Annotated in this window: 45 protein-coding genes, 3 tRNA genes and 1 other RNA gene; 28 read left to right on the forward strand and 21 right to left on the reverse strand. The window is 41.0% G+C overall.

Annotation, left to right across the window (positions count from 1 at the left end; translation table 11 throughout):
- Positions 1–190 precede the first annotated feature (190 nt).
- The gene (locus AAEY98_RS03770) at positions 191–1,174 is read right to left on the reverse strand and encodes an FAD:protein FMN transferase (RefSeq protein WP_351015080.1); all 984 of its coding nucleotides are present in this window, start codon (positions 1,172–1,174) and stop codon (positions 191–193) included.
- Between the two features lie 215 nt (positions 1,175–1,389).
- On the opposite strand from AAEY98_RS03770, the gene AAEY98_RS03775 reads away from it, so the two are divergent.
- Positions 1,390–2,370: a 4'-phosphopantetheinyl transferase family protein gene (locus AAEY98_RS03775; protein ID WP_351015082.1), complete on the forward strand. Its 981-nt coding sequence runs from the start codon at positions 1,390–1,392 to the stop codon at positions 2,368–2,370.
- 80 nt (positions 2,371–2,450) lie between these two features.
- Here AAEY98_RS03775 and AAEY98_RS03780 read toward each other — a convergent pair whose 3' ends face one another.
- On the reverse strand, positions 2,451–4,442 hold the full coding sequence (locus tag AAEY98_RS03780; protein ID WP_351015084.1) for an alkyl/aryl-sulfatase: 1,992 nt from the start codon (positions 4,440–4,442) through the stop codon (positions 2,451–2,453).
- Positions 4,443–4,581: 139 nt separating this feature from the next.
- Between AAEY98_RS03780 and AAEY98_RS03785 the strand changes: the two genes are divergently transcribed.
- A complete protein-coding gene (locus AAEY98_RS03785) occupies positions 4,582–5,517 on the forward strand; it encodes a LysR family transcriptional regulator (protein WP_351015086.1) in 936 nt (311 codons plus the stop codon).
- A gap of 74 nt (positions 5,518–5,591) precedes the next feature.
- Here the strand turns inward: AAEY98_RS03785 and queF are convergent, their stop codons facing one another.
- Positions 5,592–6,449, reverse strand: coding sequence for an NADPH-dependent 7-cyano-7-deazaguanine reductase QueF (gene queF, locus AAEY98_RS03790; RefSeq protein WP_162022696.1), 858 nt, complete (start codon positions 6,447–6,449; stop codon positions 5,592–5,594).
- A 54-nt stretch (positions 6,450–6,503) separates the two neighbouring features.
- Here queF and syd point away from each other — a divergent pair, with 54 nt between their 5' ends.
- Entirely contained in the window at positions 6,504–7,154 is a 651-nt protein-coding gene (syd, locus tag AAEY98_RS03795; RefSeq protein WP_350976488.1) for a SecY-interacting protein, read from the forward strand.
- Positions 7,155–7,337: 183 nt separating this feature from the next.
- Here syd and AAEY98_RS03800 read toward each other — a convergent pair whose 3' ends face one another.
- The 3 genes from AAEY98_RS03800 to AAEY98_RS03810 form a co-directional block, all read right to left on the reverse strand.
- Positions 7,338–9,977 carry a DEAD/DEAH box helicase gene (locus tag AAEY98_RS03800; RefSeq protein ID WP_351015088.1) on the reverse strand — a complete coding sequence of 880 codons (2,640 nt, stop codon included), beginning with the start codon at positions 9,975–9,977 and terminating at the stop codon, positions 7,338–7,340.
- Between the two features lie 89 nt (positions 9,978–10,066).
- Entirely contained in the window at positions 10,067–10,840 is a 774-nt protein-coding gene (locus AAEY98_RS03805) for a Zn-ribbon-containing protein (RefSeq protein WP_101087769.1), read from the reverse strand.
- The gene (locus tag AAEY98_RS03810) at positions 10,841–11,206 is read right to left on the reverse strand and encodes a hypothetical protein (RefSeq protein ID WP_192115301.1); all 366 of its coding nucleotides are present in this window, start codon (positions 11,204–11,206) and stop codon (positions 10,841–10,843) included.
- A 161-nt stretch (positions 11,207–11,367) separates the two neighbouring features.
- Between AAEY98_RS03810 and AAEY98_RS03815 the strand changes: the two genes are divergently transcribed.
- Positions 11,368–11,751 carry a DUF3192 domain-containing protein gene (locus tag AAEY98_RS03815; RefSeq protein WP_162022700.1) on the forward strand — a complete coding sequence of 128 codons (384 nt, stop codon included), beginning with the start codon at positions 11,368–11,370 and terminating at the stop codon, positions 11,749–11,751.
- Between the two features lie 34 nt (positions 11,752–11,785).
- On the opposite strand, the gene AAEY98_RS03820 is transcribed toward AAEY98_RS03815, so the two are convergent.
- Positions 11,786–12,022: a DUF2789 domain-containing protein gene (locus tag AAEY98_RS03820; protein ID WP_101087772.1), complete on the reverse strand. Its 237-nt coding sequence runs from the start codon at positions 12,020–12,022 to the stop codon at positions 11,786–11,788.
- A 173-nt stretch (positions 12,023–12,195) separates the two neighbouring features.
- On the opposite strand from AAEY98_RS03820, the gene AAEY98_RS03825 reads away from it, so the two are divergent.
- From AAEY98_RS03825 to AAEY98_RS03865, 9 genes are all read left to right on the forward strand, one after another.
- Positions 12,196–12,825, forward strand: a complete 630-nt coding sequence (locus AAEY98_RS03825; protein ID WP_351015091.1) for a GNAT family N-acetyltransferase — start codon at positions 12,196–12,198, stop codon at positions 12,823–12,825.
- A gap of 68 nt (positions 12,826–12,893) precedes the next feature.
- Positions 12,894–13,202, forward strand: a complete 309-nt coding sequence (locus AAEY98_RS03830; RefSeq protein WP_350996287.1) for an Mpo1-like protein — start codon at positions 12,894–12,896, stop codon at positions 13,200–13,202.
- A gap of 1,154 nt (positions 13,203–14,356) precedes the next feature.
- Complete coding sequence (locus AAEY98_RS03835; protein ID WP_350996284.1) at positions 14,357–14,776, forward strand: secondary thiamine-phosphate synthase enzyme YjbQ; 420 nt, start codon at positions 14,357–14,359, stop codon at positions 14,774–14,776.
- 250 nt (positions 14,777–15,026) lie between these two features.
- Positions 15,027–15,671 (forward strand): UvrY/SirA/GacA family response regulator transcription factor, encoded by a 645-nt coding sequence (gene uvrY / locus AAEY98_RS03840; RefSeq protein WP_011638098.1) that lies wholly within the window; start codon positions 15,027–15,029, stop codon positions 15,669–15,671.
- Between the two features lie 44 nt (positions 15,672–15,715).
- Positions 15,716–17,548, forward strand: coding sequence for an excinuclease ABC subunit UvrC (gene uvrC, locus AAEY98_RS03845; protein WP_101087778.1), 1,833 nt, complete (start codon positions 15,716–15,718; stop codon positions 17,546–17,548).
- Between the two features lie 44 nt (positions 17,549–17,592).
- Complete coding sequence (gene pgsA, locus AAEY98_RS03850) at positions 17,593–18,141, forward strand: CDP-diacylglycerol--glycerol-3-phosphate 3-phosphatidyltransferase (protein WP_011638096.1); 549 nt, start codon at positions 17,593–17,595, stop codon at positions 18,139–18,141.
- A gap of 316 nt (positions 18,142–18,457) precedes the next feature.
- A tRNA-Gly gene (locus AAEY98_RS03855) sits at positions 18,458–18,533 on the forward strand.
- 41 nt (positions 18,534–18,574) lie between these two features.
- Positions 18,575–18,648 (forward strand) — tRNA-Cys (locus AAEY98_RS03860).
- Between the two features lie 49 nt (positions 18,649–18,697).
- A tRNA-Leu gene (locus AAEY98_RS03865) sits at positions 18,698–18,783 on the forward strand.
- Between the two features lie 265 nt (positions 18,784–19,048).
- Here the strand turns inward: AAEY98_RS03865 and panP are convergent.
- The 8 genes from panP to AAEY98_RS03905 form a co-directional block, all read right to left on the reverse strand.
- On the reverse strand, positions 19,049–20,689 hold the full coding sequence (gene panP / locus AAEY98_RS03870; RefSeq protein ID WP_351015093.1) for a pyridoxal-dependent aspartate 1-decarboxylase PanP: 1,641 nt from the start codon (positions 20,687–20,689) through the stop codon (positions 19,049–19,051).
- A gap of 230 nt (positions 20,690–20,919) precedes the next feature.
- Entirely contained in the window at positions 20,920–22,089 is a 1,170-nt protein-coding gene (locus tag AAEY98_RS03875) for a glycerate kinase (RefSeq protein WP_192116014.1), read from the reverse strand.
- Positions 22,090–22,109: 20 nt separating this feature from the next.
- Entirely contained in the window at positions 22,110–23,468 is a 1,359-nt protein-coding gene (locus AAEY98_RS03880) for a GntP family permease (RefSeq protein WP_162022704.1), read from the reverse strand.
- 130 nt (positions 23,469–23,598) lie between these two features.
- The gene (locus tag AAEY98_RS03885; RefSeq protein WP_101087786.1) at positions 23,599–24,756 is read right to left on the reverse strand and encodes a sugar diacid recognition domain-containing protein; all 1,158 of its coding nucleotides are present in this window, start codon (positions 24,754–24,756) and stop codon (positions 23,599–23,601) included.
- 371 nt (positions 24,757–25,127) lie between these two features.
- Positions 25,128–27,215, reverse strand: a complete 2,088-nt coding sequence (locus tag AAEY98_RS03890; RefSeq protein WP_162022705.1) for an MtrB/PioB family decaheme-associated outer membrane protein — start codon at positions 27,213–27,215, stop codon at positions 25,128–25,130.
- Positions 27,216–27,227: 12 nt separating this feature from the next.
- On the reverse strand, positions 27,228–28,217 hold the full coding sequence (locus tag AAEY98_RS03895) for a DmsE family decaheme c-type cytochrome (protein WP_101087790.1): 990 nt from the start codon (positions 28,215–28,217) through the stop codon (positions 27,228–27,230).
- A gap of 97 nt (positions 28,218–28,314) precedes the next feature.
- Positions 28,315–30,276 (reverse strand): OmcA/MtrC family decaheme c-type cytochrome, encoded by a 1,962-nt coding sequence (locus AAEY98_RS03900; protein WP_351015095.1) that lies wholly within the window; start codon positions 30,274–30,276, stop codon positions 28,315–28,317.
- Positions 30,277–30,563: 287 nt separating this feature from the next.
- Complete coding sequence (locus AAEY98_RS03905) at positions 30,564–32,738, reverse strand: OmcA/MtrC family decaheme c-type cytochrome (protein ID WP_351015097.1); 2,175 nt, start codon at positions 32,736–32,738, stop codon at positions 30,564–30,566.
- Positions 32,739–33,345: 607 nt separating this feature from the next.
- Between AAEY98_RS03905 and ffs the strand changes: the two genes are divergently transcribed.
- Positions 33,346–33,442: signal recognition particle sRNA small type (ffs, locus tag AAEY98_RS03910), an RNA gene on the forward strand.
- Between the two features lie 214 nt (positions 33,443–33,656).
- On the opposite strand, the gene AAEY98_RS03915 is transcribed toward ffs, so the two are convergent.
- The 6 genes from AAEY98_RS03915 to dinG all read right to left on the reverse strand — a co-directional run bounded on the left by AAEY98_RS03915 (position 33,657) and on the right by dinG (position 39,217).
- The gene (locus AAEY98_RS03915) at positions 33,657–33,959 is read right to left on the reverse strand and encodes a late competence development ComFB family protein (RefSeq protein WP_101087795.1); all 303 of its coding nucleotides are present in this window, start codon (positions 33,957–33,959) and stop codon (positions 33,657–33,659) included.
- Between the two features lie 80 nt (positions 33,960–34,039).
- Positions 34,040–34,981, reverse strand: a complete 942-nt coding sequence (locus AAEY98_RS03920) for a histone deacetylase family protein (protein WP_351015099.1) — start codon at positions 34,979–34,981, stop codon at positions 34,040–34,042.
- The gene (locus AAEY98_RS03925; protein WP_101087798.1) at positions 34,981–35,691 is read right to left on the reverse strand and encodes a DUF2057 domain-containing protein; all 711 of its coding nucleotides are present in this window, start codon (positions 35,689–35,691) and stop codon (positions 34,981–34,983) included. Before AAEY98_RS03925 ends, AAEY98_RS03920 begins: the two co-directional genes overlap by 1 nt.
- A gap of 9 nt (positions 35,692–35,700) precedes the next feature.
- Positions 35,701–36,363 carry a primosomal replication protein gene (locus tag AAEY98_RS03930; RefSeq protein WP_101087800.1) on the reverse strand — a complete coding sequence of 221 codons (663 nt, stop codon included), beginning with the start codon at positions 36,361–36,363 and terminating at the stop codon, positions 35,701–35,703.
- Positions 36,360–37,133 carry a TSUP family transporter gene (locus AAEY98_RS03935; protein ID WP_162022710.1) on the reverse strand — a complete coding sequence of 258 codons (774 nt, stop codon included), beginning with the start codon at positions 37,131–37,133 and terminating at the stop codon, positions 36,360–36,362. Before AAEY98_RS03935 ends, AAEY98_RS03930 begins: the two co-directional genes overlap by 4 nt.
- An 8-nt stretch (positions 37,134–37,141) precedes the next feature.
- Positions 37,142–39,217 (reverse strand): ATP-dependent DNA helicase DinG, encoded by a 2,076-nt coding sequence (gene dinG, locus AAEY98_RS03940; protein ID WP_101087805.1) that lies wholly within the window; start codon positions 39,215–39,217, stop codon positions 37,142–37,144.
- A 93-nt stretch (positions 39,218–39,310) separates the two neighbouring features.
- Here dinG and AAEY98_RS03945 point away from each other — a divergent pair, with 93 nt between their 5' ends.
- The 14 genes from AAEY98_RS03945 (at position 39,311) to feoB (ending at position 57,662) form a co-directional block, all read left to right on the forward strand.
- The gene (locus AAEY98_RS03945; protein WP_335690408.1) at positions 39,311–41,731 is read left to right on the forward strand and encodes a DNA polymerase II; all 2,421 of its coding nucleotides are present in this window, start codon (positions 39,311–39,313) and stop codon (positions 41,729–41,731) included.
- Between the two features lie 574 nt (positions 41,732–42,305).
- Positions 42,306–44,921, forward strand: a complete 2,616-nt coding sequence (locus AAEY98_RS03950; protein WP_351015101.1) for a TonB-dependent receptor domain-containing protein — start codon at positions 42,306–42,308, stop codon at positions 44,919–44,921.
- Between the two features lie 101 nt (positions 44,922–45,022).
- Positions 45,023–45,982, forward strand: coding sequence for a class I SAM-dependent methyltransferase (locus AAEY98_RS03955; RefSeq protein WP_351015103.1), 960 nt, complete (start codon positions 45,023–45,025; stop codon positions 45,980–45,982).
- A gap of 384 nt (positions 45,983–46,366) precedes the next feature.
- A complete protein-coding gene (locus AAEY98_RS03960; protein WP_162022714.1) occupies positions 46,367–47,149 on the forward strand; it encodes a DUF3450 domain-containing protein in 783 nt (260 codons plus the stop codon).
- The gene (locus tag AAEY98_RS03965) at positions 47,149–48,504 is read left to right on the forward strand and encodes a MotA/TolQ/ExbB proton channel family protein (protein WP_101087812.1); all 1,356 of its coding nucleotides are present in this window, start codon (positions 47,149–47,151) and stop codon (positions 48,502–48,504) included. Before AAEY98_RS03960 ends, AAEY98_RS03965 begins: the two co-directional genes overlap by 1 nt.
- Positions 48,504–49,031, forward strand: coding sequence for a MotA/TolQ/ExbB proton channel family protein (locus AAEY98_RS03970; protein ID WP_011638074.1), 528 nt, complete (start codon positions 48,504–48,506; stop codon positions 49,029–49,031). Before AAEY98_RS03965 ends, AAEY98_RS03970 begins: the two co-directional genes overlap by 1 nt.
- A 13-nt stretch (positions 49,032–49,044) precedes the next feature.
- Positions 49,045–49,449 carry an ExbD/TolR family protein gene (locus tag AAEY98_RS03975; protein WP_011638073.1) on the forward strand — a complete coding sequence of 135 codons (405 nt, stop codon included), beginning with the start codon at positions 49,045–49,047 and terminating at the stop codon, positions 49,447–49,449.
- Between the two features lies 1 nt (position 49,450).
- Positions 49,451–50,071, forward strand: a complete 621-nt coding sequence (locus tag AAEY98_RS03980) for an energy transducer TonB (RefSeq protein WP_101087814.1) — start codon at positions 49,451–49,453, stop codon at positions 50,069–50,071.
- Positions 50,071–51,318 (forward strand): tetratricopeptide repeat protein, encoded by a 1,248-nt coding sequence (locus AAEY98_RS03985; RefSeq protein WP_162022715.1) that lies wholly within the window; start codon positions 50,071–50,073, stop codon positions 51,316–51,318. The genes AAEY98_RS03980 and AAEY98_RS03985 overlap by 1 nt, the downstream gene beginning before the upstream one ends.
- 789 nt (positions 51,319–52,107) lie before the next feature.
- The gene (locus tag AAEY98_RS03990) at positions 52,108–53,937 is read left to right on the forward strand and encodes a DUF885 domain-containing protein (protein WP_162022716.1); all 1,830 of its coding nucleotides are present in this window, start codon (positions 52,108–52,110) and stop codon (positions 53,935–53,937) included.
- Between the two features lie 95 nt (positions 53,938–54,032).
- Positions 54,033–54,311: a peptidylprolyl isomerase gene (locus AAEY98_RS03995; protein ID WP_101087820.1), complete on the forward strand. Its 279-nt coding sequence runs from the start codon at positions 54,033–54,035 to the stop codon at positions 54,309–54,311.
- A gap of 70 nt (positions 54,312–54,381) precedes the next feature.
- Positions 54,382–54,918, forward strand: coding sequence for a GNAT family N-acetyltransferase (locus tag AAEY98_RS04000; protein ID WP_162022717.1), 537 nt, complete (start codon positions 54,382–54,384; stop codon positions 54,916–54,918).
- A gap of 199 nt (positions 54,919–55,117) precedes the next feature.
- Positions 55,118–55,357 carry a FeoA family protein gene (locus AAEY98_RS04005; protein WP_011638067.1) on the forward strand — a complete coding sequence of 80 codons (240 nt, stop codon included), beginning with the start codon at positions 55,118–55,120 and terminating at the stop codon, positions 55,355–55,357.
- Positions 55,350–57,662 carry a Fe(2+) transporter permease subunit FeoB gene (feoB, locus tag AAEY98_RS04010; RefSeq protein WP_351015105.1) on the forward strand — a complete coding sequence of 771 codons (2,313 nt, stop codon included), beginning with the start codon at positions 55,350–55,352 and terminating at the stop codon, positions 57,660–57,662. The genes AAEY98_RS04005 and feoB overlap by 8 nt, the downstream gene beginning before the upstream one ends.
- Positions 57,663–57,671: the final 9 nt, after the last annotated feature.

Below are 57,671 nucleotides of genomic sequence, written 5' to 3' on the forward strand. Positions count from 1 at the left end.
TGATTGGCGGCTGGGCCAATTCTTTTATGAATAGAAAGAGGGAACAACCGTTGGTTTCCTCTTGGTCTGGTGTGGGCGAAGCGCCATGACGTTAGTGGCCGCAGGCCATAAGTACATAAGTACAAATCAAAATAACCACCTGGATCCCGGTTCAAAAGCATTACCGGGACGACGAGAAGATTGTTAATGATTAATCTTGTTGTAATCCCGTCGATACATGTAATGTTTGTTGATTGTCGATAATGATTGCTTCGTATTCTGGTAATTGATTAATCAGCGCCATGCCTTGTTGTAATCCCATGACAAAGATGGCGGTGGACAGGGCATCCACAAAAGTTGGATTTTTACCGATAATCGACACGCTGACAACATTGCGTGCTGAGTCGCCAGTTTTGGGATTAATAATGTGATGATAGCGCACGCCGTCTTCGATAAAGTAGCGTTCGTAATCGCCCGAGGTTGAAATTGACTCATTACTAAGTGGTAATTGCACCGCGGTTTTGTCGTCTGCCCTAGGGTGTTTTATACCAACAAACCAAGGGCGTCCGATGCGATCGCCGAGTAATGTGGTGTCGCCGCCAGCGCTGATAAGAGCATTTTCTATGCCTGCGTCTTTTAATATCGAAATACAATTTTTAACCGCATGCCCTTTGGCTATGCCGCCTAAATCAATTTTGACATCAGCATTAGCAAAACGAACTGAAGAGGTGGACTTATCGAGTATTACTGCTTGGTAGTTTATTGCTTTTAATGCGGTGTTAATGGCTGCTTGGTCGGGCTTTTGGTGCTTACGATAATCGTATTGGTAACCTACGGAGGCGTAGGTGATATCAAACATGCCATTGGTTAACTTGGCAATGTCTTGCGCGTCGGTGAGTAAATCAAATAGCTCTGGGCTGATGGTCACGGGTTTTTTGGCTGCATCGCGGTTAATGAGACTGAGTTCGCTGGTGGCGATATAAGGACTCATGGTTTGATCAATGCGCTGCATTTCTTGCTCTACCGCGGCAATTAAGCCATCTGCCGTTGATGCTTCGGCATTGTCAGGTAGCCAAAACTCAACATGTGCCAGCGTTCCCATGACATCAAAACTCTTTTGGTGCCATTGAGCAAACGCAGCATTTGAACTGAGTACCGATAACAATAATATAATGACTAGGCTGACTGTGCGCATGAATGTATAAGCTTTCTATGTTGTGGTGATAGCGGTGATTGTTGATGAATTAGTGCCAATCATCAACAGTAAAAGCGAAAATAACTTTTTTGATGCAGAAAATGCTTATTTGCATCACTCGTTATATGGGGGATATTTGACAAAATTCTCGCGGCATCGGGTTTATTGAGGTAGTTTAGCCGTATTATCGTTTAACAGAGTGTTATGTGTTTTTTATGTCGGTCATGTCTTCAATAACTCAACTCACTAATCATTCAGCTACTCGACCAGACACTCGATCAACTGGGCTTTCTCAGCCTTATGTTTATTTTGTGCCACTTAATGGGGCGTTATCACCTGCTGATTATGAAGTGGGTTTAGCCTTAGGTTGGTTAAGTGATGATGAACTGGCCAAGGTTGATCGTTATAAAAGCGTGTCGGCGCGTCATAATGCGTTGCAAGTACGCTTAGCGCTTCGGGCGGTTTTATCGCTGCACAGTGCATTAACGCCTCAACAATGGCGTTTTAGTTACGGCGCTAAAGGTAAGCCTGCACTGACACAAGATTTGTTGGCGCAAACTGGGCTGCATTTCAATTTAAGCCACAGTGGTCAATGGCTAATGATTGGAGTATTGATTGCACCCAATGCTGAAGAAAAAACTGAGCCAACGATTGATGGAGCGAGTAACGAGTGGGTATACAATCCTGAACAAGATATTTGCTTTGGTGTCGATATTGAACGACAGCGAAGCAGTACCGACATAGTGCCCATTTTGAATCACTATTTTACTCAAACAGAAACCAACACCTTATTGCAATTGCCCGAGGCATTACAACGACAACGATTTTTTGATTTATGGGCCGTAAAAGAATCCTACATAAAAGCACGCGGACTGGGATTAGCGTTATCACTTAAGTCATTTAGTGTTGATTTTAGCCTGGCAGAGCAGTGCAATACCCCGTTGCAACGGGCTGATAATCACAGTCAGTCAATTGAGTTACTTAAGCCGGTAAAACTGAATTTTACCGATAGCAAACAGCCTGCCGCAACCGATTTTAGTTGGCAAACGGTGATGGGACGACTCGATAATGAATACCGTTTTGCGGTGACTTTGGGGTTGGCTAACTCAGCTGTTTCTAACGTGGTAATTGAACCTTACTCTATTTACAACACCTTATCGTGTGCCCAATTAAGCTTTGATGATTTGTTGGGTTGATGGAACCGTTGATGACTTAGCCGAAGCAATGCTTCGGCTAAGACTAAAGCCAAGATCAAGAAGATGGTACGATCTGGTAATTATTTTAACGGTACAATTTCAAATTTGTCATTGAATTGTACTAAGGTCGAGGCAATTTTCCCAAAGGCTTGTTTGTCGCCAGTCATACTGGCATCACCTTGTTCAATTAATTGCGTTAACGTGGTTTGACCTAATAAAATACTGACAACATCCGCTTTGGCAATGGTTAACGTTGCATCACCTTTTTGAAGTTTATTAACAACAATATTGTTCAAATTACCATGACTAAGCTCTACAAATATTGTGCTTTCAACTTCCGTCTTATCGGCTTTAGTCACCACATTTAAACTAATATCGCCCAGTTTATCTGCGGCAATGCTATCTATTTTTACGGCTAAAAAGTCAAATAAAGTCGGCATATCCATTTCGCTCAATACATCTGCAGAGGCTGATTTAGGTGTACCTGGCTGAATTCCTATTCTTAACTCTTGAGTACCGGTTAAATAGATGTTTCTCCAACCAGCCCCTTCAGCTTGATAACCTAGTTGCTCGTAGGTGTCGGCTAGTAGATCTCGAGCACTTTGGTTACTTGGATCTGCCATAACCACTTTGTTAAGCGCTGTAGCTACAAAACGGTATTCACCTTGGCTAAAATCTGCTTTGGCCTTTGCGACAACGTTGTTGGCGCCGCCCATGTACTCGACAAATTTTGTCGCTTCTTGTTGCGATGGCAATGGGTTTAAGTTAGCTGGGTTCATGTCAAAGTAGCCTAAATACATGTTGTAAACAGCTTTAGCATTATGACTGTAAGTGCCATGATAGCCATTGGTGTACCATTGATCTTTTACCTGCTGTGGAATGGTGTCCATGATGGCGTCACCAATATCTTGTAATACTACGCCTTGATTAGCTAATCGCAGTGATTGGTTATGAACTAAACCATAATTGTCGCGTTGCATTTTAAGGTATTGATTTACTTCATTGTTACCCCATACTGGTGCTGAATGCGATGCGAATAGCACTTCAACATCTTGACCAAATGAATTGATCATCTGGTTAATGTCTTTTGACCATTTTAATGCATCGCGTACTTTTGCGCCGCGTAAAGTATAGATATTGTGCATACCATCGTAGGTTAATTCCCCGCTCCATAAGGCTTTCATTGAAGGAATATAAGTGACCATTTCGCTGGCTGCTTCTGTTCCTGAGGCATCCATAAACACCATTTCAAGTCCATCGACAGTTAAGGTTTCCCATTTATCTTTTTGATTAAGTTCGTAGTCGGGTTTTACGTAGGTAATTTCACCTTTGGATAAACCTTTAGCAAGCGCAGCGTCAACAATACCATGATCATGTTTGCCCAAAGTTGCGCCATATTGGTAGCTGGCTCGACGGCTCATAGCGTTGCCTGCGAGTACGTTTTCGGCAACCACTTCGGTTGTAATATTGTTTGACCCGTACACTTTTACATCAGGATATAGCTCTTGAATCCCCCGGGCTCCGCCAAAGTGGTCAGCATGGCTATGTGAATAAATCATTGCAACAATCGGTAATGTATTCCCTTCAGGAAGGTGTTCAAAAGCAAATTTGATAGATTGCTGCGCCGCTTCTTTGGTTAATAACACATCATAAACAATCCAACCTGTTTTACCGCGAATTAAGGTCATATTTGACAAGTCAGTACCACGAATTTGATATATGCCATCGGTGACTTTATATAATCCGTTCGAGACCATATTAAGCTGTGATTGGCGGTATAGCGACGGGTTAACTGAGTCAGGATATTTATCACTGATAAAGCTAAATTCTGCACGCAGAATATCTGCGGTGGCTTGATCAAACTCGGCAATTCTATTTTGGTTGAAACGGGTGAACGCATTTTTGTCATTAAAGTTAAGCGTTTTGGCTACCTCGGCATTGTGGGCTGCCGTTGCTGGAGTCGCTTCTTTTCCCTGGTAATCGACACTTAAGTGGTCGTGTTCATGCTGAGCGGCTAAAGCATTGAGTGACAGGGTCGAAATCATTGATAGTGCGATGATAGATTTTTTCATGGTAAGTCCTCATATAGTTAAAGATAAATGTTTTAACGTTGATGAAACTATCTTAGTGGTTAAATACCAAAAAATAACTATAGTGAAATGGTGATGAAACATTTTTTATATGAATGTATTTGACCTAAAAGGAATGAGTATGAGCGATGCGTTTGCCAATAAATTGCCAGCATTGGATTTAAATTTACTGCGAGTTTTTTGTACTGTAAGCCAGCAATCATCAATCACCCGCGCAGCAGAACAGTTAGGGTTGACGCAGTCGTCTGTGAGCAATGCGATTAGCCGTCTTAAAAACACACTGGGTTGTGAATTATTTATTCGTGTTGGTCGTGGTATTGAACCTACAGCAACAGGGTTACATATATTTAATACTGTTCAGCCAATGCTAGATACCATTGAACAAACTTTGATGGGAGTTAAAGCGTTCGATCCCAGTACCTCTAGAAGAGTTTTTACCATTTATGCCAATGAAGCTGTTATCGATTTATTACAACCGCAATTAGATACAGCATTAGCTAATTTGTCTGTCAGGGTGGTGCTACGTAATTCACCAGTATTAGAGGCGGAACAGTTTCAAGACTTACAAATGCAAAAAGTAGATTTGGTAGTGGATATTATGCCGCCAAAACTAAAAATGTTTAGTTTTAAAAAGGTCGCCCAAGAGCGGATTATTTGTGTGGTACGTCAACATCATCCAGTGATAAAAAACCATGTCAGCAGCGATGATTTTTTTGCCGCCGAGCACGTTATGTATCGTCTACATCGCGATAATATGCGTGTTGCAGATATCATTTCTAATGATCCATTACCGCAGCGCACTTTATACAGTGAGCAGTCGTCTATTTTGAGTATGTTGTCGTTAATCAGTAAGTCGAATGCCATAGGCATAGCGCCATATACTTTTACCCAAAGCTATGCGCAACTGTTTAAACTAACCTTGCTTGAATTACCTTTTAAGACTCGGCCAATAAATTTATACAGCATTTGGCCGACAAAACATGCATTAGATAAGTCATGTATTTGGTTAAGGGAAATAATTGAAAAACTGATGCATAATGCATATGGTTGTTCATAATGCATGGAACATTAATCAAAAAGCCAATCTTAGAGAGATTGGCTTTTTGTTAATATCGCTATATGTGATGGCGATTATTGTCTCGCGAGGCGATTTGATTCCGGTGGGTTTTCAAAGTCGCTGCGGTACGGGTTGATGTCTAAGCCACCACGACGCGTATAACGTGCGTAAACGGTTAACTTAGTGCACTGGCAGTATTTTTTTAAGTCGACAAAAATACGCTCAACGCACTGTTCGTGAAACTCGTTATGCTGGCGGAAAGAGATTAAATAGCGCAGCAGTTTTTCACGATCAATTTTAGGGCCTTGATAACGGATCATCACGCTGCCCCAGTCTGGCTGAGAGGTGATTAAACAATTAGACTTCAATAAATTTGAATTCAGTGTTTCAGCCACGTTTTTGTCAGGATCTGTACCACCGATTAAATGATCGGGATTAAATGCGTATTCGTCGACTTCAATATCCAAGTCATCAATACAAGTACCCGGTAAATCAATAATACGTTCAAGATTAAAATGCTTTGGTTCGATGACTTTGACGGTCAGATCACCTTGGGCACAAGCGATTAAATCGCGGCTTAACGTTTCTTGTACGGCTTCGACACTGTCAAACTTAGTTTGGTTAAAACTATTTAAGTACAGCTTAAAAGATTTAGATTCAATCAAATTGACACTGTTGATATCTAACTGAACTTCCAAAATGGCAACAACAGGCTTGCCTTTAGCATTAAGCCAAGACAATTCATATCCGGTCCAAATATCGGTACCGTGAAAAGGGAGTTGACCACTTAATTCAATAGCATCTCGGTTAAGTTTACGTGGAACCCCTTGCAGCAGTGACGCGTCATACTCAGCTTGATAAGCAGTTGCTTGGCCTAATGTTAGGCCTTTTAATGCTGCTGCATCACTATAAGGGTCGTGATTGTGTGTCATCTAATCGGTTTCCGTGTCAAAATATGGTTTTATTATAAACTACGAGTGGCTTAAGTGTCTTGTTCATCTGCATTAGATTGCTTTATAAAAAACTATCTTAAATCTTATCAAGATACGCTATCTGAATTTCCGCGCTATTATCCTTTGGGCGAAGACTCAATATGTATTCAAGGCACCTTTAATGCGGACACTGATGATACTGTGTTCTGGCAGCCCATTAAACGTGACAATGTCGCTGACTTTAGTAACGTGGAGCATGCATTAAATATTCAATTACACCAAGATATTCATGCATTTTATGGCCAGTATTTTTCCGCGCCATTACCGTTTACTGCATCATTTGGCGACGGTGAATTACTCCAAGCATGGAATCAAGATGACTTCGAAAATTTGCAACAAAATGTAATTGGTCATTTGATCATGAAGAAAAAGCTCAAACAACCAGCAACTTGGTTTATCGGTGTGCTAGATGATGACGACGAAATGCTAACGGTAAACAATGATGATGGCAGCGTGTGGATTGAAATTCCAGGTGAAAAACAGCGCACTAAATTAGCCGAATCATTAACGGCGTTTTTAGAGCAAATATCGCCGATGATCAAACCGCCATCAAAACCCGTCGAGGAATTACCTCATACGGTAGATCATCCAGGTATTTGGCAACGCATTAAAACCATGTGGGATTATTTGTTACGCAAAAAGTAACCGCATCAAGCATTGAAGTGCCATTTTATGGTGCTTTAATGCGTTCATTGCATGCAAACACGAGCATTCAAACACGAGCATTCAAACACGAGCATTCAAACACGAGCATTCAAACACGAGCATTCAAACTCGAGCATTCAAACTCGAGCATTCAAACACTCATCTTCCTCGTAATATCCTCCTTTATGCTTCGCTTAGGTTATTTTCTCCACACTTTAGTGTCTGAGTTATTTTGTCTATGCACGCTTGTTTATCAACAATCCACAATCCGTAGCTTATGGGCAATACTTCAACGCCAGCCCGTTTAAATAATTTGTAGGTTGTTAGCTCAAAAAAGTTAGCCCAAGGCCCAGGAAAACCAATAAGATCAACAGCAAGGTATTTGTCTGCATAACGACACAATAGGTCTATTTCGGTACCGGCAATGGTATACCCTGCCCAAGTATCAATGTTGTGCTGGGTTAATGCCTCAATAAGATCTTGCTGAAATGTGTCTATCTCTGAGGTCACGCTGTGTTTGGCATTAAAGGTTGTTATAGAAGTAACATATTGGCGTAACAGGTTGTGTTCTGGTAGTAACGAGTCGTCAATAGACAAATAGATCAACTGCTTTTGACGAGCCCTGGTAATGGTGACGTTAAACACATCCGCTTTATTTAAATATGCAGCCGCGCGTTTACTGTCGTTATCAATTGCAAACGAAATCAGCATGATATCCCGCTCTTCGCCTTGAAACCCAAACGGCGTAGCTGCACGTATGCTGTGTTTAATGACATCGGTTTGAGGGATCTTCTGCTCAATCAATGTGGCGATATATTCAGCCTGTGCGCTAAAAGGCGAGATAATCCCAATACTATGAGTGATGCCTGTTTGGGCATCTTGTGTTATTTGATGTTGGATCTCTGCTAATAAACTCTGTGCTTCTTGTGGGTTAACGCCCGATGCGTCACGAGTGCCTGCTACACGCTGAAGGTGTAAATGACCTGAACTGGTGCAGGGGCGATGTTGCATGATTTTTAATTTAGATTGATAAAAAGACTGGTTACTAAAATGAATCAGCTCAGGCTTACTTCTAAAGTGTTCATCTAAAAAGGCCAACTCTTGCGCGCTAGCTAATGTTTTTAACGCTAAATCTAAGATGGAGTTATCTCGATAACTGATGGCTCCTGGGCTGCTTTCGGGCACATTATTTTTGGCAAGCAATTGAGTTTGTTTGCTTCTGGCTAAAAAGGAATAGTGCTTTAATTGCTTAGTGTCGCCAACAATCAGTACACGTTTTGCACGGTATAGCGCAGGTAAGCAACTGCTAATGTTGCACTGTGTTGCCTCGTCAATAATCACTAAATCAAACATTTCACGATTAAGTGGCAATACTCTGTGCAGGCTGTTTAAGCTGGCGAGCCAGATGGGAAACGCGGCAAATAATGTGGCGTATTCTATTTTTTCAAATAACGCGAGTTGTTTACTAGACGTTCTACTGCGAATCGCTTGGTTAAAGGCCTGTAGCGATTTACGGTGCTGATTAACTAATGTGTTTAAGTTATTCTTTTTGAGTGCGTTAAGATATTCAGCTGCGAGTGTTTCCCGCGTAACCGTATGGTTATTGATAGTGTTTAATGCATCCCATTGATGATGCCATTGGTTTATTGACCCCTGGGTAAAAAACAAATAAACCCGTTTTAGCCATGTTGATTGTTGTGCTTGAAGTTTATGTAGGTGCAAACCACGGCGAATAGACTTGCGACTGAACGCCAGGAAACGTTTTTCCAGTTTTATCAGTAATCGTTGCAGCTTATTCAGTTCGTCTTCACATGCTTGCGGGTTTTGGCTTAAGTCATCGCTAAAGTATCCAGCGAGTAAGTCCGCGGTATAGTCTTTTAATTGTTTTAAAAATGCTTTTTGTCCTGCGCGAATAGACACTTCGCCCAAGTTAAAATTACTCGCCAATTTATCTGCAATCACATCAAGGGCTACGTCATTATTTGCCACAATAAGCACCGACTCACCGCGCGCCATATGTTCGGCAGCAACAGCAGCAATGGTGTAGCTCTTGCCCGTTCCTGGCGGACCAGATACGCAGCCTAAATCGGCATTGGCAGCGATATGAATAACTTTCTTTTGTGGCGTAGATAATAACCCCGGTAAAAAGTCATATTTAAGTGTTGGGGCTCTGAGTCTTACAGCACGTTTTTCAAACGTTTGGTTAAACAGTTTACAAATAGGAGCTGATTGCTCGTTAGCGCTAATGATACTTTCTAATTCGTGAAGTACACCGCGACTGCTCGATGACCTCTCGACAAAAAGTAGCATCGAAATAGGTAATAAGCGGGGAGTGTCTTGGGTTAATGCTTTTTTAATGTCTTGGTGCCCAGCAAGCCTGGGATATTGCAATAACTCTAGTGAGTTTATGTCAATTTGATTACTGCTAAAATATGAGGTCCAAAAAGATGGTGAATGTATATCTTCATTGATGAGATCTTCTGAAAGCTCATTATCTTCTGGTAGCAATTGTTGCAGCAGGGCTTCATTGATTTCAGTGTCTTCTGTTTGGGCTGAAAAATAGAAATTATTGTTTTGTTGTTCAATGGTGGCTTCATTAAACAGCAGCGGTGAGACAACCGTTTTGAGCTCACCTTTTATAGTGACTTTACCGACAAATAGAAATCGTGCGTACAGCAGTATTCTTTCCCTTTGGTACATTGCCACTCGCTTAAGCATTGGCTCAGCAAATTCTTGCGGGATAGGCAAACGAGGTAAAAAACCTGTCCCTAGCTCATCTTGCCCTTCAAGAATGAGACGATCTTCTTGTTTAAACTTGTTCACATTCCAAAGATTGATGGAGGCGCTATCTTCCTTATAACAATCTTTGTAGTAGGAAATAATCTGCTGATAACTCAATGGCACAATTCCATTTATTGATGATCCCAAGACAAATTAGACACAATACGGCAAGGCTCGCAGCGAAAATGAAACATGTCTAAAAGTGGCTCATCTAGCTTCCAATCTTTAGATCCACAGCGTGGGCAGGGGCGAGCTAGCTCTGCTTGCAATGATTCGCCGCCCACACGGTATAAGTAATAATAGGTGGGGATATTAGTTAAATATTCTATCCGGCCACGTAAATCCCAACCGCGTCTAAATAAGTCACTGTCCGCTCGAGTGATCTCATCCAAAGCTGCAAACTCTGCTTTAGTGGCTGCGGCCATTTGCAGTTCATCGCATGCTTGCCACTCTGTTTGCCATTTTATGATGCGTTTGTGATCGCCATTAAAAGTAGCAGGCAGCTGATAAAGAGGTATTGGTAACAGGTTATCGCCATTACGCAGTGGCGAACACATATGCACATAACTGGTATACAGCAGTTGCCATGAAGGCGTATCGGTATTGCTGGCTTCGGAGTTAATGTCTTGGCCGATGAATTTCTCTCTAGGAGCCAATAGCTTAGCTGCTGTTAGGCCTGCTAAGGCTACTTTTACCCATGGGCTACTGTGGCGGTTAGCTAAGCTGGTTTTTTCAGGTAACAGCAAACGAACTCTAAATTCACCGTCATTAAAGGCGACCGCAAATTCACGTCCTAAAATTTGTCCATTAGCTCGTAAGGCTTCAAGAAAAGCGTTAATGGCTTTCTCTACCGTATCAATTGTCGTATCGGCAAAACATTCAAAGCGTAGTTCGGTGACAAACATCTACTGCTCAGCCTTATTATTGATTATGTAGCTTTGAGTCATATTATTTTGTAATTGGTTTTCTAACTCAGTAACTCGTTGGGTTAACTGACTAATGTGTTGTTGTAGGGTCATAACCTGTTGGATCACTTGAGTAAGATCGGGTTGATCATGTGATGGGACATCGGCTATTGATGGAATGTCTGCTAATTCCGGTAAATGTTGCCACTCAGATTTAGGCAGCGCCTTAAATTGTTGTAAACCTTGGATAAGGGTAGGCATCGGAATGCTATTGCCTAAACGACTTTTTATCAGCGCCAAGCTGGGCGTATGCCCATTGTTAGCAATTGATTTTGCTGCGGCAAGTACTTGTTCAATTGGACTCATTGTTGGTTTAATTCCTTAATTCCATATAGTGAGATTAACTAACTTTCTTGTTGAGTTAAAACATAAAGCTATATAAATCAGTATATTATTTTATGGCACGATTTTGGCTTAAAGGATCTGTAAATACAATGCGGATTTTATTTTAACAAAAAGGATGCAACATGAAATTAAAACTTATCGCAGCGGCATTAATTGGCGCTACATCACTAGGATTAAGTGGTTGTGTTATTAGTGTCGGAGACCATGAATCGGGTAAAAGTGCTGATTATTGGCAAGTGCAACAAGATAAAAATCGTGATCTGTTGAGCAAATTGTCTATGGGAATGAGCAGTGATCAAGTCACAACCTTAATGGGAACGGCTGATTTTAGTGAAGCTTATACCAAGTCGGCTCAAAATAATGCAGAGCAATCCATCAAAGTGTTGTTTTATCGTACCCAATGGGCAGAAGGCGATGGTAAAACAACCAAAGATGAATGCACGCCAATTGTGTTCAAAGATGACGTTTTAGTGGGCTGGGGTGATACCGCCTACAGACAGCACTAATTGCCGAGTGAGGTTATCCGACATTAAGTGTTAATTACAATTTAGCTCGCATCATCACGTCCAATTGGTCAATCACTTCTGACCATTGGGCGTCTTGTAATAATGCCTCTTTTAAAAATGCTTTTTGACCTGAATTCCAGCAATCGGCATCAGTAATTAATGTGTGTTTATCCAGTTTGTTTTGGATAACAAAGTCGTCGATTCCCTCTTGATCGTGAGGCAAACCTAATTGCTTAAATAAGTGACTTAAATCATTTGATGTAGTGTCCATTTGGCGCATTCCTTATGATGGTTAGATAAACAATTTTAGTATCCGTCTTGATGAGATAAATTGCAAACAACTGACACTCACAACCGCTAACAGGTAAAATGGGTAAACAAAACTTGTACAATGTTTCAAACTTGTTAAGTTAAGTTTAGCGAGTTAACCAACAAGGAATAATAATGGACAATAACACCTTGGAAACTTTACGTGCAGTCTATTTGACGGCAGAAGACTTACGAGTCGCAGCTTCTATTCTTTATAATGCTTATCATGATGATCCCTATTTTATCGAGGTACTTGGGCAAGATGACAATCAACAATACGAACAGAAACTTCGAGCGGCGATTCGTGAAGAGTTAAATGAACAGTGGCAACAAGAACAACCTTTAATTGGCCTATTTGACGGTGACCGTTTAATTGGGGTTGCCTGTGTGATTACGCAACAAGTACCTTTGGGTGAGGGGCGTTATTGGCATTGGCGTTTTAAAATGATGTTGGGTACAGGATGGAAATCAACTCAAGGGTTAATGCAAAAAGAGACCTGCATTTTAGAACATCTTCCTTCGCAAAAATGCGGGGTTTTGCAATTTATTGCCTTATCCCCCAATGAGCAGCAAAAAGGTTATGGTGCCAAGTTAATTCAAGCGGTATTGAGTTGGTGTGATGAGCAACCTGGGCTTGATGGCATTGGGGTATTTGTGAGTAACTCTTCGCACCATCAAGCATTCGTGAAACAAGAATTTGTCAGCATTGCCACTGTGAGTATTGGCAATATTGAAGGTGAAATATTGTTTTACAGTAAGGCATAGTGTCTAAAATGAAATAATCTAATATTAACAGAGCATACCATTAGCGAGTTGTTAATAAGGAGTGAGTAATGGAACCTAAGCGTTATTCTTCATTTGCAGAGTTTTATCCATTTTATCTGTCGCAACATCAAGATCCCGTTTGTCGAAGACTGCATTACATTGGCAGTAGCATTATTGTTGTGATTATTATTAACACTCTGATTAACCAACATTGGTGGCAGCTATTGTGGTTGCCGGTAGTCGGTTATGGTTTTGCATGGTTAGGGCATTTTATATTTGAAAAAAATCGCCCCGCAACATTCACTTATCCGCTATACAGTTTATGGGCAGATTGGGTCATGTTTGCTCAAATGATAAAGCGTTTATGGCGCAAATAACCCTGGAAGTATTAACTTGCTCACGCTTTTGTAAGCAATATCCTACAAGTGTGTAAGGGATCTTATCTAAAGTTGTCAGTGTTTAACGTTATAAATTATTTTTAATCTTTTAAAATCAGGCAATTACATTTTTCTAACGATTTACTGACATGTGAGATGTGTATTTAAATGGAGTAGAGTGACTTTTCTCGGCGTTTATTTTGGCTAGAATGTAGTTATCGAAAGCGGGTCATCAGTTGGTTTTCTTAGGATGAGAAATAAGACTAATGATGCTTAAGAATATTAAGGATGATACTAGGACACGCTCATGGATTTGAGCATAAGCTCGGCAAATGGATAGCCGAATCAAGGATGGGTGAAGACAGTAAATAGTCGACACAAGGAAAAAAAGGATAGGGCTGCAGGATGCAGCTGGGATAATTCAACGGATTGAATAGATTTACCGCTCAGTCAACGGATAGGCTGTTCAACGGAATGAAACTCATGCGTTTGTTTGTGTTACACAAATAGACAAGGAAATGAGAACAGGGAAAAGGACTGCAGGAAGCATGTTTACATGGATGGTGCAGGGAGCAAATTTCAGCCGGATTGCTGACAAAAGTGTTAACGGGCACAACCTTATAACTTAAGGTTGTGCCTTTTTGCTTTCTGGCGGAAATTATCCAGCCTTAGAATAATGTATTGGTTACGATGATGTATGCTTCGTTACCCTTAAAGCACAGTGCTTAAAGTTATGCAGATGCCAATTTATGATCATTTTTCTGTTTAGTTAGCATTAATGGTGAATATATATAGACCGTTTAAATCTTTGCAAACCTAGCCTTTATTATCTACATTTCATAATCAATCCAAAAGTATACAAAAATAAATTCCCCTATATTATTGTTTGTAAAGTAATAATTGTTAAATCTAATGATGTTCTTTCGGATATTCTTTTAGATGTTCTTATATTGCTAAGGATGTAACTACTCTATGAACAGTGAAATTGATATTAATCGGTTAATTGTTCGGTAAATAGTGAGTAAATTGTGTGACAATAGCCTCATTTTTTTCAGTCTTAACACTGCTCTGATGTATGCTTTGTATTTCGTTCTGCATGTTGTTGCTTAATGGTTTATTCATCTGTGCGAGTCGCTTGAAGAGGGATTTATTTGATGTGGTTACAACGAGAGATGACACTTAACTCTAAAAGACGAGGATTTCATTTAATTACTGATGAAGTGATAGCACGGCTGCCAGAGCTAGGAGGTATCAATGTTGGCTTATTGCATGTGTTTATTCAGCATACTTCAGCATCGCTGGCGATAAACGAAAATGCTGATCCTACTGTTCGTGGCGATTTGGAACGGCATTTTAATGTACTCGCACCAGAAGGTGCGCCATACTTCCAGCATACTTATGAAGGTGTCGATGATATGCCTGCGCATATCAAGTCGACCCTGATTGGTTCTAGTCAGTCTATTCCGATTACCCATGGGCGTTTGAACTTGGGTATTTGGCAAGGTTTATATTTATGTGAACATCGCGACCATGCTTCGGCGCGTACTATTATTATCACCTTGCAGGGTGAATGATTTAAAAAGGTTAAATTGCAATGCTAAGGTAACAAAATTGCCTATTTTACATTCATTTCTCACGTTAATAATTGACTTTGCTTGTGTCAGTAAATGTAAAGATGCTAAATTCAAGCAGATAAATGAGATATGTAAAATATGCAATGTTACCGGTGTTTTTTTACGATAAGATTTTACATATAAATGTTTTATATATAAAAACGGCCCTAAAATTCAAAAATGAATTACGCATAATAATAGGTGGGTTTACGTGATATCTGTATATTTGGTTGACGACCATGAACTCGTGAGAACGGGTATTCGTCGCATTTTGGAAGATGAACGCGGTATTAAAGTCATCGGTGAAGCACCTGATGGAGAAACAGCCGTACAGTGGTCTCGACAAAATGAAGCGGATGTCATTTTAATGGACATGAATATGCCTGGTATGGGGGGATTAGAAGCCACCCGTAAGATTTTACGCTATCAGCCAGACGCTAAAATTATTGTGTTAACCGTACAAACAGAAGACCCTTTTCCGACCAAAGTGATGCAGGCTGGTGCTTCTGGTTACTTAACCAAAGGTTCCACATCGCCAGAAGTATTGCGTGCCATTACTCAAGTGGCTCGTGGTCAACGTTATTTGTCGCCAGAAATTGCGCAACAGATGGCGCTAAGCCAATTCAACCACTCTGACGAGAATCCATTTAGCAGTTTGTCTGAGCGAGAATTGCAAATTATGATGATGATAACCAATGGTGAAAAGGTTAATGATATTTCTGAAAAATTAAATTTAAGCCCTAAAACTGTCAATAGCTATCGTTATCGACTATTTGCCAAACTGGGGATCGGCGGTGACGTTGAGTTGACCCGTTTAGCTATCCGTTACAAAATGCTCGATACAGGTTCATTCTAGTCAGGAATAATGTATTCCTCGCAACGCATTAAGTAGCTTTAATCATGCCAAGTGGTTTTAACGCCAAATCTTTTTTAAAACATGTCACCTCAGCGCCTGGTGTTTATCGAATGTACGATAAACACCAACAGGTTATTTATGTTGGTAAAGCCAAAGATCTCAAAAAACGCTTAAGCTCGTATTTTAGAGTCAATATCGCCAATGTTAAAACTCAGGCGCTGGTTTCGCATATCGATCATATTGATGTGACCGTTACGCACAGCGAAACAGATGCGCTATTGCTCGAAAACGATTACATCAAGCAGTACATGCCCAAATACAACGTGCTGCTGCGTGATGATAAATCTTATCCGTATATTCTGTTGAGCGGCCATAAGCACCCTCGACTTGCTTATCATCGTGGTCCAAAACGTGAAAAAGGTCATTATTTTGGCCCATACCCTAATGGTGGTGCAGTCCGTGAGAGTTTGCATTTAATGCAAAAGCTGTTTCCAATCCGTCAATGCGATGACTTATATTATAAATCCAGATCTCGGCCTTGTTTACAGTATCAATTAGATCGTTGCAGTGCGCCTTGTGTGGGGATTGTCAGTGATGAGGAATACAGCGAACAGGTCAAATTAGCCGGTTTATTTTTACGCGGAAAAGACAAACAAGTCATATCACAGCTGGTGGCCAAAATGGAGACTGCTGCAATTGATATGGAATATGAGCGTGCGGCACAGTATCGTGACCAAATTACCGCATTAAGGCGCGTGGCAGAACAGCAGGAAGTGTCAAATCATAAAGGCGATATGGATGTCATCGGCGTCGATTACGCCTCAGGTATTGCCTGTTTTCATCTATTGTTTATTCGCGATGGTAAAATTTTTGGTAGTCGCAGCTATTATCCTTCAGTACCCGCAGAAACTGAAATTGAAGAAGTGTTGTCATCATTCTTGGGCCAGTTTTACCTTAATGCCGATATTCAGCGCACTATTCCAAAAGAAGTCATTCTCAGCCATCACTTTGACGGTATAAAAGAATTAGAAGCGTCGATAGAACACGCATTAGATAAAAAGTTTGAGTTAAAAACGCAAGTAAGAGGCGACAGAGCTAATTTTTTACGTCTTGCCATGACTAACGCCAGTAATGCCGTCGCGACCAGACTGTCACATAAGAATACTGTTGAACAACGTTTTCAATTACTTGAAGAAGCACTTGAACTTAATGAACCAATTAAGCGGATGGAATGTTTTGATATTAGCCACACCATGGGTGAAAGCACTGTGGCATCGTGTGTGGTGTTTAATCGAGAAGGGCCGCATAAAGCCGATTATCGCCGTTACAATATTACCGGTATTACCGGTGGTGATGATTATGCCGCGATGGAACAGGCAATAAGCCGTCGATTTGATAAAATCGACAACAATGGCAAAGTACCCGATTTAGTCTTCATTGATGGTGGTATTGGCCAGTTAAGAGTGGCGCAAACGATTGTCGATGAAAAGTGTGTCAATATTGATAATCCACCATTACTCATTTGCGTGACTAAAGGTGAGGGTCGCAAAGCAGGCCTTGAAACCTTTATTGTTGGTGGCAGTGAACAAGCTTTCGATATTCCCAGTGATTCGCCTGCATTTCACTTAATGTTGCACATTCGCGATGAGTCACATCGCTTTGCGATTACCGGACACCGTAATAAACGTCAGAAAACTCGCAATACTTCTACCTTAGAATCCATCGCAGGTGTGGGCCCTAAAAGACGTAAAGCTTTGTTGCAACATTTAGGCGGAATTCAAGAAGTGAAGGGCGCTAGCGTGGCTGAATTGACAAAAGTACCCGGAATTAGCTTAGAAATGGCACAAACAATTCATGATGCATTGCGAGGGGGCTAAAATTAAGGCAAGATTGGCGCTGCTTCTGACAAATTGGTCTTTTTATGCCGTTTAACTTACCTATTGCACTGACATTATTCCGTATTGCTTTGTTACCCGTATTTATAGCGGTATTTTATTTACCATATCCATGGGCACCATTTGTTTCGGCATTTATTTTCTGGTTGGCCGCTTTGACCGATTGGTTAGACGGTTATGCTGCGCGTAAACTTGGTCAACTAACCCGATTTGGCGCTTTTTTGGATCCAGTTGCAGATAAAGTCATGGTGTCGACCGCATTAGTGCTGTTGGTTCAACAAAATGACAATGTGTACTTAACCTTAGCAGCGTTATTTATGATTGGTCGCGAAATTGTTATTTCAGCTTTGCGTGAATGGATGGCCGAAATAGGCAAACGTGGCGTAGTTGCCGTGTCTTGGATTGGTAAATATAAAACTGCCACGCAAATGATCGCAATTATTGGATTGATTTGGAAACCCACACCTTGGCTAACTGATGTCGCTTACGGCTTGTTTTATATTGCCGCAGCACTGACGTTCTGGTCGATGATGAGTTACATTTCAGCAGCTTGGAAAGATTTAACGGCAGAATAGCGTAATAATAGTTCAATAAGATTATTTAGTGCGCAAACAGTCAAAATTGCGTAAATCAATAATTGACACACGAGGTTAATTCGGTAGAATGCCTCCCCGTAGACAAGTGATGAGTCAACAACAAACCTTAGGGTTTTATGTTAACTAACATGATTAATGCGACATTAGTTTAGTTTGATAGGCTGAAATATGAAATCTTTCTTACTAATATAATAAAGCATTAAAATGATTGAATACGCGACATTAGCTCAGTTGGATAGGTTGAAAGACGATACCTTTCTCGCAGATTTAATAAAGCGTTGAAACGATTGAATAAGCGACATTAGCTCAGTTGGTAGAGCGATACCTTGCCAAGGTATAGGTCATCGGTTCGAACCCGATATGTCGCTCCAATTTCTTATCTTATCCGATGGATTTGAATTTGGTTAAAGATGGCGCGATGGCAGAATGGCTATGCTACGGATTGCAAATCCGTCTATCTCGGTTCGACTCCGGGTCGCGCCTCCACAAAATTGCGTTTGATGGTTACTTTAAGTAACGGTTAAAACAACACTTTGCCCGAGTGGTGGAATCGGTAGACACAAGGGATTTAAAATCCCTCGCTGAATAAGCGTGCCGGTTCAAGTCCGGCCTCGGGTACCATCATTTACATACGTAAGTATGGTGTAAAAAAGCCTCAACATTAGTTGGGGCTTTTTTACGTCTGTAATTTAGGTTTTATTGTAAAGGTAAAGGTAAAGGTAAAGGCTAAAGTGTGTTTCAAATATGGCTGTAGGCCATGAGTACAAAAGTACAAAAGTACAAAAGTACAAAGAAAACACCTGGATCCCGGCTTAAAAACACTGCCGGGATGACGAGAAGGTAGCTAACAAGCTATAAACATCGAAGTTATTGATAAGTCTGTGCTCTACAACGCCAACAGTTGTGGTAAATATTCACTGTCTAAAGCTGCAATGTCGATTTGTTCTGTGAGCACATCTTGCAATATTTGATGACTGGTCAACGGATTGGCGAGTACCACACGAAATACAGTCGTTTGTTGGCGTAAGTATTTTGCTGGCTTAATACGTGTGCGTGACACAAACGATTTGCCTTGTTCGCGTTGATGCTTTTGAATAAATTGCGTCAGTCCATCGAGTAGTTCATTGATTGATGCAACTAAAACGCTATCTTGGTTGGCTAGAGCTGTAGTAAGTATGGCTTGCACCGTTTTTGGTACATAACGATAGGTCAGCAAACATAACTCAGGCTCAGTGACTAACTCAAAATCAGGGTTTTGGTCGATGATTGAGGCAAAATAACGGGCTTTTTCTAGGCTGTTATTAATGAGGATTTCATAGCCATCACGGCCAATAATTTGAAGACAAGCATGCACTAGCATTGCCATTCCAGGTCGCGAACCTTCCAGCGTTTGACTGCCTAGGTCTTTTGAACCTACCCGGAGAATATATTCAGCATGATGCACTATGGCTTGCGCCAGTTCAGGGTCTTTAAATAGCACCATACCGGCGCCCATTGGAACATACATTTGCTTATGGGCATCGATAGTAACGGAGTCAGCTAACTCGATGCCTTTTAGTAAATGGCTATATTTTTTGGACAATAAACTTGCGCCGCCCCATGCCGCATCTACATGGAAATGACAATTTAGCTCGCTGGCTAACACTGCTAATTCAGTTAAGGGATCCACATTGCCTGTTTCAGTTGTACCCGCGATACCAACAATGGCCATGACTTTTATATTTTGTTGTGCCAGCTTTTCTGCTGCATCACGCATGGCAGCAACATCGACTTTATGATGCTCATCTGTTGGGATGCTAATGATGTTATCTCGGCCAATACCCAACAAGTCGGCAGTTTTGCCCAAAGAGTAATGACCGCGATCGGACACTAAAATAGCAAGGTCATCATAGCCATAAAAACGCAATGCTTTCGTCATTCCTTCGCGGCTGACGCCTTTAAAATCGTCGCGTGGTTGTAACAGCCGGTTTCGGGCAATCCACAGCGCGGTGATATTGGCAACGGTGCCGCCTGAGCAAAATGCCCCAAGTGAATGGTTAGCACTGTGCATCCATTGGTGATAGAAATTATCAGATTGCTGATACACCAAATGATGCATCATGCCTAACACTTGGCGCTCTAATGGGGTAAAGGCTTTCGATGTTTCAATTTTGACTAAATTTTGATTTAGACCCACCATCATTTTTGACAGTGGTAACACGAAATAAGGCAATGCCGAAGTCATGTGTCCAATAAAGCTGGGTGCTGAAGTATGGACTGAATGAGCGACTAGGTTTTGCATGATTTCGTCGGCATAATCAGAAACGAACTTGGGATCGGTCGGGATCTGATAGGCGCTAAAGTCAGTTTCTATTTCTGACAGCGGTTTTTCCAGTGCGGCGATGCTGTTACCTAAAAAACCTGCGAGGTCTTGAGACAGCTTTTGCTCAATAATGCTCAACGTCGAGGTTGAATCTTCAGGGGCGGTAAAAATTCGCAGTAAGCTGTCTTCTGAAGCGTTTGCTTGACGGGTGATTTTCGAGGTCATTTTGCTTGCCGTAATGATGAAAACTTCATCCTGATAGCATTGACGGGTGCTTTACGATTAACGCTACACCTTCAGGATGAAATGAGGGTGCTAACTTTACTGTATGGCTGGTTTCGCTTCAAGTATTTATCGTGTTATTACTGCGGATTAGCTGCGTTAATTCAGAATATGAATGATGTTGATATGAATAATCCAGCACAAATGCGGTAAGGTATTTGTGCTGGATTAGATTATTTGTCTGCAAATGAAAGTGACATCATTGCCGCAATGTTGCGTGCGGTATTGGTTAGATTAACCTGAGCTTCAGACAATACTTGCTCTAAGGGCTGCAACGCAGGAATGATAGGGAAAATAGCATGCATGCCTTCGGCTAAAATAGCATCTGCATTTTCACCAAGGCATCCTGAAATACCGATAACCGGAATATTAAGTTGTTTGGCGACATTCAATACTCCCATAGGGGTTTTACCAAACACGGTTTGACCGTCTATTCGACCTTCACCGGTAATAACCAGATCAGCATTGAGACAATGTTGTGCCAACTTAACGCTTTTAGTGACAATATCGACCCCAGGTTTTAAGGTTGCATTTAACATTGTCATTACGCCAAATCCCATACCGCCAGCAGCCCCAGCACCAGGGTGTAATTGACAGTGCCCATCAATTGACTGGTTAAGGTGTTGGTTAATGATATGAGCAAAATGCCCCAAAGCGAGATCAAGTTGCTCAACCATCTCAGTAGTAGCCCCTTTTTGTGGACCAAAAATAGCACTGGCGCCTCGTGGCCCGCATAATGGATTATCGACATCGCACGCAACTTCAATTACGCACTCCTTAATGGCTGGATGGCATGATTGCATGTCGATGTAATGTAATTCGGCGAGGGCAGCTCCACCAAAAGGTAATGGAGTATTGTTTATATCACTTAGTTGGACTCCTAAGGCCTGCATCATGCCTGCGCCTGCATCATTAGTTGCACTGCCACCTAGGCCTAAAATGATGTGTCTTATGCCTCTGTCTAATGCGTCGGCAATCAACTCACCAGTACCAAAACTGGTGGTTAATAATGGATTACGTTGAGTGGATGGCACCAGATGTAAACCTGATGCGGCAGCCATTTCGATTATTGCAGTTTGGTTTCCATCCTCATCTAGTTGTCCTAGCACGCCATAAAATGCGTTAACAGGTAAACCTAAAGGCCCTGTGACAGTGAGATTAATAATCTGTCCTTGGGTGGCATCGACCATAGCTTGTACTGTACCTTCACCGCCGTCGGCCATTGGCACTTTACAATATTGGGCATTTGGGAATACCTGTTTAAATCCATTCTCAATGGCATTAGCCACTTCTAGGGCGCTTAGGCTTTCTTTAAATGAATCGGGTGCAATAACAATTTTCATATAAGACTCTGATTAATAATTTACAGTAAAAATAAGCTTAGTAGATAAACGGTAATCATCGCCGTGACCCCCTGGATTAAGGTGGCCATTGTTTGGGCCCGATACGCTTGTTTGACACTCATGCGGCTAAATTGAGTCACCACCCAGAAGAAGCTATCGTTTGCATGTGAGACGGTCATCGCACCCGCACCAATTGCCATTACGGTTAACACTCGTCCCATTTCTGAGGCTAAACCAATATCGCCTAGTAATGGTGCCACTAATGCTGAGGTAGCGACTAATGCCACCGTAGATGAACCTTGTGCTGATTTGAGTGCGGCGGCCACGATAAACGGCATAAAAATACCCACACCTAAAGCGGACAAGCTACTACCCAGAAATGCACCAATCTCAGTGGCTTTTAATACCGCGCCAAATGCACCGCCAGCACCGGTGATCAATAAAATAGGCGCTGATACCACTAAACCTTGGCTGATACGATCGCTAAACTCTTTGATTTTTTGGTTGCTTTTTAACAGCGATAACGACAGAAATAGGCCGATCATTAAGGCGTTAACAGGTTGGCCCAAGAACACTAATAAATCGAATAAGCCTTGTTCACCTAATGGTTTTGAAGGGAAGTTAGCCACCGAGCCTAAGCAGATTAAAATGATAGGTACAAAAATAGGCGCAAATGCTTTGGTAGGGCTAGGTAATTCGCCATAGGTTTTCTTTAGATCATCAAAATCTTCTTGCTGCAGATTCAGTTCTTCGGCGCCTTCGCCGTCTGGTTGCTCATTGGCAAAACGATTGGCCCACAACATACCGGCAAAAGCGGCAATGGCAGCAACAAACACACCGACAGCTATCACGAGTCCAAGCTGTGATTCAAGGCCAAGATTACCCGCCGCAGCAATAGGACCTGGGGTTGGCGGCACAAAGGTATGAGTAGCGTATAACCCAGTTGCTAGGGCGACGCTCATGGCAACTTGAGACACTTTCATCCGGTTCGCCATTGACTGTTTCAATGAATTTAAAATGACAAAACCTGAATCACAAAAAACAGGGATCGACACTAAGTAGCCAATCATTGACATAGTTAACGTTGGGAATCGTTGGCCAAACAGTTTAATGACCACATCTGCCATAGTTATGGCTGCACCACTTTTTTCGAGAATGGTGCCGATAATCGTACCGAGCACAATGACTAAGCCGATGTAACCTAAAATACCACCGAAACCGCCAGTGATGGTTTTGGCAATTTCATTGCTGGGTAAACCATAGGCAAATGCGGTGAGAAATGAGGCTAAAATGAGGGTTAAAAAAGGGTGCAGTTTAAATTTAGACGTGGCGATGACGATAAAGGCTATCACGCCGATTAAGATCAATATTAGTCCCATAGAGTACTCGTTATTTATTATTGTAGGGGGTGGTTTAGTATTCATCATAGTAAACCATTACCTATAAATTACTTTGTGCGCTTGCACTAATAAATCTACGAGTTAATACTATTTTTGTGCTAACGCACAATTAAGTGCTAGGTTGGTGAATTAACTGACCTAAATATAAACTCAGTAATCCATTAAAACTGTGTAAATCAATATTGGTGATAGTTTGAATTTTATCTAATCGGTAACGCAGTGTGTTTCGATGGATAAACAAACTGTTAGCACAGGCTTGGATGTCTCCCATGTGTTCTAGATAAGCGGCAAGTGTTTTTTGCAATTGTTGGTTATTGTCAACTGCAATGAGTTTCATGTACGGCCCAGCAAGCGCATTACCTCGCCAGTGGTGCCGTAACCCTGATAACAGTACTTGTAAGCTGTAGTCTTGGTATAAATATTTGGTTTTTGTTGGATGTAATCTTTTTCCAATATCTAACGTTTCTTTGGCGGTGCGATAGGAGTAACTAATGCCTAATTCACCACTGAAATAATGCCCCAATGAAATATGCAGGCTAAGTTGCATATTGGCGGGTAAGCGTTTGAGTAATTTGTTGATGCGTTGGTTTTCAAGCTCAGGGTCAAATTGCTTACCATCTAAAAAAGCCGGTTTTAAAATCACTAATTGAGTTAGAGAGGTCATCGCAATTAAGTTATCGCGTACAGGATTTTGTAATAAATACAGTACTTGTTTTAATGCTTGATTGTCTTGTTGATATAATGGGTTTTTGTTATCAAGTTCGATAATGGCGGCCACTCGCGGTACGCTTAAATCGACACCTAATTGCAATGCCCATTGTTGTAAAGAAGGTAAGTCTTGCTCATTGGCATGAATGAGTTGCGAAATAAACTCCTCTTTTTGACGATTCTGCCACTGTAATTGCTCTTGCAAATTTGCTTGCTCGACAATCATCTCTGCTGTCATCTTAAGCAGTTCACCATAGTGGCTTAATGTGTCTGGCTCGCCAGTGATACCGATAACGCCAACCACTTGACCTTGGTAATGCAATGGCAAATTTAGCCCAGGTTTGACGCCATGTAAGTTTGAAGCGATGGCTTGGCTTATTTCAACATTGCGATTTTGGCTGATAGCTAATAGTGCCCCCTCATGTACAGTGCCAATCCGATCGATATCGCCAGAACCTAATATCACTGCTTGAGCATTCATAACATTGATATTATGACCAATAATTTTCATGGTTCGGTCGACAATTTTAGTGGCAATTAGTGTATCAATTTGAAACATGAATTTCTCTGGGCAATCAATATCGGTACTGAATGATACCTGATGTTCGCTAAGTATTGGGAGGAGGTTGGCGCTTAAATGCATTGGAAATTTAAAAAAACAAGCAATGGTCTTTAACAAGCAATAGGGGAGGAAAGATGAGCAACATAAAATGGGGGGCACATCCATTTGCCCAAACTTCAATCACAAGCTATTCACCTTGTTAATATAATGTTAAATCCGGTGTAATTGCAAGTTTTTTATACAATAGGATGCTAGCGACCGTTTTTGTGTCTAAAGGTCATTAAATCAAATGATATAAAAACGCCAACCTAGATAAGGTTGGCGTCATTTTTAATGTGATCGACTTGGTTATATTACCGTGATATCACTTACAGACTATAACTCACGTTGAGCATGATCATGTGTGCAGTGTAGTCATGCTGTAAATTACCTAAACTCATGACATTCCAAATGGTATCTGGCTCAATATCATTGGCGTCATCATTATCAAGGTATTTTTCCATTTTGTAGTCTATACGCAAGGCCATTTTTTCGGTGGCTTGATATTGTGCATACACATTAATGTTATGCACTTTGGCAAAATAGTCACCGTAATCGCCACTAATACCTTGTCTTACTTGGGTGTTACTGTCTGAGTCTGAGTAGGTATAATCCAAACCTAAGCGCAAACGACTGTCCATTAAATTGTTGTAGCTTAAGCCTGCGCCAACAACATCGACAGTGTCTTCAATATCGGCTTGCCAAGTCGCTATACTTAAATTGGCGCTGCCAGATTGAGCAGATTTGATGATTTGATGGTTATAAAATGTATTAACATTCATATCGTCATTAATCATGTAGCTCAGATTAATATCGTAGTTTGTGTCTTTTGATTCAGTTAAACCTATTTGCGTATTTGTATAGTCATCATATGCATAGCGAACCCCAAAATCGACGTTCAAGTTATCAATAGGGCTATGATTAACACGCGCCTCTATTTGAGTGCGGTCACGGTCGGCCAAATAGTATCGACGTAGCAACGGATTTTGTTCTGCAGATGACGATTCTGATGCTTTATATTCTGAACCATCTCTCTTGCTCAAACTACCTTTAAGCCACATATCCCACATGTCAAAACTATTGACGCGTAAACGTGCCCAGACGTTATTATCGTCAGTGGTTTCTCTGCCTTGATTACTGCGTTCATCTCGTTTGAAATCATAACCCGCATCGAGTTTTAAACCATGGTTGATACGATAGTCAGTGGATAATTTAGCGCTATGGGTAGTGAGATCGTATGGCGTGTTATACCGCACTTTGCCGGTAACATCGTTAATGCTAATTTGAGTCCATTGTTCGATTTGGGTGTTGTTTTCTCTGTCGTTATAATCATAACTGCCAGTGAGACGCCATGCTCGGCTGAGCTTAGTCACCGCTTTAAGTGTCATGCCGGTGATATCAACTTTTGCATCAATAGAATCTGCCGGTAATGAATAGCCATAACCTATGCTAGTTAATTGCTGATCTTGGGTCATTTGGCCCATGAGTAAACGGCCACTTAAGCTGGTAATGGAATCGTTATATTGGCCCATTAGCGAAATAGTATGGGCCTCGTTATCTGGGTCTAGCGCCATATAACCACGACTTTGCGCCCCAAACGTAGGGTTAAAGGCGCTGTCAAAACCAAGCTGCTGGTGGTTATTGCTAAACACTGAACCATTGTAGTTTATGCTGGTAAACCAGTGATCACCACGGAGTTTAATCCCAGCGTTTAAGATGTCGGTGGTGTAATCAACCGGCTCCGCTAACATCATTGACTGGTTGAAAAAACTGCCAGAGGCAACTTTGGTTCCGGTTTTCTCTTCACGCTGAAAATTAACGTAGGTTGTGAACAGTGATTCTGTTTGATATTCAAATCCTAGACCGGCACGTTCACGTTTAAGCGACAATTCAAATGGGGTTAAACTGCTATAAAGCATTGGCATGTCTGAGCTTGAACCTGCCGTTACCCAATTATCCGCTAAAGTAAGATTATCGCTGCCGATATTCTGGTAAGGACTTAAGGCATTATTGCTCTGATACGTAGCGATGGAGCGATAACCTAGATTGAGGCGATACAATCCAAGTTTACCGACATCTATTTCCATACGGCCATTGTCCATGCCCATATTATTTGCGACGACTTTTGCTTGGTAGCCATTGTCACCTCGATACTTTATATCGGCATCCACTTTGCCCGCTGTTTGATTACTGCTATTAAATGCGTTGGCTGATTGAATATCGTCTTCGCTGTTGTAACCAATACCAACCCCGACAGTTCCTGTGGTACCTGTTTCGACAGCACAAGCCTTACAATTCCAAGCATCATATTTAATTTTGTCGGTTTTAGCATTGGCTAGGCCATAACCATCAGCCATCAGGCTAAAGCTGGTACTAGTGAGTAACGCTAAGGTAATGAGGTTCAATTTGGTATTCATAATATAATCTCCTTAGCGCTGCAGTAACTTACCAGACGGATGGTTTGAACCATGCACCTGACTATGACAATTTAAGCAGCTGCGACCACCAGTAAAGGCATTACCATTTACTGTTGAACCCATATCAGTGTTACCTAGATAAGCGTTGCTTGTGTGATTGTCACTCGCATGACATTGCTGACACAGTTGTGGCGCACGAGTTTTGAGCATTGCATCGTTCACAGAACCGTGTGGATTATGGCAATTGACGCAATTTTCGGTGACGGGTGCATGCTCCCACAGCTTTGGGCCGCGTTTCTCAGCGTGACATGAATAACACGTTTCATTGACTGTTGGCTGAACAAGATCTGAATCGCTCAAACTGCCATGTGGATTATGACAGTCGCTACAGGTCATTTGATTCCATTTCATTGGATGACTGGTGCGCTTGTTCATGTCAGCTTTTTGTCTGGTGTGACAAGTGGTACATACTTCGACTTCTGTTTGCTTTGACAGTATTGGGTCATGTTCAGCATGTATGCTATGACAAGATGCACATGCCACATCGGCATTGGCGTGATGACTACTGTCCCATGCCACGCGTTTGTCGTCGAGATGACAGCTCATACACACACTGTTTTGCTTGTCTGCAGCGAGTGTTGAAGTTGGGCCAAAGGTAATCATTGGCTCTTTACCACCACGATTATGTGAACCTAGTGGGCCGTGACACGCTTCGCACTGTAATCCAGCCATTGGACTTTTTGATGAATCAATTGCGCCATGAGCACCTTTGAATAAGTCCATGACCTTTTCTGATTTTTTATGACACATCAAACAAGTGTCGGCACCCTTTGGTGAGTATTTTCCTTCGGCGAATTTTTTATCGAGTGTTGCTTCAACTTCTGCCGGTGTCATGCTGGCATCCCACTTTGCCGCCTGTACATGACTCGACATAAACAGCGTCGATGCAGTAAGGCAGAGCAGGGCTAAAAATAAGGTATTTATTGAATGTGTGGTCTTCATAAGTAGACTTCCTAATTTGTCCATTTTGATGATCAACAAGTTGATTACGTAAGCCATAGCATGAGAGAGAAGCAGGGCTTCTCTCTCAATGGACAAATTAAAGCTTCACTTGTGTGTGGTTTTCAATGGTGGGTGCATGGCAGAAGAAACAGGTTTCTAACTGCGCAGCATCATTGGCTTCTTGATAGCTACCATTAACAACCGCACCTTGACTTTGTGCATGCTGCGAAATCGTGTCAAAGCCATGACAAGATGCGCACGTTGCAGTGATAGGTGTTGTATAAAGGCCTTGCGACGTAGCAAGTGCACCTTTAACTTTGAATGCATCAAGATTAAAGTCGTTGTGACACTGAGTACAGTCTTTGATAATGCCTTGCTCACCATGAACACTGTGCAATTTCATTTCAATGGCGCCTTGATTAGCACCAGAAGCATAAGTGCCATCTGGCGTATGACAAGCCACACAACCATCCAAACCTATGGTGACTTCGCCATTAAGCTCACGAGCTAATTGTTCTGACATCACAAAACCAGCATGGTGGCCTTTATGCAACTCAAAAGTATCTCCATGGCAATTATCACATGAACCAAAATTGACCGAGTCAGTGTGACGATAGCTAGGCGCATTACCAGAGAAAGTGCCTACTGTGAACTCGGCTTTCATGCTGGTAGTTGCTACGCCGTCGACACAATCAATGGCTTGAATACCATCGTTACACATTTCAAGACCAATAAAGCTAAAGGCGGTATCTGTGTCGCCTGCGCCAAATGGCAGTGATGCAATGTTATAGACTAAGTTACCTGATTCAATGACTACATCGGCTTGTAACAGACCCGCTTTGATAAAGTCTTTACTGATTTTGGCTAAACCGCTTCCTGGGCTAGGGTTATATCCCATAATTGGAAAGTTAGGTCCGACGTTAGTGATGGTTTCAATTCGTTGAATTTTGCTGACTAAGCTTGCAGCATCAATGGCCGTACCATTAGCATCTAAAATCGTTACCGATAGGGTAGCTGACTTGTCTTCGGTGCTTGATTTATTAGCCGTTAGTGTTGCTGTCATGCCGTATAAATCGATAAATGCTTTTTTCTGAGTATACGAAGTTGTGTGTAATTCTTCTGTCCAACTTGCATTATGACAAGCTATACAATTTGAATTATCCACTTGTTGCGGATGACCTTGACCCGTTTTAAAGTCAATATCGGTATGGCAACTTGAACAGGCTTCCATGGTTGGAATTCGAGACCAGTTGTTCGATTCGCTCAGTTGTTCAGAATCAACATGACAAGTGGTGCAATTATCTTGCACTATCGCATGCGCTGCTTCTGCACTCTTGTCCAAGTTGCGGCCATACATTTTGGCATTGTTATGAACATTATGAATTAAGTGACTGAACTCAACTTGAACCTTGTCTTTTTCAATGGCCATTTCGTTGGTATGGCAAGATGTACAGGTTTCTAAATCAGTGTAGCTATGATAAATACTTTCACCCTTTGCATGGCAGGTATTACAAGTAGCGCCACTGACGATGTTTTTAGTGTATTTAGCTTCAAATCCTTCACCGTCAAAATCTTTGGTAATTTCAGTACGCGGCACTCCGGTAACGCCGTCTTGCAAGGTTGATGCACTTGCAATCACATTATAACGTTGGGTTAGCTCTGGGTTAAAGCCTTCAACATTGACGGTAAAACTGTAATTACCGTTACCATGGTCGGTAAAGGCTTTTTCGGAACCAATAAATTGCCATTGGGCTGAATTACCTGCACCACTTGCGCCAGCTGGAATGAGTTGGACGACTTTTTTAATTTCAAAGTCTTTAAGACCCGCTACAGGGAGATCTTTTTCATTGGTCGCAAATACTTCAATAGTCGGTTTGCTATCTTGATAAGTGACTTTAGTGATATCTAAGTTTAGTGTTTTAATTGCTTCAGCAGGCTCGCCACCAGGGTTTCCTGGATTACCAGCTTCACCATCATCGCCTCCGCCACAACCGACCAGTGTCATTGATGCTGACATAGCAAGTAACAATGCCATTTTTGTGTATTTTTTATTCATCATATTTTCCCTGCAAAGGTCATCCATCTAACTCACTGGCAGTATGTTCTGCAATTATCTTATTCAGTTAAGTTGATGTTGGAATTAATTTTCCCAACACTAAGATTACGTTACAAACAGCAACTCGTCTTTAAAACGAACGTAATTGTGTGATGATGATCAGCCTATTAATAAAGAGGTATGTAAAATGCGCAGTTTAGCGGGGGAGGATTGTTCGGATAACAAAAAGACCTTAGTTATAAACTAAGGTCTTTGATGGATAAAACGCCAAGGTTGTTTCTTTTTACTGTTTAAAAACCATGTGTTTTAGTGACGCGGTCTACGGTATGACAGGTAGAACATATTTCTGATGCACGATTACGAGCATCGTCCTCACTGATCCCATCAACAATACCGCCATTAGATTCAATATGCGACACGGTGGCATCAGTACGATACTTTTGATGACAGCTTAAACATGCTCCAGTATCTGATGACATCCATACATCGGCTCCAGTATCGATATCGCCATAACGCCATACTCTGTCAGTGGCTCTACCAAGTTGGATCCCATCAGCGGTATGACAGGTTTTACAATCGGTTTTCAACACGGTTCCAGATTCAACACCGGCATATTTGAGGTAATGACCTTCAGCGCTGTGTGCTTTAAAGGCAAAGCTGGTCGATTTTTTGCCACCAGGGTAAGTATCGTCATTTTTAAGCGTCTTATCAGCGGTATGACAGGTTTGGCAATTTACACCATTGTCATAGTGATACACTTCTTGGTTATGGCAACCTTGACAGCTTTCTGTGTTGATAATGTTTCTACGTGTAGCAGTGGTTTGGCTAGTGTCTATTGCACTTGCAGCCATAACAAAATGGTATGGACTACTTTTAATTTCCACTTTCTGGACATCATCAGTACTACAAGCCGTTAGTTTAACTTCCGGTCTGCCGTAGCCACCATGATTAAAACAGGCTGTGACTGCTGACCATAGTTCAAATGTTTTACCCACATAATCTGTTGGTAAGGTGATCTTATCCCAAACTAAGGTCCAGCTATTATCTGCGTTGGCGGTACCTTCACTTAATTTAAGACGACGATTACTGTAACTGGCATCTTGATACGTTGGGTAGTTTTTGTCGCTGTCCCATGCCATAACGATACGGCTACCTTGGTCGATAAATTCCGCTGCAATAACATTAGCTGAAGCATCGGTAAATTTAACCGTAGTACTGAATTTCCCATCAGCAGTAACTATTACGTCGCTGAATACGGCGTTCATCGCTTGGGTTTCGTTATAGGCTTTCATGACATCGCCATGCGCTTCTTTTGCACTGCGACCATAGCCTTCTTCAACATGGCATGAAGTACAATTTGTGCCGACACCAACATGTTGTTGAGACGCTAATTCTGTGTGACATGCAATACAAGCGGTATCACTTTTATTGGCATTAAACAGGCCAGCATCTTTGGGAGCGTTTGCGCCTTCTACGTGACATGCACTGCAATCGGCAGCAGGTTTTTGTGGATACATCACGTTACCGTAATTGTGTATTCCACCGCCATAGCCAATCACTTTATAAGGTGCGGCTACATCGCCATCGGCAGTGCTGGTTACGCGGTCTTGGCCTTTATGAATAGCGTGGATCATGTAGGTGAAATCAACACTGTTACCGGTTTCAGGATCGCCAGATGTTGCGGTATGACATGATGCACAGTTTTCAAGATCGATTCGACGACCGCCGTGCAATGCTAAGCTTTCTGGTTGATGGCAGGTATAACAAGCATTAATCGAGACAACGTCGCGTGATGCAATATCTTCGGTTAAGCCAGTCGAAGGTTGAAAATCGTAATGAGCATTAGCTGTAATTAACGGCTGTTTTAATTCCAATGTAATGCGCTGGGTGTCATCAGCTTGGTAAGTGATGCTTAACGGCTCTATGACTTGAGCAATATTGGTTTGAAATGTGTATGAGTATGAGCCATCTAGATTATCAACTAAGCAGTCGGCACATTTTGAAGCAGCCTCCACTTCAGCTTGAAATTGCGCAGAAGGAGCAATATTGGTTTCATCAGCAGGGATCCAACTTGCATTAGGTTGCTTGGTTGTATTGATATAAGACTGCCATTGATAACCACGGTCGACTTCGACTTTAGCGCCATCAGCACCGACCATTTCAGTAACCGGGGTTAATTGAGCGATACCAAAACGAAGGTCATGATCTTTTGTTAGTCCCAATACCGCAACACCATTGGCATTTTTAAGAATAAAGTCAACACTGACTTTTCCATCGACTACGGTTGCATCGGTAAAGGTCGCTTTTAGGGTAGATGTCGCATCAATGTTTACACCAATAATACCATCTGGCCCATCTTCGCCATTAGTACCATCACTGCCTCCACAACCCGATAGCGCTAGAGCAATAAGCCCTGCACTCAATACCGCTTTTGCAGCGGGACTAACTGTTATTGTCTTCATCATGTATTCCCTGCATTTTTTGTTATCTCGCATTCACTACTGGTTATAAGTGTGCGGATTTTATTCAAATCTAATGTTAGCTAACCTTGGCCACTTACTCATTGAATTATGTCTAGAGTTGTGACTGAGATCTGACTATTCCTTTATGGGTAACGTTGTTTGATGAAGATTTGCCGGTATTACTGAAATAAATAGGATAGTTCCAAAGTGTTAATACCGTTATTAGCATATTCTTGAATACGCTAAGTGATGTGAACCTGCATAAGTGACTTGTGCTCGACGTCATAAACGATTATCTCACCACTGTTTTTCTATTTCATCTGGCTATGTATTTATGTTCAATAGATTAATGATTCACGTCTGAATTCGTATTATGGGCAACATAAATAGTGTGTTTGGCATACTTGGCTTGTGAATAGATCGATTTATGTCGGTTAACCCATCCCTTATCCCATCTAGTATTCCCTGTTAAGGTTAAGTATTGCGCAGTTAGGTAGAGGATTGAAAACTTATTAGGATAAAGGCTTGATCCAGCCAATGGGTTAGGGGATAATCGCCCCGTTCTGAGACATAAGCTTTGTATTATATGGTTCAGAAGTCAATGGTGACCCTAGGGTCCCCCCGCAACGATAACTTGTGAACTCGGCCAGGCCTGGAAGGGAGCAACCGCAGCAAGTGACTCGTGTGCCGGGGTGTGGCTCTAGGGGAACCTCCAATATTCCCCGTATGATTTTCACCGCATTAATTCCAACAAAGTATTGCAACCAAAATATTTTAACCAAAAAATTCCAATCAAAAAACAGCCGTATTGTATGAATAAATTATTCATGGAATTACCATAACCAGTGCTTACTAGAATATATTCATTCAATATCCGGCAAAACATCAGTTAATGGCAAGCATCAGCTAATGCCGGTGAAATTACTGTTGTTGTTCTGCTGCGATTTCAGCTTCTTCTTTTAAGCGTTTTTGCAAATTTGCTTTGAGGAATTGTCTCGAACGTTCTAGTGCTTCGCTTATCTCTGTTTTCATCTGTTTTAATTCTTGATAATTTTCGAAGAAATACGTATCAACTAAATGGCGAATGTACCTGACGGGTAACTGATTCAGCGTGACGCAGCATAAATCCGCTAAGTATTCTTCTGGCAACTCTTCCATTAGACCTTCATCTCGCAGCATTTCCATTAATAGAACTTCATAATAGTTTCGGATCTCTAATTGCATTATTACGCTCCATTGAGACAGTTTGTTTTATCGACATATGCTTCAATGTCGAGATGTTTGTTTAATTTAGTGACGCAGTGTTATTGGTTTTGCATTGCCTGACACTGTGGTGACCAGATTTCATTGGCAGCAATTAACAATTGGCTATGTCGAATGGTTAATTCTGCTTCATTACGACTATAGCCTCCCCCTATTACTGCTGCAAGTGGGATGCTATGCATTTGTGCTATCGATATTACCTGTTTATCTCTAGCGAGAATACCTTGATTCGAAATGGCGAAATATCCAAGGTCATCATGTTGATGAATATCGACCCCAGCATCATAGATGATCAGATCTGGCTGATGGATGCGTATCAAGTAAGGTAATATTTGTTGTATGTGTTCAAGATATTGTTTATCGGTACACCCTTTATCCAGAGCGATATCGTGATCAGATTGTTGCTTTCTGGACGGGAAATTCTGTGCACAGTGGATCGAGCAACTAATAATATCTGGGCTGCCTTGAGTGAGTGTCGCGGTTCCATCACCTTGATGAACATCACAATCAAAAATGAGTACCTTATCCGCTTTACCTGAGTCAATGGCTGATCTCGCCGCGATAACTAAATCATTGAAAATGCAAAAACCACTGCCAAAATCATAGTGCGCATGATGATAACCACCGGTTAAGTGAACTGCAATTCCATGTTTAAGCGCTAATTCAGCACATAAACGGGTACCATTTACGGCGTGTAAAGTGCGGGTAACTAACTCTTGGCTCCATGGAAAACCAATACGTCTTTGGGCTTTATGGTATAAGGCACCATTGATAAATTGCTCGACATATTGCGGGCAATGCACTGTATAGAGCGTATCTTTCGATATCGGTGTAGGCGTATGGCGATATTGCTCAAACAATAATTGTTGTTTGAGCGCGTGCTGGTATAAATTGTGATATTTAGTGGTTGGAAAACGATGGGTGCTAGGTAACGCCAGCTGTGAATAGCTGGCGTGGTAAACAAAAGGGATCGATAGAGACATTACAGTTGTTTTATTGCCCAGCCCATAAATTCTTTACGGGTTTTGTCATCGGCTTGTAACCACCAATATTGGAGCATTTGTTCTGCTTGTGCTGGAGTCGGCTTTTGAGCCGTTGTTGCTGGCACCGTTACTGGTACAGTTGCAATAACTGGTGCACTCATCGTAGCAGATTCAATATCTGATTTGACTGCTAATGCTTGTATTGGTTGACTGCCGTTACCTGTAGCTGAAGCCGATAAGGTTTCAATATCATGTTGGTTTTTATTGTTAAACAGGCTAGTAATAAATGACTCTTCAGTAAAATTAGTTTGTTCTACACTGTAAGTTACCGCTGCATTATCTTGGCGTTTAATGTTGATTTGTGGTTTTTTAGCGAATGCTTTTGGATTCTTGATAACGTCACCGTCAGCGGGTTGTAATAGATATTGATGATCGCCATCAACCGTTAACGTCACAATTAAAGGTGTCGATTTTACAAAAGATTGACTGTCACTAAAGGAATCATCAACCACATCATGATAACGGACTGCAATTTTATGGGTGCCATTGGTTAACGCTAAATCCGATTGATGATTGAACATACTGGTTTCAACTTCTGCACCATCAAGCGCTAGGTACTCAAAAGACATTGGAATGGTTAAATTCGCTGCTAAGACGGATGATGATGTTAAAAATGCCAAAAGCGCACTTGTGGTAAATAAAGATTTCATTGTTGCTCCTTAACGTGGGTAACTTTGGCGAGGTCGTTCAAAAAGTTGAATACGCTCTTCAATATAACTGGTTGCTTGTTTGCACTTTCCTAAACGGCGATGCATAGACAGAATATCATTTTGCAGTTTTATTTTGTCATCACTATGACAGAATTCAAGAGTTGCTTCCATTTGTTGTATTTTTTGCTCTATTTTTTTTGCCCAATTTAAATGTTTATTGAGTTCAGCGTAGAGTTGATGGCTATTTTGCATCACATTGCTGGCTATCCAACCAAATCCGCTGTCTTGTATTGCTTGTTGTTGTTTTTTTGCATATCGGGCTCGATTACTGGCTTTGCGCTGTTGTTCGGATTTAAGGTTGATGTGAGTGGTTAGCAATGCTCTGCGTAATGCACTAAATCGGTCTTGAATACGATCGCAACTGAGTTGGATAACGTTACTGCCCAACTTAAGGTAAAGTTGTTTTTCGAGTTGTTTAATATCTTGACGTAACTGAGTGATACAAGGGCTTAGTTGGGCTCCTTGTTGGGCAAATAGCTGACTGTTAAATCGTTCAATTTCTTGTAAAGACTGTCGTTGCGAAGGCGCCAAATTCTGGTCGTGTATTAATGCGTCTTGCTCAAGTTTAGCGAGCTGTTGTTTTAACATTGATAGCAATTGTTGGGTGTTCATACCCATGCACTCCACGTAAGATGGACTGCAATCGACAATACCATAATAATGAATATTGGTTTAATAAAAGGTATTCCAAATCGAATCGCACTTCTGGCGCCGATAAATGAACCTGCCATCATGCATACCCCCATCCACAAGCCGAGCATCCATTGTACTTGACCCATGGATGCAAAGATAATGAGTGCTGTGATGTTACTCACCGCGGTCATGACTCTCGCTAATCCACAGCTGTGCAACAGAGGGAGTTTATACAGCGAGATAGACGATACCGTCCAAAAAGCACCAATACCTGGTCCTGCAAAACCATCGTATCCACCTAAAACAAATCCTTGGCTAATTTGTTTGTATTTTGGTGAACGATATTTTGGGGCCATTATATTTTTGTCACCCATCGCTTTTGGGCTAAATAAGGTATAAACAGCGATACTAATTATGAGTAGTGGTAATATTTTGTCTAGCCATTGTGGGTCAATCAGAAATACTAAACCACAACCTGCAATCGACCCAACCAACGTGGCAAAAAAACACGTTTTCCATAATGCAGGGTTAAATAAATGCTGTTTATAAAAGGTGTAACTCGAAGTAAGAGAACCAAAACAAGCGGCTAATTTATTGGTTCCTAATGCTAAATGTGGCGGAATACCGACGGTGAGTAATGCTGGAATAGACAGAAGCCCACCACCGCCAACTATGGCATCAATAAAACCCGCAAATATACCTATGACCGCTAATATAGCCCAATGGCTAGGGTCTAATAATAAATCCAACTCAATACCTATTCAATAACACGTCTAAAAGGAGGAAGGGCATCAATTAATGATTTGCCATAACGTTTAGTGACCAAACGACGGTCTAAAATGGTCACTCGGCCATAATCTTGCTCTTTTCGTAACAGTCGGCCACAACTTTGGACTAATTTACGTGAAGCATCAGGAATTGTCAGCTGTAAAAATGGATTACCGCCTTTTACTTTTAAGTATTCCGCGTGAGCTTGTTCTACTGGTGAGGTCGGGACAGCAAACGGAAGTTTGGTAATGATTAAGTTTGTTAAGTAATCGCCCGGTAAATCGAGGCCTTCAGAAAAGCTGCCAGTACCGAAAATGACACTGGGTAGACCTTCATCACAGCGTTTTTTGTGCTGTTCTAATATTTGTTGACGTGGAATAGCGCCTTGAACAAAAAGCTGGTCTTTGGGGATTTTACCTTCGACGAGCTCAACCACTTTATCCATTTGCCAATAGGATGCAAACAGCACTAATGTGGCCATTTCGCCATCGATAAGTGTCACAATATGTTGTGCAAGTTCGGTGGTGTAATTTTCGTCCGTAGGTTCGCAAACCATTTGAGGTATAAATAAAGTCGCATTATTTTCGTAATCGAAAGGGGATAATAATGCTAAAAATCGGCTGCCATCATTCATTGACAGGCCTACTTGATGAGCAAAATGGTTGAAGCTGTTTAAGGCTCGAAGCGTTGCACTGCACAACACCACGCCAGCGGCTTTTTGCCACAACATAGATTCAAGCATAAAGCCAACTTCTATAGGCGATGAGCAAAATAAATAATCTTGTTGTTTACCGGTAATTAATTCAGCCCAACGCGCCATTGGTGCGCCTTTTTTACTGTCTTCTTTGGCCATCATCTTCCATAACTTATGTAAGTTATCTAGCCGCTGTAAAATAAAACCTGTTTCTGATAACAACCCTTCCGACTGATGTTTAGGCACTTCACCATCTTTGATTGCTTCATTTAACACTGATACCACTTTATTAAATTGCTTTACCGCGGAACCTGATGCAGTGGCCAGATTTTCTGCCTGTATTAATAACGATTGTGGTAATTGGCCATGTTCAAAACGAAGCCTGGATTCAGGGTTAGCGAATAACTGTGGTTGGGTATCACAAAAGTGAGCAACCTGGGTCAGTAAATTGGTTAACTCTGTGGTGTGGTCAAGCATGGCCTGTACAGGGGCAATGATATGAGTGGTTTTGAGTTGATTTTGTAACTTAGAACAGGTTTTCGATGCTTTTTCTAACCAATCACATGCTCCTCGAAGTGTGGCTTGAGCACTGGAGAAATCTCTGGCAACTATCGGTAAGTGATGAGCTTCGTCGATAACATAAAACATGTCTTCTGGTTCTGGTAAAATGACGCCGCCGCCAAGTTCTAAATCGGCAAATAACAGACTGTGGTTAACAATGAGTACATCCCAAGTGTCCACATCTTCACGGGCTTTATGAAACGGGCAATTATGGTGTGCCGATACTTGACGATGACAGCTGTGTTTATCACAGCAAATTTGTTGCCACAAGAAATCAGGAATAGGGTGTTTTAAAGTATCAATTTCACCATTCCAGCGTTTTTGATGAAAATCTTGATGCAATTTTTGTAATTCGTTAATTTGACTTTGGTCGGGTTTAGTTTGCCATATGGCTATTTGTGAGCTGTCTTGTGCCCCTATCATGGCTTCAAGTTTGGCTAAACATACGTAACGCTGACGACCTTTTACCAAACCAAATTTAAAATCAATACCAGACTGTTGTAAAAAATGAGGTAGATCTTTGTGGAGTAATTGTTCTTGAAGTGCCACGGTTGCAGTGGCAATACAGACTTTCTTTTTACTCGAGATGGCTAAAGGGATTGCCCCTAAGATATAAGACAAAGATTTACCAATGCCGGTACCCGCTTCAACCACAATGATACGACGGTCTTTGTCATACTCGCCTGCTAAGGTTTTTGATATTTCCGCTACCATATAGTTTTGTTCGCGACGAGAACGAAATTGCGGCATAGATGCGGCAATTTCTTTATAAATGGTGCGAATTTGACTTTTTATGTTATCCGGTAGCATAGGAAGTATGATTTCTACATAGACTGAATTATGCTGTACATAATAACAGTGAATTAGCATGCCACGAAGTAATAAATCAAATTGAGTAAACTTGTGCCGGAATTCAAACCCGTTGTGACGCCGACAGATAATCCAACGACCAATAATCATGTGAAGGGACGAGTATTAACTCGTCATGCTATTTATCGGCATGGACAATTAGTGCTTCAATATTATATTAAAACCGCTCAAGGACCTGTATTAGCAGAGCTGTATCACAGTGAAGTGATCTGTTTCTGCCGTCAGCAAGATGTTAATCAATTAAGTCAAAAAGTCGGCTTTGCCCTTAAGGCTGAGTCGATATCATTGATGAGCTTTGCACATGAACCTATCAGTGCCTTGTATCTTAAATCAAATACCCAATTGAAATTACTCAGTCGCATAGCTAATGATAGCGGTATTACTTTATTTGAAGCCGATATTAGGTCTGAGCAACGCTACCTTATAGAACGATTTATTGCCTTAGATATTGAGTGTTCAGGGCATTATCAACCGAGTAATTCAACTTCAACGATTCCTTTGTTATCGATTAATCGGGCTAGAAAAATGCCCGCCAACGAACTTGTTGATATCTCTTTGAAGATGGTTTCACTGGATTTTGAGTGCAGTTTTACGGGTGAACTTTATTCGGTTGGTTTATATGGTACCGATTATCAATGTGTGTATATGGTGGGCGAACCGCAAGCAGAATGTCATGATTTCATTGTTTGGGTAAAAAATGAGATTGAACTGATACATCATTTAATAGCGTGGTTTAGCGACTATGACCCCGATATTATTATTGGCTGGGCAGTAGTGACCTTTGATTTAGCCTTGTTGTTCAAACGCTGTGTTTTACATCAAATTCCATTATTAATTGGTAGAGGTAATAGCGAACTGAGCTGGAAAGTGGCTGACAAATATCGGCCGGAAACATTATCTTTACCTGGGCGTGTGGTTTTGGATGGTATTGATTGGCTTAAAGCGGCGTTTTATCAGTTTGATAGTTTTTCGTTAGAATCGGTATCGCGACAGTTATTAGCCGAAGGTAAAGCCATTGATCATGTTGAAAATCGTGGCCAAGAAATTACTCATTTATTTGAACAAGATAAAAATGCATTGGCTTTTTATAATATTACCGACTGCCGACTAGTGTGGGATATTTTTGAAAAAACACAGTTGTTAGATTTTGCTCTTGAACGCGCCAAGTTAACGGGCTTGGAGTTCGGCCGCGTGGGTGCATCGATTGCTGCATTTTATCATTTGTATTTACCTCACTTACATCGAAGTGGCTTTGTGGCCCCCGCACAACCCGCGAGCCAAGGTTTAGAAAGCCCTGGCGGATATGTTATGTCCTCTATACCGGGTTATTATAAAGATGTTTTAGTATTAGATTTTAAAAGTCTATATCCGTCGATTATTAGGACATTTCTTATCGATCCTAAAGGCTTAGTTGAAGGACTCTACGCGAGTGAAGTAAAAGGTGATGCAACGACAGTGGCTGGATATTTAGGTGCTCAATTTAGTCGGCAATCGCCTATTTTACCTGCATTAGTTGCCAGCCTTGCAGAGCAAAGAGAACTGGCCAAACGAGATAAAAATGCGCCGTTATCGCAAGCGATAAAAATTATTATGAACTCATTGTATGGCGTATTAGGCTCTCGAGGTTGTGTATTTCATGATGCTAAGTTAGCCAGTTCGATTACCATGCGCGGTCATCAAATTATGAAACTCACTAAGCAATGGATAGAAGAGTGCGGTTATCAAGTGATTTATGGTGACACCGATTCTACCTTTGTCTGGTTAGGAGATAATCATGGGATTAAAGATATCCAAGCGGTTGGAAAACATCTTTCTGTATCAATAACCGAACGTTGGCTTGCATGGTGCGCAGAAGAATATCAATTAGACAGTTATCTTGAGCTGGAGTTTGAAACCCACTTTGAACAATTTATTATGCCTACCTTAAGGGGCTCGGATGAAGGCAGTAAAAAGCGTTATGTCGGCGCAGTGTCAAATGATCAGCAACAATTAACTCTAACCTTTAAAGGTATGGAGCAGGTGAGGAGTGACTGGAGCCCTATTGCAAGAAGGATGCAGTACCATTTATATGAATTGTTTTTCAAGGGCGAGGATGTTATTGATTATTTGAGTAACGAGCTGGCGGCAATTAAGTGCGGTGCTCGAGATAATGAACTTATTTTTAAAAAGCGATTAAGACGCAATGTTGAAGATTATACCGCAAAGTCGTCACCCCATGTTAAAGCCGCAAAACAGCTTGCCGAACTACTCGGTGACGTAAGTGTTACCCGAAAAGGACAACAGATTCGATATATAATGACACTCACTGGTGCACAAGCCATAGAAGCAAAACCACAAAATATTGATTATGAATACTATATTTGTAAACAAATTCAACCTATCGCGGAGCCCATTCTGCAACTGTGTGGCCATAGCTTTGACTCACTGGTGAATAATCAACTTCTATTGCTATAAGTTAACTTACCAACACCCCAATCTTAAGTTTTCAATGTTAATTAACATTGCTTGTTTTTCTTCGTGTCCTTACGTTCTTAATTCAGTAAAGGCAATCAAGCATTATTTGATGACGCACAAACCTCGCAAACCCAATCTACGAAGATTTATCTAGACGATTAATGTTAAGCAATTACTTACATAGCCTTATTTATTAACACTTAACATTTTTATGTTTACCAGAAGTAATAAAAAACTACCTTCTCCATGTTAATAGTTATTTAAAACAATAGGTTAAGTTTTTAACTTTAGACTTGGTATGTTGTTTCGACAATAACTAAACAACTTTAACTTATTGTTTATAAAGTTAAAAAAAATTACCTGTTCATATTTCTTAACAGTTAAAGTTGTTACATTTGATTAACTTTTGCGCTTACGACACTTCAAATGTTGATTAGTTGTTTCAAATGTGATTTTATTGCACCTGTAGTTGAGAGGTTGTGATTGTTTTTTGTTGCATCCCCTCATTGAACTAACACCTAAAAAGGTTGTTAGCATTATAAGAAAGACATAAAAAAGTCCAGGGAGATAGACAATGCATAAGAACGTATTAGCTAAGTCGGTGCGTTTAGCACTGATCAGTGGTGCAGCAGCAGCTGCATTTGCTTCGCCAGCAGTTTTTGCTGCTGATGAAGATGGCGCAAAAGTAGAACGTATTGAGGTTACTGGTTCGCGCATTAAGCGTTCTGACCTTGAAGGCGCTTCGCCAATTACGACCATTACAACTGAAGATATGAAGATGGAAGGTAACTTTACAGTTGCTGATGCACTTCGTAACAGTAACTTGAACTCTTTCGGATCATTCTCTGAGCGTTCAGGTAGTTCTGCACAATCTCAAGCAACTATCAACTTACGTGGTGCAGGCTCGAGCCGTACTTTAGTACTTATTGATGGTAAGCGTTTCCCAGGTTCACCAACGCTAGGTGGTGCATCTGCTAACTTGAACGCTATTCCTATGGCTGCAGTAGAACGTATCGACATTCTTACTGACGGCGCATCTTCTACTTATGGTTCTGATGCAATTGCTGGTGTTGTTAACATCATCATGAAAAAGAATTACCAAGGTCTTGAATTCAACGTTGGCGGTGGCTCACGCGACCAAGACGGCGGCCTAACAAGTAAAGAATTCTCGGTTGTTGCTGGTTATCAAATGGATAAAGGTAACATTACTTTCTCATTCGACCATCAAGACCGTAAAGGTATTTCAGACGCAGATCGTCCATATACTGCGGCGAGCATGACAGACTTCAATGGCGATGGTGAAATCCAAGCTTACGAAGAAACTGCTGGTTGGAGTATCTATGGTGCTACTGTAGCGGCTCCTGACTTTTCTGGTGCACAAGCATCACTATTATGTGATGACTTAGAATCAGAATACGGTTCAAATGTATTCCAAACAGTTAAAGCTGACAACGATTGGAGCCCAGGGTCAACTTACTGTATGTATGCGTTTGCGAACGTTTCTTATAACAAAGCATCTACAGAACGTAACACAGTATATGTTGATGCTAACTATGAAATTGCAGAAGACATCGAATGGTTTAGCCGAGTAATGGTTACTCAAGGTAACTCTACTGGTCGTTATGCTCCTCCAGCAGCCGCTTGGAATGGTATGTCAGCAGATAACCCAAATAACCCATACGGTGAAGAAACAACAGGTTATTTCCGTTGGGTGGGTATTGGTACTCGTGACGGTAACGTAGACGATTACAACCAAGATTACCTAACAGGCTTACGCGGTACTATCAGTGCGTTTAATGATGCTGAGTGGGAAGTTTACTACCACCACAATATCGCCGATAACAAGTCTATCGGTGAGTACTACCTAAGCTATGCAGGTCTTGCTTATAACCAAGCTAATGATATTGATTTAGGCTCTGAAGCCGGCGTCAATAACATGAAAGCTACAACCTTAACACAAGGCCGTGCTACTTTTGATCAGTACAGTGCTGGTATTGGTTTTGATGCATTCGAATTACCAGGTGGTGCAGTTGCACATTACGTTGGTATGGAATATTTCGACCAACAGTTTAGCGAAGTGTATGACGCACAGTCTGAAGCAGGCTTAATTGGTGGTAGTGCAGGTAACTCTGCAGGTGGCGATCGTCAAGTATGGGCAATGTTCTATGAAGCGGTTCTACCGTTAACAGATGATATTGAATTAAACCTTGCAGCTCGTTACGATGACTACAGTGATTTTGGTGACAATGTTGCGCCTAAAGCATCAGTTCGTTGGCAAGCGCTAGAGAACGTTGTTGTGCGTGCGTCTTACTCAGAAGCGTTCCGTGCACCATCATTAGATCAGTTGTACGCAGCTACTACATTCAGTGCTGACGATGGTACCGATTACCCATTCTGTCAATCCGCTATACCAGCAATTTCAGACCTTGATTGTAGTGAAAAACAATATGATACTTATATCAGTGCCAACAAAGAGTTAGGCCCTGAAACATCTGAATATATTAACTTAGGTGTTGCATGGGATATCGTTGATGATATCGGTATTAAGGTTGATTACTATAACTTAAATATTGATGACGTAATTAGCCGTCGTAGTATCACAAATGTAATGCGTGGTATAGCTAAAGGTGACCTAGCAACAAGTGATACCTTCTATGTTGAACGTGCTCCAAATGGCGCAGATGGTTCATTAGGTCGTGCACTAGAAGTTGGTACTGGTTACGGTAACGGTGATAAGCTAGAAATTACTGGTATTGATGTTGCTTTAAACGCAAAGTTTGAAACTGCAATCGGTGATATCGGCTTTAACTGGAACAACAGTTTTGTGCTAGATTATATCGAAGAAGTTGAAGGTGGTTCTGATTCTGTAGATACTTCAGGTTGGAATGGTCAACCAGACTACAAGTCTGTATTTACAACTAATTACAGTATGGGCGACCATAGAGTATCTTGGAACATGAACTATACATCGTCTACTTATGAAGATGATGCTACTGGTCACTTGGATTCATGGTTAATTCACAATCTAAGTTATGTTTATGATGCTGGTAACTATGGCCAATTACTACTAGGTATCAACAACCTAACAGATGAAGATCCTGTGTTAAGTTCTGTAGGTACATTTGATAATGCTGACCTGTATAACAACTACGGTCGTGAATATCGTGCAAGTTATACACTTAAGTTCTAAATTCTGATTAGTTATTAATTAGATATAAGAAAGGCTCCCTCGGGAGCCTTTTTACTTGGTATATTATGTAGCAATATGTTGTGGTTAAGAGGGGAGTGTAAATGAATAGTCACTGGAGTGAATATTGGCAGCAAGGACACACAACTTCATTCGGTGAGGCGTTACCAGGTAATTATCAGGGTATATTGAAAAATATTTGGCAACCGGTATTTAGCGCTCTGACAGAAGGCTTTTTGGTAGTTGATGTTGGCACGGGTAATGGTTCGTTACCGCTGTTATTACGAGATGGGTTATCAAAAGGTGAGCTAACGGGTAAGGTTATTGGTGTTGATTTAGCAGAGGTTACTTTAGCCAACTCAGTAAGTAACAACAATCAAAATATAGACATAGCCTTAATGTCTAATACTCGCTGCGAACAACTTCCTTTTGAACCCAACTCCGTTGACCTTTATATATCTCAATTTGGTTTTGAGTATTCAAATGTCGAGCAGTCACTTGAAGAAGCGGCTAGAGTATTAAAGGACGATGGCCAATTTGTTATTGTTTGTCATCATAAACGTTCAATGATCCTTAACCGTAATAGAAGGATTTTGACGTTAATTGATAAAGCAGAAGTCAATTTATTAATTAATTGTTTAGCTAAAATGGCAAATGCCATGGGCAATATCAGCAATCAAGAAGATGTTGAGCGAATTAAGAAAGACCTTCAATGTGAGCAAATTAGAGCAGAAATTAATCGCTTGATTAAATTATTAGTCATGTTTGATGAGTCGGCCGCTCAGGATTGTGATTTAATGCGTTTCGTGGCTCAGTTTTTTAAAGCTGGATTATTTTTGCCTGTTGCAAAAAAGTTAGAATTTATTGAATTTATTACAATACAAATGGATACGTTAAGACTACGGTTAGCTGAGTTAGTGAACGCTTCATTTGATGAAACTAAATTGGCAACATTTATAGCTAAATTTCACCAAAATAATATGATATTAAATGAACTCAAAGTATTAAATAATGAACAAAATGAAGTCTTAGGCTGGTATTTACATGGTTCAAAATTTATTTAGTAATGAGGAAAAGGCTAAATACATTGTATTATTGAATTGACAGCGTTTTATAACTAATTGAATAAAAACAAGTAATATTTTTCTCTTAGCATTAAATTACGACACATTTATGTTGAAGACGTTTATTTATTAACCTTTCGACAACATTAACGCCTCTAACAGCTCTTTCCACAAGTTTTTAAACTTTGCAAATGTTGACATAGGTCAACATTTTGTGAAATGATGCCAACGGGTCTACGCTTTAATAGGTGTAGAAAAGGGAAGAAAAACTAACAATCACAAGAAAAAGACGTGCTTAGTTGAAGTAACATTGATTAACAATTTTAGATCATCGTTATTTTGCAAAGTTGAACTTTTTAATTCACTTCAAATTGGTTGGGAACTATGTCCAAGGTAAGCAATAGAACAAAAATCGCTACTGCACTTGTTGGCGCTCTGGCTTTAGCTGGTAGCAACTTCGTTGTTGCAGATCCTCTAGCTGACGTTCAAAAAGCAGATAGCAGCCTTAATGCTGCTTCAGCTGCGTCACAACAGAAAGTCGACAAATATTTTGACCAAGCACAAGACATGCTTTTTGAGTATGGCAGCGTAGCTGATGAGCGTGAGTCATTGAAAGCATATAATGATTACGTTGCAGGCTTGGTAGCTGATCAACAAAATTCACTTGATTTAATTCAAACTGATATCAACGGCGTGGATAAACTTCGTCAGGGTGTTGTGCCATTAATGTTTAAAATGGTTGACGCTTTAGAGCAGTTCGTAAATTTAGATTTACCATTTAACATTGAGACTCGTCAGAATCGTGTTAAGAATTTAAAAGATATCCTTGATACTGCTGAAGTTACATTGGCAGAAAAATACCGTCTAATCCTTGATGCTTATAGCATTGAGCGTGAGTATGGTAGCTTTGTAGCAGTTCATACCGGTAAGTTAAATCTAGACGGTAAAGAAGTGCTAGTTGATTTCTTCAATTTAGGCCGCGTTGCACTTTATGCACAGAGCTTGGATCAGAAAATAGCATGGATGTACGACGCAGATGCGAAGTCTTGGAATAAGTTAGACGATAGCTACCTACGTGATATTACTAAAGGTATCCGCATTGCTCGTAAGCAAGGCGCTCTAGACCTATTCGCATTACCAATCCCTGCTGCGGAGACTGCACAATAATGAAGAAGTTAATTACATCAGTGCTAGTAGCTGCAACTTTCTCTTTAACAGCTGGTATGGTTTCTGCTGCAGATGCACCAAAAACTATCGGTCAACTGTTACAGCAAGTTAAAGCCGACCGAGCTAACGAAGGTAAGACAAACGCTAAGCGTGAAAGAGAGTTTCAAGCGGAACGTGGCGATAAAGCTGAATTACTTAAGCGTGAAAAAAATGCCCTGTCTGCTGAAAAGCAACGTGGCAAAGATTTGAACCAAGCATTCTTGGACAACGAGCGTAAAATTGCTCAGTTAGAAGAAGACTTAAAAACTGCTCAAGGTGACTTGGGTGAAATGTTTGGTGTTGTTAAAGGTGAAGCCGGTGATTTCGCTGGTAAGTTAGCTGCGTCTAACATCAGTGCTCAGTTTCCTGGTCGTGACACCTTTATTGCTGAATTAGGTGCACGTAAATCACTGCCTAAAATTGAAGAGTTAGAACAATTTTGGGAAGCACAGTTATTTGAAATGGTTGAGTCAGGTAAAGTTGTTAAATTTGATGGTGATGTTACTGCTATCGATGGCAATGTAGTAAATACTGCAATTCACCGTGTAGGTCCTTTCAACTTAACTGCTGAAGGTAAATATGTTGTTTACAAACCTGAACTTGGTTTAATTCAACAATTATCACAGCAACCAGAAGGCTACCAGGTTAGTGCCGTTGATACGTGGGAAAATACTACTTCAGGTGTTGCTCCTTTCTATATCGATCCAGCTCGTGGCGTGTTACTAAACATCTTTACTAACAAAGCTAGTTTAGAAGATCGTTTAGAAGCCGGTGGAACGATTGGTTACATCATTCTTGCATTGTTAGCATTAGGTATGTTGATTGCGGTTGAGCGTTTAGTGACTCTGACTATCATTGGTACTAAAGTTAATAGCCAACGTAAAAACATCGAAAACCCTGGTAACAACGCTTTAGGTCGTATTCTAAAAGTATACCAGTCAAATAAAGATGTTGATGTTGAAACGCTTGAGCTAAAACTTGATGAAGCTATCTTAAAAGAAACACCAGCTTTAGAAGCTCGTATTTCAATCATCAAAGTTATTGCAGCTATCGCTCCTATGATGGGTCTACTGGGTACGGTTACCGGTATGATCGCAACCTTCCAATCTATTCAATTATTCGGTACTGGTGACCCTAAATTGATGGCTGGTGGTATTTCTATGGCGCTTATTACGACTGTTCAAGGTCTTATCGCTGCATTGCCTCTAATGTTATTACATGCAATCGTAGTTGCTCGTAGTAAGTCTATTGTTCAAGTTCTTGAAGAACAAAGTGCCGGTATCATTGCAGAACATGCTGAGAAGAGGGCTGACTAATGATGCTAATCCTGATGGACGTATGGGATTCCGTCAGGGGCTTCATGGCCTCCGGAGGCGATGTCCTCTGGCTGGTTGCAGCAGTGCTATTCCTAATGTGGGTGTTAATGCTTGAACGTTATTGGTATCTAAATTGGATATCTCCAAAACAACATCAAGCCGTTATCGCCTCATGGGAAGCAAGAGAAGAAACAACTTCTTGGCATGCTCACCGTATCCGTGAAGCTTGGGTATCCCAAGCGAAGCAAGATTTGAATGCACGTATGCTGTTAATCAAAACCCTAGTAGCCATTTGTCCAATGATTGGTCTATTAGGTACTGTAACCGGTATGATTTCAGTATTCGATGTGATGGCAGTTCAGGGGACGAGTAATGCTCGTTTAATGGCCGCTGGTATCTCTATGGCCACAATGCCGACAATGGCAGGAATGGTTGCAGCTCTATCGGGTGTTTTCTTTAGCACACGTTTAGACTCAAAAATGAGAATCAGTTTAGAAAAGCTAAAAGACAGCATGCCTCACCACTAGAGAGAGATTGAACATGGCACGTAAGAAGCATTCCACTATGGAAGAGGAAGCGCAAATTGATATGACCCCGATGCTAGACATCGTGTTTATCATGCTGATCTTCTTTATTGTAACAACATCGTTTGTTAAGCCATCAGGCTTAGACTATAACAAGCCTAAAGCGTCACAGGCTACGTCTAAACCTTCGGCGAACATCTTTATTGGTATCAGTAAAACTGGTGTCATTATGATGGAAAACCGTCAGGTTGATATCGAACGTGTAACTGCAAACGTAGAACGTATGTTGGCGGAAGCACCTGAAGCAGCCGTACTGATTCAAGCAGACAAAGACGCTTTACATGGTTTAGTCGTTAAAGTGCTTGATAACGTTAAAGCTGCAGGTATCGATAAAATTTCAGTATCAGCGGGGAATGAGTAATATGCTAAGAGCACTCGTATCAATAATCATTGGTGCTGCAGTGACTTTTGGGCTGTTTGCTTTCATGGCTTTCCTGGTCGGCGGCGGCGCACAACGCAACGGCGACTCAGTGGAATCCCCTGTTATTGAAATTACGATGGATAAACAGGATTCGAAGGCACAGAAAAAACCAAGGGTTACACCTAAGCCACCTCCACCACCGGAGCAGCCACCGAAGCCGGATACTACTCCGCCTGATTCATCATCTAATATTGACACTAATATGGCGTTCAATATGGGTGGAATCGAATCTGGTGGACCAAGTACTGGTTTCAAGCTTGGTAACATGATGACCCGTGATGGTGATGCTACCCCTATCGTTCGTATTGAGCCCCAGTATCCAATTGCTGCTGCTCGTGATGGTAAAGAGGGTTGGGTTCAACTTACCTTTACAATTAACGAACTAGGTGGTGTTGATGACGTTTCTGTTATCAAAGCTGAACCTAAGCGTTTATTCGATCGTGAAGCGATTCGCGCATTGAAAAAATGGAAATACAAACCAAAGATTGTCGATGGCAAGCCATTAAGACAAAGTGGTATGACAGTACAACTGGACTTCACACTAGAGAAGGGAGGTAGATAATGCGTAAAGTTACTAGTATCGCTACAGCGTTATTACTTTCAGTCTGCGGAAGTGCATTATTGTCTAGCTCTGTAGTTGCTGCGGAAAAGTGTGAGATTGACAAACGTCAATCTCGTGCTGTTGGCGAAAGCGCTGCAAAAAAAGTTCAAAAATCTTTTGAAGCATATACCGAAGGGAATTTAGACCAAGCGATTGCAATTTTGCTTGAGGCTAATGCTAAAAACGATTTCGACAAAGCGTATGTCGATCGTATGTTAGGTAACTTCTATGCCGAAAAAGGTCAGATGAAGACAGCAATCAAATATTTAAAGACTGCTGTTGATGCTGACATTCTTGGTGGTACAGATCATGCTGCAACAATGCGTTTGTATGCTGATTTGTTATTACAAGAGAAACAGTTTAAAGAAGCGATTCCATATTATTACAAGTGGATGGATTTTACCTGTAAGGCTGATGCGCAAATGTATCGTCGAATTGGTATTGCCTACACTGAGTTAAAAGATTGGAATAAAGTACTGCAAGTTGCTGACAAAGGTTTAACTTTAGCTGAATCGCCTGATAAAGGCTTGTATCAAATGAAGTTAACCGCTTTCTTCAACCAGAAAAAGTACAAAGAAGCCGTAAAAGTGTTAGAAACTATGGTGCCTTTGTTCCAAGACGACAAACGTCTCTGGGTTCAGTTAGCTCAGTTTTACTTGATGACTGAAGACTATGATAAATCACTAGCAACATATGATTTAGCATATAAAAATGGCTTTTTAGAGACGGACAGTAATATTACTCGTTTGGCTCAATTGTTAGCGCAAAAAGGTTCGCCTTATAAAGCTGCTACCATTTTTGAAAAGCACATGAAGTCTGGTTTAGTTGTTGAAAGCGAGAAGAGTTTAACTACACTCGCTGGTTTTTATCATAATGCTAAAGAGCTAAAAGAAGCTGCTTACTATTATGGCAAAGCTGCTGCAGTTAGTAATAAGGGTGAACTGTATTTAAAACAAGGTCGTATTCTTGCTTTAGAACAAAAATACAATGAAGCTATTCCGGTGCTTAAAAAAGCACTTGATGCTGGTATTGATAACCCGGGTGAAGCTCAATTTGAGCTAGCTTTAGCATACTTGAGCCTTAAAAAGTATAAGTCTGCTTATAACCGTGCAGTTCTTGCCGCTAATGATAAAAAGACTGAACGCAGTGCTAAGAGCTATATTTCTTATATCAAAGAAAAAGCTCGGATTCACAACGTAACGCTTTAATCTAAGCTTGATTTAAAAAGCCCCTTTTTAGGGGCTTTTTTATTTTCTCATGAAAATGCTCTCATCATTCTTATTGTATTTAGGCTATTAATTTTGCTGTATTAATGGCTCGAATCTTGTTCAATTAACGTATTGACTGATATTCGAAATCAATAAATTGTTAGATAGTGTGTATTTGATGAAGTTTAGTTTCATGTACCGCCATGCAAAGATACAATAAGTGAAATGATGATGTCTGCTTAGTCATGTATGGCACATAGTAACGATATTACATATTAGAAATACGTTATCCAGAACGAGTAAGCCTGATTGTAAGTGTATTTTATACACTTAAGTAGACAAGGTCGTGCATTGTTAGTGAGAGCTTATGTTGTGCTATCTAATAATATTCTCAGGTGTAGAGTAGTGGTGATTGGGCGTGAGATAAATTCACTTCTAATTAGGATACTCATACGTGGTAATGAAACCCCCATACCATGGTTTTTTTAAGCGTAATAACTAAATCATATTTTTATCGAGATTAAATAGTTAACCTCGACTCGGGTTAAGAGATTGGATAAGTAAGGCAAAATGACAACATTTGTCCTATGTCATATCAAACTGGTCATTTGTTTTGCTAACAAGGCGTATTGACGCGTCAATAGCTAGCCTATTGCAAGTCGATATAAAACAGTTAGCCAGACAAGGAGCGTTTGATAACTGTTTTTATCCTGAGCTCAGGTGAGTTACATCTAGATAAATCGACACGCTAATAAGGCGTGAGTTAAATTGTGTTAAGGAATAATAAAAATGAATAAAACATTGCTGGCATTGACTGTGTCCTTATTATTGGTCGCTCAAGGTTGTTCTGAAGCGACTACTGTCTCATCTACGCCTGAAACCCCCGCCGAACCTAGTGCTGCCGTTATGCCTCAATCTGCCTCAGAGCAGTATTTGACAATGGTTGATAATTTTTTTAATGATCAATTAAAGCTTGAGCCGATTTACGCCACCTTTGTGGGAGTTAATGACTATAACGACCAATTCGGTGGAGCATTAACTGAAGAGTATTTAAAGGCTCGTCATAATTTAAATAGCCGTTACTTTAGTCAAGCTAAAACGATTGATGTTGATAAGCTTCCTGCATCACTTAAGTTGAGTTACGACATGTTTATTTATGATCGTAATATGGAGCTTATTGGCGAAACTTATCCAGAGTACTTCTTACCTATTAATCAGTTTTATAGCACAGTATTTACTATGGTCCAGTTGGGCAGTGGTGAAAGTGCTCAACCATTTAAGACTGTTGAAGATTATCAAAATTGGTTAGGCCGCTTACGTGGGTTTATTAACTGGACTAAACTTGCACAGCAACGTATGGATGAAGGTATAGCAAGTAAAGTTGTACTACCTCGAGTGCTTGTCGAGCGGATTATTCCTCAGTTAGACGCTCAACTTGTTACAGATGCACAGAGTAGTTTGTTTTATTCCCCAATTAATTTACTGCCAGAAAGCTTTACTGCTGAGCAAAAAACACAATTAACCACTGAATACTCTCAACTTATTGATTCTGAGCTATTACCTGCATTGACTCAATTACGAGACTATGTAAAAGATGTCTATTTACCCAATTCTCGTGCTTCAGATGGTTGGTGGGGACTGCCAAATGGTAAAGATTGGTATCAACATTTAGCTAATAGCCATACAACAACAACTTTGTCAGTGGATGAAATTCATCAAATTGGTCTTTCTGAGGTTGCACGCATTCTATCTGAGATGGACAAGGTCAGAGAACAAGTTGGTTTTAAAGGTGATTTAACTGCATTTTTTGCTTCTTTATCTTCAGAGCCGCAGTACTTTTTTACTGACCGACAAGATTTAATTGATGGCTATATGACGATTAAAGAACATATAAATCAAGTATTGCCTCAGTATTTTAATGTGATGCCCAAAGCTGATTATATTGTTAAGCCTGTAGAGAGTTTTCGTGAGAAATCTGCCGCTGGCGCATCGTATGAATCACCAGCAGTTGACGGTTCACGCCCAGGTGTTTTTTATATCAATACTTACAACTTAAAAGCACAACCCAAATGGGGTATGACAACCTTGTCATTGCACGAAGCTGCTCCCGGTCATCATTTTCAGATTGCCATTAAGCAAGAGTTAACTGATGTTCCACAGTTTCAGCGCTTCCAGGGTTACACTGCATTTGAAGAAGGTTGGGCGTTGTATGCAGAGTACTTAGGGATTGAGATGGGCGTATTTAACGACCCATATCAGTATTTCGGCAAGTTATCTGATGAAATGTTAAGAGCAATGCGCTTAGTCGTAGATACAGGACTTCATGCGAAAGGCTGGAGTCGTGAACAAGCTATTCAATACATGAAAGACAATTCTCCAATGGCGGAGTCTGATATTGTTGCAGAAGTGGAGCGTTACATGGCCATACCAGGCCAAGCACTATCTTACAAAGTCGGTCAGTTAACTATTTTGCGCTTACGAGCGGATGCAGAAAAGGCCTTGGGTGAAAAATTTGATTTAAAAGGTTTTCATGATCAATTACTCACGTCAGGATCATTACCAATGGCGGTGATGGAAAACAAAATTGCTGATTGGATAAAAGCTGAACTAGCCAAATAAATGCCGTAAAAAGGACGGTGACTTATGTATGTCATCGTTCTGTCATTATGTTAGTGTTACATTTTTATTTTATATTATATTTTAGGAGCCAAATTATGGTACAAGCAACTGCTAGACACTTACTCGTAAGCACTCAGGAACAATGCGAATCACTCAAGCAACAGATCGAAGCTGGTGCTGATTTTGCTGACGTAGCCAAGGCAAATTCTTCTTGCCCATCTGGTGCGCAGGGTGGCGAGTTAGGTTCTTTTGGACCAGGCATGATGGTTAAAGAATTTGACGAAGTGGTATTTAGTGCACCATTAAATGTTGTTCAAGGCCCAGTAAAAACTCAATTTGGTTTTCATTTACTTGAAGTGACCAGTCGCGGCTAGTCATTATTGAGTCCGTGATAAATAATGGCAGCTTAGGCTGCCATTTTTATTGAAAAAAACTAGAGGGTATATGGACATAAATCTTTATAGTGATCGGCTGAAATTACGAAATTTGCACAGTAGAGATTGGGCATTTTTTTTACGTTTACATCTTGATAAAGGTGTTAATCAGCATATTAGAAACATTGAATCTGAATCAGATATTGTCGCTAAATTTGAGCAGCGTAAAGCGGTATGGCTTTTTGAGTCAGGAGATTGGTTAACGCTTGTTATTGAGCGAATTGATAATAGTCAGGCCGTGGGACTTATTGGTTTTAGATGTGATGATGCACAGCTAAGGCGGGCAGAAGTAGGCTATCTCATTGCGCCAGAACAGCAAGGATTAGGGTTCGCTAGTGAAAGCTTACGCGCGGTAACTGATTGGGGTGCTCTACAATTCAGTATGCATAAATACATTGGCCTTTGTGCTCAAGAAAACATTGCTTCACGTAATGTATTAGAGAAGGTGGGGTTTGTTTTGGAAGGGGTGCTAAAACAGAATAACTGTATAGATGGTAAATGGACCGATGATTGTTACATGGGGTTGTTGACCGCACAGAGAACGTGACCAATTTTTAGTCCGTTTAGCCTCAAAACAAAATAAAATCTTTGTCGCACTATATTCTAACGGGCATTTGTCACATAATACGTAATACAACTGAAAACTATTCTCGTTAACAAGTGAAACTTTGATCTAGATTTGAGTTTAACTTGTTTAGTTCCGATAAAATTTTTAACGTTATTAATGTTGTTGAAGGTAGTGTTACATGAAGCTGAGTGAACTTAAGCCTGGTGATCAGGCGATTATCTCTGAAATAGGTCAATTAACGTTACCGCAAACTGTTAAACGTAAATTGTTATCCATGGGCATTACACCCAATACTCGTTTTCATTTTATACGAAGAGCCCCTATGGGCTCGGGTGTTGAATTAGATTTACGTGGCAGTAAATTATGTATGCGTTGTGATTTAGCCGATATCATCGAGGTAGTGCTCAAAAATGACTAAACAATTTCATTGTGTCACCGTGGGTAATCCCAATGCTGGTAAATCGACTCTTTTTAATGCACTTACTGGTGCAAGCCAGCAGGTTGGCAATTGGTCGGGTGTTACCGTCGAAAAGAAAACGGGTAAGATAAATTATTCAGGGACGGATATTTTTCTTACCGATCTCCCTGGCATTTACGATTTACTTCCCGCAGGCAATAGCTGCGATTGTTCATTAGACGAACAAATTGCTCAAGCTTATCTTTCTAATCAACAAGTCGATGCAATCATCAACCTAGTTGATGCCACAAATGTTGAACGTCATCTGTATTTAACCACCCAATTACGTGAGTTAGGTATTCCGATTATTGTTGTTATTAATAAAATTGATGCAGCTAAAAAGCTGGGGATCAACATTAATGTTGACGACATGTCAGTACGTTTAGGTTGTCCTGTTGTTGCAATTTGCTCACGAAATCAAGCCGATGTAGAACAACTACAAACTGAATTAATGTCACTGTTGGAAAAAGGTGACTCTGTACAATCATTAATGTTGCAGTACCACACTGATATTGAAGCAAGTGTAACTGCACTGCAGATGCAAAATGATAGCCAAGGTCTTACTGAGCTGAGCCGTGGGCAGGCACTTGCTATTTTAGCCAATAGCCATGGAGATGGCTGTGGAACAAGTGAAGTACAATTACACGACACAGTAAAGCAGTGCACTTTACGAGTAGAGCAAGCCGGCGAAGACATCGATATTATGATCGCCACAACCCGATACGATTTTGTGCAACAGGTGTTTGAGGCATCAGTAAATCAAGGTAAACACATAAGCGCCACAGATAGGCTTGATAAAGTAGTGTTACACCCGGTGTTGGGTATTCCTATTTTCTTATTTGTTATGTACCTAATGTTTTTATTCAGTATTAACGTGGGTAATTCTTTTATCGATTTCTTCGATATTACCGCTGGAGCTATTTTTGTTGACCATTTTGGCGCCTTGTTGTCATCAATTGGAGCGCCTGATTGGCTGGTGACTATTTTAGCTGGCGGTGTTGGACAGGGCATCCAAACTGTCGCGACGTTTATTCCTGTTGTCGCTGCATTATTTCTGGCCCTTTCAGTACTAGAAGCATCTGGATACATGGCTCGTGCAGCATTTGTGGTTGATGGCTTGATGCGCCGTATTGGCTTACCTGGTAAAGCCTTTGTGCCAATGATTGTTGGTTTTGGTTGTTCGGTTCCTGCCATTATGGCAACCAGAACATTAGGCAGTGAGCGTGAACGTATCGTTACCGGTATGATGGCGCCTTTCATGTCTTGTAGTGCTCGATTGCCTGTTTATGCCTTATTTGCAGCGGCCTTTTTCCCTCAATCAGGCCAGAATTTGGTGTTTTTACTGTACATCATTGGTATTTTTGCCGCTATTGGCACCGGTTTGCTACTGCGCAAAACGGTATTGCCGGGCACAAGCAGTGCCGTTGTTATGGAATTGCCAAGCTACGAAATGCCTAAGTCTAAAGCTGTGTTGTCTCGTACGGCTAAACGAACTAAAAGCTTTATTATGGGCGCCGGTAAAACCATCATTATTGTGGTGACACTGCTTAACTTTGTTAATGCTATTGGCACAGATGGATCTTTCGGTCATGAAGACAGTAAAGAGTCTTTGCTCAGTGTTGCTAGCCAACAAATCACACCGCTGTTTTCTCCTATGGGAATAGAACAAGACAATTGGGCTGCAACGGTTGGTATTATTACCGGCATTTTTGCTAAAGAAGCCGTAGTCGGTACATTAAACAGTTTATACAGCACCTCAGCAGGTGATGATGAAGAGTTATTGTCTATTTGGGACAGTGTTAAAGTCGGCTTAGCGACAATTCCAACAAACTTATTAGGTATTGAACCTGGTGACCCATTATCAATTGCGATAGCAGGTATCACAGATTTAGATGAAGCAGCAATGGAGTTATCTGTTGATACATCTACCTTCAGTGCGCTTCAAACAGGCTTTAAAAGCCAGATCGCCGCATTCTCATACTTATTGTTCATCTTGCTTTATACGCCTTGTGTGGCAGCAATGGGAGCTTTGGTACATGAGTTTGGTGCTAAGTGGGCCCGTTTTGCTGCTATTTGGACATTTTCATTAGCCTATGGTTCTGCAACTGTGGTTTATCAGGGGGCTACATTTACTCAGCATCCGGTGCAGTCTGCTGGTTGGATCTGTTTCTTTGCCGCGGCCTTGGTTGTGTTTTATTTCTGGTTGAATAAGAAAGGTCGCAAAGCACAACAAATTATTCCTGGAATACGTATTGTCACGGAATAGTTAACCGTA

Source organism: Shewanella sp. AC91-MNA-CIBAN-0169 (genome assembly GCF_040310165.1).
Taxonomy (GTDB): Bacteria; Pseudomonadota; Gammaproteobacteria; order Enterobacterales; family Shewanellaceae; genus Shewanella.

Coding starts and splice junctions, on each gene's coding strand:
- AAEY98_RS03990 (WP_162022716.1), top strand. CDS start 52,108: ATGAATAAAACATTGCTGGCATTGACTGTGTCCTTATTATTGGTCGCT.
- AAEY98_RS03835 (WP_350996284.1), top strand. CDS start 14,357: ATGTGGTTACAACGAGAGATGACACTTAACTCTAAAAGACGAGGATTT.
- AAEY98_RS03955 (WP_351015103.1), top strand. CDS start 45,023: ATGAATAGTCACTGGAGTGAATATTGGCAGCAAGGACACACAACTTCA.
- dinG (WP_101087805.1), bottom strand. CDS start 39,217: ATGCTACCGGATAACATAAAAAGTCAAATTCGCACCATTTATAAAGAA.
- pgsA (WP_011638096.1), top strand. CDS start 17,593: ATGCCGTTTAACTTACCTATTGCACTGACATTATTCCGTATTGCTTTG.
- AAEY98_RS03815 (WP_162022700.1), top strand. CDS start 11,368: ATGAAATTAAAACTTATCGCAGCGGCATTAATTGGCGCTACATCACTA.
- uvrC (WP_101087778.1), top strand. CDS start 15,716: ATGCCAAGTGGTTTTAACGCCAAATCTTTTTTAAAACATGTCACCTCA.
- AAEY98_RS03965 (WP_101087812.1), top strand. CDS start 47,149: ATGAAGAAGTTAATTACATCAGTGCTAGTAGCTGCAACTTTCTCTTTA.
- AAEY98_RS03810 (WP_192115301.1), bottom strand. CDS start 11,206: ATGAGTCCAATTGAACAAGTACTTGCCGCAGCAAAATCAATTGCTAAC.
- AAEY98_RS03885 (WP_101087786.1), bottom strand. CDS start 24,756: ATGTTTCAAATTGATACACTAATTGCCACTAAAATTGTCGACCGAACC.
- AAEY98_RS03905 (WP_351015097.1), bottom strand. CDS start 32,738: ATGATGAAGACAATAACAGTTAGTCCCGCTGCAAAAGCGGTATTGAGT.
- AAEY98_RS03985 (WP_162022715.1), top strand. CDS start 50,071: ATGCGTAAAGTTACTAGTATCGCTACAGCGTTATTACTTTCAGTCTGC.
- AAEY98_RS03950 (WP_351015101.1), top strand. CDS start 42,306: ATGCATAAGAACGTATTAGCTAAGTCGGTGCGTTTAGCACTGATCAGT.
- AAEY98_RS03925 (WP_101087798.1), bottom strand. CDS start 35,691: ATGAAATCTTTATTTACCACAAGTGCGCTTTTGGCATTTTTAACATCA.
- AAEY98_RS03875 (WP_192116014.1), bottom strand. CDS start 22,089: ATGAAAATTGTTATTGCACCCGATTCATTTAAAGAAAGCCTAAGCGCC.
- AAEY98_RS03770 (WP_351015080.1), bottom strand. CDS start 1,174: ATGCGCACAGTCAGCCTAGTCATTATATTATTGTTATCGGTACTCAGT.
- panP (WP_351015093.1), bottom strand. CDS start 20,689: ATGACCTCGAAAATCACCCGTCAAGCAAACGCTTCAGAAGACAGCTTA.
- AAEY98_RS03775 (WP_351015082.1), top strand. CDS start 1,390: ATGTCGGTCATGTCTTCAATAACTCAACTCACTAATCATTCAGCTACT.
- AAEY98_RS03995 (WP_101087820.1), top strand. CDS start 54,033: ATGGTACAAGCAACTGCTAGACACTTACTCGTAAGCACTCAGGAACAA.
- AAEY98_RS03895 (WP_101087790.1), bottom strand. CDS start 28,217: ATGAAGACCACACATTCAATAAATACCTTATTTTTAGCCCTGCTCTGC.
- AAEY98_RS03820 (WP_101087772.1), bottom strand. CDS start 12,022: ATGGACACTACATCAAATGATTTAAGTCACTTATTTAAGCAATTAGGT.
- AAEY98_RS03970 (WP_011638074.1), top strand. CDS start 48,504: ATGATGCTAATCCTGATGGACGTATGGGATTCCGTCAGGGGCTTCATG.
- AAEY98_RS03780 (WP_351015084.1), bottom strand. CDS start 4,442: ATGAAAAAATCTATCATCGCACTATCAATGATTTCGACCCTGTCACTC.
- AAEY98_RS03785 (WP_351015086.1), top strand. CDS start 4,582: ATGAGCGATGCGTTTGCCAATAAATTGCCAGCATTGGATTTAAATTTA.
- AAEY98_RS03930 (WP_101087800.1), bottom strand. CDS start 36,363: ATGAACACCCAACAATTGCTATCAATGTTAAAACAACAGCTCGCTAAA.
- AAEY98_RS03915 (WP_101087795.1), bottom strand. CDS start 33,959: ATGCAATTAGAGATCCGAAACTATTATGAAGTTCTATTAATGGAAATG.
- AAEY98_RS03920 (WP_351015099.1), bottom strand. CDS start 34,981: ATGTCTCTATCGATCCCTTTTGTTTACCACGCCAGCTATTCACAGCTG.
- feoB (WP_351015105.1), top strand. CDS start 55,350: ATGACTAAACAATTTCATTGTGTCACCGTGGGTAATCCCAATGCTGGT.
- AAEY98_RS03980 (WP_101087814.1), top strand. CDS start 49,451: ATGCTAAGAGCACTCGTATCAATAATCATTGGTGCTGCAGTGACTTTT.
- AAEY98_RS03890 (WP_162022705.1), bottom strand. CDS start 27,215: ATGAATACCAAATTGAACCTCATTACCTTAGCGTTACTCACTAGTACC.
- AAEY98_RS03830 (WP_350996287.1), top strand. CDS start 12,894: ATGGAACCTAAGCGTTATTCTTCATTTGCAGAGTTTTATCCATTTTAT.
- AAEY98_RS04005 (WP_011638067.1), top strand. CDS start 55,118: ATGAAGCTGAGTGAACTTAAGCCTGGTGATCAGGCGATTATCTCTGAA.
- AAEY98_RS03900 (WP_351015095.1), bottom strand. CDS start 30,276: ATGATGAATAAAAAATACACAAAAATGGCATTGTTACTTGCTATGTCA.
- queF (WP_162022696.1), bottom strand. CDS start 6,449: ATGACACACAATCACGACCCTTATAGTGATGCAGCAGCATTAAAAGGC.
- AAEY98_RS03975 (WP_011638073.1), top strand. CDS start 49,045: ATGGCACGTAAGAAGCATTCCACTATGGAAGAGGAAGCGCAAATTGAT.
- AAEY98_RS03805 (WP_101087769.1), bottom strand. CDS start 10,840: ATGTTTGTCACCGAACTACGCTTTGAATGTTTTGCCGATACGACAATT.
- AAEY98_RS04000 (WP_162022717.1), top strand. CDS start 54,382: ATGGACATAAATCTTTATAGTGATCGGCTGAAATTACGAAATTTGCAC.
- AAEY98_RS03825 (WP_351015091.1), top strand. CDS start 12,196: ATGGACAATAACACCTTGGAAACTTTACGTGCAGTCTATTTGACGGCA.
- AAEY98_RS03880 (WP_162022704.1), bottom strand. CDS start 23,468: ATGGGACTAATATTGATCTTAATCGGCGTGATAGCCTTTATCGTCATC.
- AAEY98_RS03960 (WP_162022714.1), top strand. CDS start 46,367: ATGTCCAAGGTAAGCAATAGAACAAAAATCGCTACTGCACTTGTTGGC.